The organism is Saccharopolyspora ipomoeae (assembly GCF_029952525.1).
GTDB classification, from domain to species: domain Bacteria; phylum Actinomycetota; class Actinomycetes; order Mycobacteriales; family Pseudonocardiaceae; genus Saccharopolyspora; species Saccharopolyspora ipomoeae.
In genome coordinates this window covers 1-57671 of record NZ_JASAOF010000017.1, presented here as the reverse complement: position 1 = coordinate 57671, position 57671 = coordinate 1, and the positions used below count along the sequence as shown (strand labels likewise).

Annotated in this window: 11 protein-coding genes and 1 pseudogene (1 of these 12 running past the window's edge); 7 read left to right on the top strand and 5 right to left on the bottom strand. The window is 72.6% G+C overall.

What is annotated here, in order from left to right; all coding sequences use genetic code 11:
* The 5 genes and pseudogenes from QFW96_RS22235 to QFW96_RS22215 form a co-directional block, all read left to right on the top strand.
* Window positions 1-9549, top strand: the 3' portion of a protein-coding gene (locus QFW96_RS22235) for a type I polyketide synthase (protein ID WP_281457689.1). It extends 17763 nt beyond the left edge of the window; 9549 of the gene's 27312 nt are visible here — the last part of the coding sequence; its start codon lies off the left edge, out of view; it ends in the stop codon at window positions 9547-9549.
* Window positions 9550-9560: 11 nt separating this feature from the next.
* A complete protein-coding gene (locus tag QFW96_RS22230) occupies window positions 9561-29378 on the top strand; it encodes a type I polyketide synthase (protein WP_281457643.1) in 19818 nt (6605 codons plus the stop codon).
* Between the two features lie 31 nt (window positions 29379-29409).
* Window positions 29410-34659 (top strand): annotated as a pseudogene (locus QFW96_RS22225) (SDR family NAD(P)-dependent oxidoreductase); the annotation flags it as partial.
* Window positions 34656-35843, top strand: coding sequence for a cytochrome P450 (locus tag QFW96_RS22220; RefSeq protein ID WP_281457641.1), 1188 nt, complete (start codon window positions 34656-34658; stop codon window positions 35841-35843). The pseudogene QFW96_RS22225 and the gene QFW96_RS22220, both read left to right, overlap by 4 nt.
* Before the next feature lie 13 nt (window positions 35844-35856).
* Window positions 35857-37059, top strand: a complete 1203-nt coding sequence (locus tag QFW96_RS22215) for a cytochrome P450 (RefSeq protein ID WP_281457640.1) — start codon at window positions 35857-35859, stop codon at window positions 37057-37059.
* 287 nt (window positions 37060-37346) lie between these two features.
* Here QFW96_RS22215 and QFW96_RS22210 read toward each other — a convergent pair whose 3' ends face one another.
* The 5 genes from QFW96_RS22210 to mhpA all read right to left on the bottom strand — a co-directional run bounded on the left by QFW96_RS22210 (window position 37347) and on the right by mhpA (window position 43875).
* Window positions 37347-38201, bottom strand: a complete 855-nt coding sequence (locus QFW96_RS22210) for a methyltransferase domain-containing protein (protein WP_281457639.1) — start codon at window positions 38199-38201, stop codon at window positions 37347-37349.
* A complete protein-coding gene (locus QFW96_RS22205) occupies window positions 38201-39994 on the bottom strand; it encodes an FAD-dependent monooxygenase (protein ID WP_281457638.1) in 1794 nt (597 codons plus the stop codon). The genes QFW96_RS22210 and QFW96_RS22205 overlap by 1 nt, the downstream gene beginning before the upstream one ends.
* 111 nt (window positions 39995-40105) lie before the next feature.
* Window positions 40106-41143 (bottom strand): methyltransferase, encoded by a 1038-nt coding sequence (locus QFW96_RS22200; protein ID WP_281457637.1) that lies wholly within the window; start codon window positions 41141-41143, stop codon window positions 40106-40108.
* Between the two features lie 94 nt (window positions 41144-41237).
* Window positions 41238-42194 (bottom strand): class I SAM-dependent methyltransferase, encoded by a 957-nt coding sequence (locus QFW96_RS22195; protein ID WP_281457636.1) that lies wholly within the window; start codon window positions 42192-42194, stop codon window positions 41238-41240.
* 19 nt (window positions 42195-42213) lie between these two features.
* Window positions 42214-43875, bottom strand: coding sequence for a bifunctional 3-(3-hydroxy-phenyl)propionate/3-hydroxycinnamic acid hydroxylase MhpA (gene mhpA / locus QFW96_RS22190; protein ID WP_281457635.1), 1662 nt, complete (start codon window positions 43873-43875; stop codon window positions 42214-42216).
* Between the two features lie 255 nt (window positions 43876-44130).
* Between mhpA and QFW96_RS22185 the strand changes: the two genes are divergently transcribed.
* Window positions 44131-50565: a type I polyketide synthase gene (locus QFW96_RS22185; protein WP_281457634.1), complete on the top strand. Its 6435-nt coding sequence runs from the start codon at window positions 44131-44133 to the stop codon at window positions 50563-50565.
* A gap of 37 nt (window positions 50566-50602) precedes the next feature.
* A partial coding sequence (locus tag QFW96_RS22180; protein ID WP_281457633.1) for a type I polyketide synthase occupies window positions 50603-57671 on the top strand: 7069 nt, incomplete at its 3' end.

Below are 57671 nucleotides of genomic sequence, written 5' to 3'. Positions count from 1 at the left end.
ACCTCGGTGTTCCACGCGGCCGGTGCCGTCGACGACGGCCTGGTCGACTCGTTCACCCCGGAGAGCTTCACCCGCGTGCTGCGCGCCAAGGCGATCGCGGCCCGCAACCTGCACGAGCTGACCTCCGACCTCGACGCGTTCGTGCTGTTCTCCTCCACCGCGGGCGTCATCGGTGCCGCCGGTCAGGGCAACTACGCCGCCGCCAACGCGTACCTGGACGCTTTCGCCGAGATGCGCCGGGCGCGGGGACTCCCGGCCACCTCGGTCGCGTGGGGCCCGTGGGCCGGGTCGGGCATGGCCGTCGACGAAGGCGTCGAGGACCGGTTGCGGCGCGGCGGGTTCAGCCCGATGGCGCCCGAGCTGGCGATCTCCGCGCTGCGTCAGGCCGTCGAGCGCGGCGACACCGCGATCGCGGTCGCCGACATCGACTGGGCGCGGTTCCTGCCGGGCCTGACCCAGCTGCGCCCCGCGCCGCTGGTCGGCGAGCTGGCGGAGGCGCGGGCCGAGGTCGCTCCGGAGCAGCGCAGCGAGCCGCTGCGGGAGCTGGCGAGGCTGCCGGAGGCCGAGCGCCGCCGCGCGGTGCTCGACCTGCTGCTCGCCAACATCGCCGGGGTTCTCGGGCACTCCCGGGCCTCCGAGATCGACGCCGACCGCGCGTTCCGCGACCTCGGCTTCGACTCGTTGACGACTCTGGAGCTGCGCAACCAGCTGTCGGCGGCCATCGGTCTGACGTTGCCGGCCTCCCTGCTGTTCGACTACCCGACACCGGTCGACCTGGCCGAGTTCCTGCTGGCGCAGGCCGTGGGCCCAGCGGCGGTCGGGTCAGCGGAGGTCGCGCCGGTGGAGGTCGCGCGGGCCGACACCGACGAGCCGATCGCGATCGTCGGCATAGGCTGCCGCTTCCCGGGCGGCATCGGCTCGCCGGAGGAGCTGTGGCGGCTGGTCGCCGACGGTGCCGACACCGTCGGCCCGTTCCCCACCGACCGCGGCTGGGACCTCGACGCGCTCGGCGCAGGGGCGTCGGCCGCGCGGGAAGCGAGCTTCCTGCGCGACGTAGCCGATTTCGACGCCGCGTTCTTCGGCATCTCGCCGCGCGAGGCGCTGGCGATGGACCCGCAGCAGCGTCTCGTGCTCGAAACCGCTTGGGAGGCACTGGAACGCGCGGGCCTGGACCCGGCCGCGCTGCGCGGCAGCGAGACCGGTGTGTTCGTCGGCACCAACGGCCAGGACTACGAGCACGTGCTGCGGCGCTCGCTCAACGCCGACGTGCTCGGCTACCTGGCCACCGGCAACACCGCCAGCGTCATGTCCGGCCGCCTCGCCTACGCGCTAGGCCTGGAGGGCCCGGCGGTCACCGTCGACACCGCGTGCTCCTCGTCGATCGTGGCCATGCACTGGGCGAGCACCGCGCTGCGCAACGGCGAGTGCTCGCTGGCGCTGGCCGGTGGCGTGTCGGTGATGTCCAGCCCCGACTCGTTCGTCGAGTTCACCGCCCAGGACGGGCTCGCGGCCGACGGCCGCTGCAAGGCCTTCGCCGAGGCCGCCGACGGCACCGCCTGGTCCGAGGGCGTGGGCGTGCTGGTGCTGGAGCGGCTGTCCGACGCGCGCCGCAACGGCCACGAGGTGTGGGGCGTGCTGCGAGGTTCGGCGGTGAACTCCGACGGCGCCTCCAACGGCCTCACCGCGCCGAACGGCCCGTCGCAGCAACGCGTGATCCGCAGCGCGCTCGCGGACGCCGGACTGTCCACTGCGGACATCGACGCGATCGAGGCGCACGGCACCGGAACCACTCTCGGCGACCCGATCGAGGCCCAAGCGCTGCTGTCGACCTTCGCCGACCGGGACCGGCCGCTGTGGCTGGGGTCGGTGAAGTCCAACATCGGGCACGCGCAGGCGGCCGCCGGCGTCGCCGGTGTCATCAAGGTGGTGATGGCGATGCGCGAGGGCCTCCTGCCGAAGACGGCGCACGTCGACGAGCCCACCACGCACATCGACTGGGTTTCCGGTTCGCTGCGACTGCTCACCGAACCGGTCGCGTGGCCGGACGTGGGACGGCCGCGACGCGCGGGTGTCTCGGCCTTCGGCCTGTCCGGCACCAACGCCCACGTCGTCCTGGAAGCCGCTGACGAGCAGCCGGTTGCTGACGAGCAGCCGGTTCCCGTCGAGCAGCGGCGCCCGGTCGCGGTCCCGTTGCTGGTCAGCGGCAAGACCGCGGCAGCGCTCGACGCGCAGGTCGAGCGGGTCCGCGCCGCCGAGGGTGACCTGCTGGACGTCGCGTTCTCGCTGGCCACGACCCGCTCGGCCTTCGCCCACCGCGCCGCCCTGATGCCCACGGCCACGGGCCTCGTCGAGGTCACCCGGGACGCGGTCTCCCGCACCAACGGCTCCACGGCGTTCCTGTTCTCAGGCCAGGGCTCCCAGCGCCTGGGCATGGGCCGGGACCTCCACGAGCACTATCCGGTCTTCGCGGAAGCCTTCGACGAGGTCCTCTCCCACCTGGACCCCCACCTCCGGGACGTGATGTGGGGCGAGGACGAGGAATCCCTGAGCCAGACGGGCAACGCCCAACCGGCTCTGTTCGCTCTCGAAGTCGCCCTGTATCGCCTGATCGAGTTCTTCGGCGTCACCCCGGCGAAACTCGTCGGCCACTCGATCGGTGAGGTGGCCGCAGCGCATGTGTCGGGCGTGTTGTCTCTGGAGGACGCCTGCACCTTGATCTCGGTCCGCGCCCGCTTGATGCAGGCATTGCCGTCGGGTGGGGTGATGGTGTCGGTTCGGGCGAGTGAGTCCGAGGTGTTGCCGTTCCTGACGGATTACTCCGGTATTCCGGAGGCGGAAAACTCCCGTATTCGGGGATCGGATTACTCCGGTATTCGGGGACCGGATTACTCCCGTATTCCGTCACCTGGGGACGGGAGTGGTTCGGGTGGTGTGGTGTCGCTGGCGGCGGTGAACGGGCCGAACTCGGTCGTTCTGGCCGGGGACGAGGACGCGGTCCTTGAAATCGCCGAGAACTGGGAGTTCAAGCGGCTCGGGGTTTCTCATGCTTTTCACTCGGCTTTGATGGAGCCGATGTTGGGGGAGTTTCGGGAAGCGATCAGCGGGTTGGTGTTCCGCGAACCTCGGGTTCCGGTGGTTGTTTCCGGGGATGTGACCGACCCCGAGTTCTGGGTGCGGCACGTGCGGGAGACGGTGCGGTTCGCCGACAACGTGGAGCGGTGCGGGGCTTCGCGGTTCGTCGAGATCGGGCCCGATGGGCCGTTGTCCGCGTTGGTCGAGGGCAGCGTGCCCGTGCTGCGGCGAGGTCGCGATGAGCAGGAGAGCGTCGCCGCCGCGCTCGGGCGGATGTTCGTGGCCGGGATCGGCGTGGACTGGTCGGCGTTCTTCGCCGGAACCGGGGCGCGGCGGGTTCACCTGCCCACCTACGCCTTCCAGCACCAGCGCTACTGGCCGGAGACCGTGCCGGGCAGCGTCGTCGAGCGCACCGAACCGGACTGGCGCTACGCGATCGACTGGACCCCGGTCTCCGGCAGCCGCGACGCGCGCGGCCAGTGGCTCGTGCTCGTGCCCGGCGACGACCCGTGGGCGGCCAATGCGGCCGACGCGCTGGGCGTCGACGCGGTCCGCGCCGAGAACGTCAGCGCGGCGGACACCGGAGTCGAGTACGCGGGAGTCGTGTCGCTGCGCGACCAGCGGCCGATCGAGCTGCTCGACGCGCTGGCCGAGGCCGGGATCACCGCGCCGCTGTGGTGCGTGACGCGCGGTGCCGTCGCCGTCGGCGACGAACCGCTGCGCCACCCCGAGCAGGCCGACGTCTGGGGCGAAGGCCAGGTCGCAGCCCTGGAGCACCCCGAGAGCTGGGGTGGCCTGATCGACCTGCCCGAGGTCGTCGCCGACTGGTTCACCGCCTTCCCCGCCGACGAGTCCGAGATCGCGATCCGCACCGACGGCACCCGCGCCCGCCGCCTGGTGCGCGCGGGCACCGACGGCGAACCCTGGACGCCCCGGGGCACCGTCCTCGTCGTCGGCGGCACCGGCCCGATGGGTGCGCTCGTCGCCCGCTGGCTCGCCGACAACGGCGCCGAGCACCTCGTGCTCACCGGCGAGACCGAGCTGTCTGACCTGCAGGCCACGGTCGTGTCCTGCGACGCGTCCGACCGCGACGCGCTCGCCGCGCTCCTCGGCACCGTCGGCGACGACCTCACCGCCGTCGTCCACGCCGACGCACCCGAGCACGCGCTCACCGGTCTCGGCCACCTCGATGAGCTGCTGGCCGACCGCGACCTGGACGCGTTCCTGGTGCTCGGCTCCATCGCCGGCACCTGGGGCGTGCGCGGTGGCGCGCAGCAGGCCGCCCACGACGCGCGGCTGGCCGCGTTCGCGCGGCAGCGCCACGACCGAGGCCGCCCGACGCGCTTCGTCGCGTGGGGACCGTGGGCGGAGACGACGGACCCGAGCATGACCTCCCACCTGCGCCTCAGCGGCCTGCCCGCGGTGCCCGCGCAGCGCGCGCTGGCCGCGCTCGGCCGCGTCGTCGCAGGCCAGGAGCCTGCCGTTGCCGTCGCGGACGTGCACTGGGAGACGTTCGCGCCGGCATTGGCCGAGCGGGCGGTGCTGTTCTCCGGCATCCCCGAGGCCCGCGTCGACGAGCCCGCGGGCGAACCTGAGCTGCGGCGCGCACTGCTCGCCATGCCCGAGGGACGGCGCCGAAGCACCGCGCTGGCCCTCGTGCGCGAGCGCGCCGCAGCGGTGCTCGGCCACGGCGACGCGGAGGCCGTCGAGGACGACGCGCCGTTCCGCGACCTCGGTTTCGACTCGCTCACCGCCGTCGACCTGCGCAACCAGCTCGACCGCGCCACGGGGCTCTCCCTGTCGGCGACGCTGGTCTTCGACCACCCGACGCCCGTCGAGCTCGCCGAGCACCTGCTCGCCGAACTGCTCGGCGCGAGCGACGGACCGGTCCAGCAGGTCACCAGGCAGGCGACCGACGAACCGATCGCGATCGTCGGCATGAGCTGCCGCTACCCGGGCGGAGTGCGCTCTCCCGAGGACCTGTGGCAGCTGCTGGTCGACGAGGTCGACGCCGTCGGCGAGATGCCCACCGACCGCGGATGGGACCTCGGCGCGCTCTTCGACGAGGGCCGCAGCGCCACCCGCTGCGGCGGGTTCCTGCACGACGTCGCCGATTTCGACCCGGACTTCTTCGCGATCTCGCCGCGCGAGGCCCTGGTGATGGACCCGCAGCAGCGGCTCGTGCTGGAAGCGGCGTGGGAATCGCTGGAACGCGCGGGCATCGACCCGGGCCGGTTGCGCGGCACAGACACCGGCGTGTTCGTCGGCGGCGGCAGCGGCGAGTACCGGGCCCCGGCCGAGATCACCGGCATGGAGTGGCAGACCGCCCAGTCGGCGAGCCTGCTGTCCGGCCGGGTCGCCTACACCTTCGGGCTGCAGGGCCCGACGGTGTCGGTGGACACCGCCTGCTCGTCGTCGCTGGTGTCGCTGCACCTGGCGGCGCAGGCGCTGCGCTCCGGCGAGTGCTCGATGGCGCTGGCCGGTGGTGTCACCGTGATGGCCACGCCGGTCGGGTTCGTCGAGTTCAGTGCCCAGGGCGCGCTGTCGGGCGACGGCCGCTGCAAGGCCTTCTCCGACGACGCCGACGGCACCGGCTGGGCCGAGGGCGTCGGAGTCCTGGTGCTGGAACGGCTTTCGGACGCCGAGCGCAACGGGCACCAGGTCCTCGCGGTGGTGCGCGGCTCGGCCATCAACTCCGATGGCGCCTCCAACGGCCTCACCGCACCCAGCGGTCCCGCGCAGCAGCGGGTGATCCGCCAGGCGCTCGCCTCGGCCGGACTCGCACCGTCCGATGTGGACGCCGTGGAGGCGCACGGGACCGGCACCGAGCTCGGCGACCCGATCGAGGCCCAGGGCCTGCTGGCCACCTACGGGCGGGGCCGCGAGCGGCCGCTGTGGCTGGGCGCGGTGAAGTCCAACATCGGCCACACCCAGGCCGCCTCGGGCGTCGCCGGGATCATGAAGATGGTCATGGCGATGCGGCACGGCGAACTGCCGAAGACGCTGCACGCCGACACCCCGTCGTCGCACGTCGACTGGGAGTCCGGCGAGCTGCGGCTGCTCACCGAGCGAACCGCCTGGCCGGAGTCGCCGCACCCGCGCCGCGCCGGTGTCTCGTCGTTCGGCGCCAGCGGCACCAACGCGCACGTGATCATCGAGCAGTACGAGGACGACACCGAGGTCGCCGAACCGACCGTGCCCGTGTCGGAGGTGCTGGTCCCGGTGTCGGGGCGTACCCCAGCCGCGCTCCGAGACCAGGCTCGACGGCTCCTCGACCGCGTCGGCTCCGGGCACGCGCTCACCGACGTGGCGTTCTCGGCCGCGACGACGCGCGCGGCGTTCGAGCAGCGCGCCGCCGTCCTGGCCGCCGACCACGAGGAGCTGGTCGACGGGCTCACGGCCCTGGCCGAGGACCGCACCAGCCGCCGGGTGTGGCGTGGCGAAGCCGCCCGCAACCGCAAGCTCGCGTTCCTGTTCTCCGGCCAGGGCGCCCAGCGCCTCGGAATGGGACGCGGCCTCCACGAGCGGTTCCCGGTGTTCGCCCGCGCGCTGGACGAGGTGCTGGAGCACCTCGACCCGAAGCTGCGCGACGTGATGTGGGGCGACGACGCGGACCTGCTCGACCAGACCGGCTACGCCCAGCCCGCGCTGTTCGCGGTCGAGGTCGCCCTGTTCCGGCTCGTCGAATCGCTCGGCATCGAGCCCGACCACCTCGTCGGTCACTCCATCGGCGAGATCGCCGCGGCGCACGTCGCCGGGGTCCTGTCGCTGACCGACGCGGCCGCGCTGGTCAGCGCCCGCGCCTCGCTGATGCAGGCGCTGCCGGAGGGCGGCGCGATGGCCTCGGTGCAGGCCGGCGAGGAGGACGTGGCCGAGCTGCTGACCGAGGGCGTGTCGATCGCCGCGGTCAACGGGGCCTCCTCGGTCGTGCTGGCCGGCGCGGAGGACGAGGTCCTGGAGCTCGCCGGGAACTGGGAGTTCAAGCGGCTCAAGGTTTCCCACGCGTTCCACTCGCCGCTGATGGAACCGATGCTCGACGACTTCCGGGACGTCGTGCGGGGCTTGACCTTCCGCGAACCGCAGATCCCGATGGCCACCAGCGGTGACGTGACGTCGCCCGAGCACTGGGTGCGGCACGTGCGCGACACCGTGCGCTTCGCCGACAACGTCGACGCCTCCGGTGCGACGAGCTTCGTCGAGATCGGGCCCGACTCGCCGCTGTCGACGCTGGTCGGCAACAGCGTTCCGGTGCTGCGGCGGGACCGCGACGAGCAGGCCTGGTTCACCCAGGCGCTCGGTCGGCTGTTCGTGACCGGCGCGAGCCCCGACTGGTCGGCGTTCTTCGACGGCACCGGGGCGCACCGGATCGACCTGCCCACCTACGCCTTCCAGCACCAGCGCTACTGGCCCGACACCCTCCCGGCTCCGGCGACCGCCGCAAGGCCCGACACCGACGACCAGGCGTTCTGGGACGCCGTGGAGCGCCAGGACTTCCCGTCGCTGGAGAACGTCCTGCAGGTCGACGGCACCGCGCTGTCGGAGGTGCTGCCCGCGCTGCTCGACTGGCGCAAGCAGCACCAGGACCTCGCCGAGGTCGACAGCTGGCGGCACCGGATCGCCTGGCGCCCGCTCGGCGGTTCGCACACCGGCGAGCTCACCGGCACTTGGCTGGCGGTCGTCCCGCGCGAGCACGACCAGCACGTCACCGCCGCCGTCGAAGCGCTCGGCGCGAGCACCGTCGTGGTCGAGGTCGACGCACCCGACCGCGACGCCCTCGCCGGCGCACTCCGCGAGCACGGCAGCGGAATCGACGGGGTCGCCTCGTTCCTGGCGCACACCGCGCCGGGCATCGGATCGGCACCGGACGGCGTGCTGCTCACCGCCGCGCTCGTCCAGGCGCTCGGCGACGCCGGGATCACCGCACCGCTGTGGTGCGCGACCCGCCGCGGCGTGTCCACCGACCGCACCGACCACGTCGAGGACGTGACGCAGGCCGGGGTGTGGGGCCTCGGCCGGGTCGCGGCCCTGGAGCACCCGGAGCGCTGGGGCGGTCTCATCGACCTGCCCGACGAGTTCGACGACCGGGCCGCGACCCTGTTCCGCGCGGTGCTCGCCGGACTCGACGGCGAGGACCAGGTGGCCCTGCGCGCCGGAGGGGTGTTCGCCCGCAGGCTCGTGCAGGCGCCCGCGCCCGCACCGGCCGCCACTTGGGACCCCACCGGCACGGTGCTCATCACCGGCGGCACCGGCGCGCTCGGCGGCCACGTCGCCCGCTCGCTGGCCCGCGGGGGCGCCGAGCACCTGGTGCTGGCCAGCAGGCGCGGCCCCGACGCGCCCGGAGCCGACGCTCTGCGGCACGAGCTGGAGGAGATCGGCGTCGGCGTCACCGTCGCGGCCTGCGACGTCGCCGACCGGGCGGAGCTGCAGGCGCTGCTGGCCGCAGTGCCGGGCACGCTCACCGGCGTCGTGCACACCGCGGGCGTCATCGACGACGGCGTGCTGGACCGGATGACACTGGAGCGCTTCGCCGACGTCTTCCGCGCCAAGGTCGACTCGGCGCTGCTGCTCGACGAGCTGACCTCCGGCCTCGACGCGTTCGTGCTGTTCTCCTCGGCGTCCTCGGCCGTCGGCAGCCCCGGCCAGGCCAACTACGCGGCGGCGAACTCCGCGCTCGACGCCCTGGCCGAACGCCGCAGGTCCCGAGGCGCTCCGGCGACCTCGATCGCCTGGGGAGCCTGGGGCGGCGGGGGAATGGCGGGCTCCGCCGAGGCCGAGCAGAGCGCGCAGCGCGCCGGGATCAAGCCGATGGCGCCGGAACTGGCCTGCACCGCGCTGCGCCAGCTGGCCGCCGAACCGGAACCGACCGCGGTCGTCGCCGCCGTCGACACCGGCCGCTCCGGCCGACCGGCCCGCCCGAACCCGCTGCTGCGCGAGCTCATCGGCGACGACGTCACCGACAGCGCGACGCCGTCCGAACCCGCGCTGCGCGAGCAGCTCACCGGGCTCGCACCCGACCAGCGCCTCGACGCGGTGCTGGAGCTGGTGCGCACGCTCGCGGCCGCCGTCCTGGGCCAGCCCGACGTCGAGGTGGTGCGCGCCGACCGGCCGTTCCGCGACCTCGGGTTCGACTCGCTGGCGGTGGTGGAGCTGCGCAACCAGCTCGGCGCGGCCACCGGCCTGAGCCTGGCCTCGACGCTGGTGTTCGACCACCCGACCCCGGCCGACCTCGCCGAGCACGTCCTCGGCGAGCTGCTGCCCGAGGCCGGGGCCCAGGACGACGCCGGGGCCCACGACGAGGAAGCCGAGATCCGGCGGCTGCTCGGCAGGGTCCCGCTCTCGCAACTGCGGGAGATCGGCGTGCTGGAACCGCTGCTGCAGCTGATCGGTCGCGACGACGCTGAGCCCTCCCACGACGACGGCATCGACGCGATGTCCGTCGATGACCTGGTGCAAGCCGCACTCGACGGCCAGGACTGAAGGAGCTGACCATGAACGACTCCAGCGACAAGGTCGTCGAGGCGCTGCGCGCGGCGGTCAAGGAGACCGACCGCCTGCGGCGGCAGAACCGGCAGCTGGTGGCCGCCGCCACCGAGCCGATCGCCATCGTCGGCATGGCCTGCCGCTACCCGGGCGGCGTGGACTCGCCGGAGGACCTGTGGGAGCTGGTCGCCGCCGGTCGTGACGCGACCTCCGAGCTGCCCACCGACCGGGGCTGGGACGTGGGCGCGCTCGGTGACGCCGGGGTCGACGAGCGCGGCACCCGGGTCAGCGTGCGCGGCGGGTTCCTGCCCGGCATCGCCGACTTCGACCCCGGTTTCTTCGGGATCTCACCGCGCGAGGCGCTGACGATGGATCCGCAGCAGCGGCTGCTGCTGGAGACCTCGTGGCAGGCCGTCGAGAGCGCGGGCATCGACCCGTCGTCGCTGCGCGGCAGCCGCACCGGCGTGTTCGTCGGCACGAACGGGCAGGACTACCAGCACCTGCTGATCCGCTCCGTGTCGGACGCGACCGGCGACATCGGGACCGGCATCGCCGCCAGCGCCGAGTCCGGCCGCATCTCCTACGAGCTGGGCCTGGAGGGACCGACCGCGACGGTCGACACCGCGTGCTCGTCGTCGCTGGTGTCGCTGCACTTCGCGGTGCACGCGCTGCGCGCGGGCGAGTGCGGGCTGGCGTTGGCCGGTGGCGTGAACGTCATGTGCACGCCGGGATCGCTGGTGGAGTTCAGCCGCCAGGGCGGGCTGGCTCCCGACGGGCGCTGCAAGGCGTTCTCCGACGACGCCGACGGCACCGGTTGGTCCGAAGGCGTCGGGATGCTGCTGCTGGAGCGACTTTCCGACGCCGAGCGCCACGGGCACGAGGTCCTCGCGGTGGTGCGGGGTTCGGCGGTGAACTCCGACGGCGCCTCCAACGGGTTCACGGCGCCGAACGGCCGGGCGCAGCAGCGCATCATCCGCCAGACCCTCGACCAGGCCGGGATCGAACCGTCCGATGTGGACGTCGTGGAGGCGCACGGCACCGGGACCCCGCTGGGTGACCCGATCGAGGCTCGCAGCCTGCTCGCCACCTACGGCCAGGAACGCGAGAACCCGCTGCTGGTGGGCACGATCAAGTCCAACCTCGGGCACACCCAGGCCGCCGCCGGGGTCGCCGGGGTGATCAAGATGGTGATGGCGATGCGGCACGGCACGGTGCCGCGGACGTTGCACGTGTCCGAGCCGTCCTCGCACGTCGACTGGTCGGCGGGCGCCGCCGAGCTGGTGACCACGCCGGTCCCGTGGCCGTCGAGCGACCGCCCGGCCCGCGCCGGCGTGTCGTCGTTCGGCGTGAGCGGCACCAACGCCCACGTCATCCTCGAAGCTCCGGCCCCCGCCGAGCTCCCCGCCGCCGTCGAGCCGACGGGACCGGTCCCGTGGCCGGTCAGCGCGAAGTCCGAGGCATCGCTGGACGAGCAGCTCGCGCGGTTGCGGGCCCTCGACGGCAACCCCCTGGACATCGGTCACTCACTGGCCACCGGCCGCGCCACGTTCGAGCACCGCGCGGTCCTGCTCGACGGCGAGGAGATCGCCCGCGGCGAGGCCACCCGCCGCACCCCGGCGTTCCTGTTCACCGGCCAGGGCTCCCAGCGCCTGGGCATGGGCCGGGATCTCTACGCGCGTTTCCCGGTGTTCGCGGAGGCTCTCGACGAGGTCCTGAACCACCTCGACCCTCAGCTTCGCGACATCATGTGGGGCGAGGATCAGGAATCCCTGAACCAGACGGGCAACGCCCAACCGGCTCTGTTCGCCCTCGAAGTCGCCCTGTATCGCCTGATCGAGTTCTTCGGCGTCACCCCGGCGAAACTCGTCGGCCACTCGATCGGTGAGGTGGCCGCAGCGCATGTGTCGGGCGTGTTGTCCCTGGAGGACGCCTGCACCTTGATCTCGGTCCGCGCCTGCTTGATGCAGGCGTTGCCGTCGGGTGGGGTGATGGTGTCGGTTCGGGCGAGTGAGTCCGAGGTGTTGCCGTTCCTGACGGATTACTCCGGTATTCCGGAGGCGGAAAACTCCGGTATTCGGGGATCGGATTACTCCGGTATTCCGTCACTTGGGGGCGGGGGTGGTTCGGGTGGTGTGGTGTCGCTGGCGGCGGTGAACGGGCCGAACTCGGTGGTGCTGGCAGGGGATGAGGACGCTGTTCTTGAGGTTGCGGGGAAGTGGGAGTTCAAGCGGCTCGGGGTTTCTCATGCTTTTCACTCGGCTTTGATGGAGCCGATGTTGGGGGAGTTCCGGGAGGTCGTGGCGGGGTTGACGTTCCGCGAGCCTCGGGTGCCGGTGGTTGCGTCCGGGGAGGTGACCGATCCTGAGTTCTGGGTGAGGCACGTGCGGGAGACCGTGCGGTTCGCCGACAACGTCGCCGCTGCGGGCGACGTGACGTTCTTGGAACTGGGGCCGGACGGCGTGCTGTCCGCGCTGGTCGGCGACGGTGTTCCCGCGCTGCGCTCGGACCGCGACGAGGAGACCGCGTTCCTCACCGCGCTGGCGCGGTTGCACGTCACCGGGATCGACGTCGACTGGTCGCCGGTGCACGCCGGTGGGCGCCGAGTCGCGCTGCCGACCTACGCGTTCGAGCGCCAGCGATTCTGGCCGTCGGTGTCGGTCAGCGCGGGCGACCCGACCGGGCTCGGGCTGTCGGCCGCCGACCACCCGCTGCTCGGTGCGGCGATGACCGTCGCGGGATCCGACGAGCTGATCCTGACCGGCACGGTGTCGCCGGCCGCGCACCCGTGGCTGGCCGAGCACCTCGTCGACGAGCGGGCGCTGCTGCCGACCTCGGTCGTTTTGGAGCTGGCGTCCTGCGCGGCCGACCGCGTCGGCTGCGAGCGGATCGAGGAGCTCACCCGGGTCGCCCCGCTGGTGCTGCCGGACGACGCGCCGCTGCAGGTGCAGCTGCGCGTGGGCGAACCGGACGAGTCCGGTCGCCGCGAGCTGCGCGTGCACGCCCGCCCCGACGACGAGTCCGAGTGGCTGCTGCACGCCACCGGAACCCTCGGCGCCACCGCGGGCGCGGCGGACTTCGACCTGTCGGCGTGGCCGCCGCGCGGAGCCACGGTCGTCGACATCGACGGCTTCTACGACGAGCCGGGCGAGGTGCTGCGCGGCCCGGCGTTCCGCGGCCTGCGCGCCGCCTGGCGCGGCCACGACGCGGTCTTCGCCGAGGTCGCGCTGCCGGAGGAGCTCTCCGGTGCCGAGGCGTTCGGCCTGCACCCGGCCCTGCTCGACGCCGCCCTGCACGCCGCGACGGTCCTCGGCGCCCAGGGCGTGCCCGCGGACTGGGCGGACGTGACGTTGCACGCCATCGGCGCCTCGGTGCTGCACGTGCGCCTGACCAGCGATTCCGGCGGTGTGAGCGTCGAAGCCGCCGACGTCACCGGCGCCCCGGTGCTCTCGGCGCGGGCCGTGCTCGCCCCGGTCCCGGAAACGGCGCCGGACTCCCATCCGCGCTCGCTGTACGAGCTGGACTGGGTTCCGCAGGACGTCGAGCCCGCCGGTTTCGACGACTGGTCCCTGCTCGCCGACCACGATCTCGACCTCGGGTTCCCCGGCCCGAGGACCGCGGTGGCCGCCCTGCCGGTCGATGCCGTGCCCGAATCCGGTTCGGTGGTGGCGGTGCCGCTGGTGGGCGGAGTCGAACCGCAGCGCGCGCACGACCTCACCGCCCGCGTCCTGAGCCTGCTGCAGGAACGCGTCGCCGAACCGGGCTCGGCCGAGCCCGCGATGGTGTTCCTCACCCGCGGCGCCGTGTCCGGCGACGACCCGGCCGCGGCCGCCGCGTGGGGACTCGTGCGCGCGGCGCAGACCGAGCACCCCGGCCGGTTCCTGCTGGTCGACCTCGACGACGCCGACGAGTCCGCGGCCCTGCTGCCGGGTCTGCCCGCGCTGCTGGAAGCGGGCGAGACGCAGGTGATCGTCCGCGACGGGCAGGCCCGCGTCGGACGCCTCGCGCGGGCCTCGCTGAACGAGAACCCCCACGGCGCTTGGAATCCCGACGGGACGGTGCTCATCACCGGCGGCACCGGCGGGCTCGGTGCCGAGCTGGCGCGGCACCTCGTCGCCGAGCGGGGCGTGCGCGAGCTGCTGCTGGTGAGCCGACGCGGCCCCGACGCCCCGGGAGCCGCTGAGCTCCGAGAGGAGCTGGCCGGGCTCGGAGCCGAGGTGACCGTGGCGGCCTGCGACGTCACCGACCGCACCGCGCTCGCCTCGCTGCTGGACTCGGTGCGGCTGACCGCCGTGATCCACACCGCCGGTGTCCTCGACGACGGTGTGATCGGCTCGCTCGACACCGAGCGGCTCAGCACCGTGCTGCGCCCGAAGGTCGACGCCGCCTGGAACCTGCACGAGCTCACCCAGGACCACGACCTGGCCGCGTTCGTCGTCTACTCCTCGGTGGCCGGCGTGATGGGCTCGGCCGGGCAGGGCAACTACGCCGCCGCCAACAGCTACCTGGACGCGCTCGCCGCGCACCGGCGCGGCCTCGGGCTGCCCGCGCTGTCGCTGGCGTGGGGCGCTTGGGAAGCCGACGCGGGCATGACCTCCACGCTGGCCGACCTGCGCGGGATGCCGACCCTGTCGGTGGAGCGCGGTCTGGCGCTGTTCGACGCCGCCGTCGCCTCCGACGCGCAGCTGCTGGTGCCGCTGGCGACCGGGGCCCGGCCAGCCGGGGGAGAGGTCCCGGCGATCCTGCGCGGGCTCGTGCGGCCGGGTCGGCGGACCGCCGCCAGCGGGCGCGGCGCCGCCGAGGCGCACGCGTTGGCCGGGCTGCGCGGCGCGGACCGGTTGCGCCACGTCACCGACGTCGTGCGCACCGAAGCCGCAGCCGTGCTCGGGCACTCCTCGGGCGCGGACGTGCGCGCCGACAAGGAGTTCCGCGCCCTGGGTTTCGACTCGCTGACCGCGATCGAGCTCCGCAACCGGCTCGCCGCCGCGACCGGCCTGACGCTGCCCGCGACCCTCACCTTCGACCACCCGACGCCGGGCGAGCTCGCCGAGCACCTGCTCGCCGAACTCCTCGGTGAGCAGCCCGATCTCGACCCGACCCCGCAGCACGCCGACACCGGCGACGACCCGATCGTCATCGTCGGGATGAGTTGCCGCTTCCCGGGCGGGGTGCGCTCGCCCGAGGACTTCTGGCAGCTGCTCGCCGACGGCACCGACGCCATCTCCGGGTTCCCGACCGACCGCGGCTGGGAGCAGGACCCGCTGGCCTCCGGTGCCACCTCCGAAGGCGGATTCCTCGACGGCGCAGCCGATTTCGACCCCGGGTTCTTCGGGATCTCGCCGCGCGAGGCGGTGGCGATGGACCCGCAGCAGCGCCAGCTGCTGGAGGTCGCGTGGGAGGCCGTCGAGCGCACCGGCATCGACGCCGCCGGGCTGCGCGGCAGCGACACCGGCGTGTTCATCGGCACCAACGGCCAGGACTACACCAACCTCGTGCTCCGCTCCCGCGAGGAGATCATGGGGCACTCCAGCACCGGCCTGGCCGCCGCCGTCATCTCCGGGCGCCTGTCCTACGCCTTCGGGCTCGAAGGACCGGCGCTGACCGTCGACACCGCCTGCTCGTCATCGCTGGTGGCGCTGGACCTGGCGGCCCGGTCGCTGCGCGCGGGCGAGTCGTCGCTGGCGCTGGTCGGCGGTGTCACGGTGATGTCCACGCCGATGAACTTCGCCGGTTTCAACGCCCAGGGCGGGCTGGCGGCCGACGCCCGCTGCCGGGCGTTCTCGGACGACACCGGCGGTACCGGCTGGTCCGAGGGCGTGGGCGTGCTGGTCGTGGAGCGGCGCTCCGACGCCGAGCGCCGGGGTCACCGGATCCTCGCCACGGTGCGCGGTACGGCGGTCAACCAGGACGGCGCTTCGAACGGGCTCACCGCGCCCAACGGACCCGCGCAGCAGCGCGTCATCCGCCAGGCCCTGGCCAACGCCGGGCTCGAACCGTCCGATGTGGACGCGGTGGAGGCGCACGGCACCGGGACGACCTTGGGTGACCCGATCGAGGCGCAGGCGCTCATCGCCACCTACGGGCGCGAGCGGGAGCACCCGCTGCTGCTCGGCGCGGTGAAGTCGAACCTCGGGCACACGCAGGCCGCGGCCGGTGTCGCCGGGGTGATCAAGATGGTACTGGCGATGCAGCACGGGATGGTCCCGAAGACGCTGCACGTCTCCGAACCGTCCTCGCACGTCGACTGGTCCGCCGGGGCCGTCGAGCTCGCCACCGAGGCCCGGCCGTGGGTGGAGCTGGACCGCCCGCGCCGAAGCGGCGTGTCCTCCTTCGGCCTGTCCGGCACCAACGCGCACGTCATCCTGGAGTCGGTCGCCGAGGCTCCCGAGCTCGTGGAGGACACCGAGCAGCAGTCCGACGGCCCGGTTCCCCTATTGGTCAGCGCCAAGTCCGAGCCCGCGCTCGACGCCCAGGTGGAGCGAATCCGCGCGCACGAGGGCAACACGCTCCACATCGGACACTCGCTGCTCGCGCACCGCAGCACCTTCGAGCACCGCGCGGTCCTGCTCGACGACCTGGAAATCGCCAGGGGAGTGGCCACCGAGCAAACCCCAGCGGTCCTGTTCTCAGGCCAGGGTTCCCAACGCCTGGGCATGGGCAAGGGCCTCCACGAGCGCTTCCCGGTGTTCGCGGAGGCTCTGGACGAGGTCCTGAACCACTTGGACCCGTCGGTCCGAGAAGTCATGTGGGGCGACGACGAGGAGTCCCTCAACCAAACGGGCAACGCCCAGCCGGCGTTGTTCGCGATCGAGGTAGCCCTCTTTCGCCTGATCGAGTCCTTCGGTGTCCGTCCCCGCTACCTCGCGGGCCACTCGATCGGGGAGGTGGCTGCGGCCCATGTGGCTGGCGTGTTGTCCCTGGAGGACGCCTGCACGCTGATCTCGGCCCGAGCCAGGTTGATGCAGGCCTTGCCTTCGGGCGGGGTGATGGTCGCGGTCCGTGCGAGCGAGTCCGAGGTGCTGCCGTTCCTGTCGGGTGATCTTTCTGGGGTCAAAAACTCCCATATTCAGGGGGACGAAAACTCCGGTATTCGTCCCGATGAAAATGGCAGTTTTTGTCGGGGGGTCGTGTCGTTGGCGGCGGTGAACGGTCCTGAGTCGGTCGTGTTGGCTGGGGACGAGGACGCCGTGATGGAGGTCGCGCAGCGGTGGGAGTTCACGCGGCTTTCGGTTTCTCATGCTTTCCACTCGGCGTTGATGGAGCCGATGGTCGAGGAGTTCCGGGCGGTCGTTGAGGGGTTGAGGTTCGACGAGCCTCGGATTCCCGTGCAGGCCGATGGGGACGTCACCTCGGCCGAGTACTGGGTGCGGCACGTGCGGGAGACCGTGCGGTTCTCCGACAACGTCGCTGCGTTGCGGGAGGCCGGGGCGACCTCGTTCCTGGAGGTCGGCCCCGGTGGTGTGCTGGCCGCGATGGTCGACGGTGCGATTCCCGCGCTGCGCAAGGATCGCGACGAGCGGACCGGGCTCCTGACCGCGCTGGCGCGGTTGCACGTCAGCGGTGTCGAGGTCGACTGGGCGCCGGTGTACGCGGGCGGCCGTTCGGTGGACCTGCCCACCTACGCCTTCCAGCACGAACGCTTCTGGCCCGAGCTCGCCGATCCCGTCGCCGCCGGTACCGACCCGGCCGACGAGGCGTTCTGGTCGGCCGTGCAGCGCGAGGACCTGGCCTCGATCGCGGAGACCCTGGCCCTCGACGACGAAACCGTCGCGGCCGTCGTGCCCGCCCTGTCGGCCTGGCGGAGCCGCCGCCAAGCGCGCACCGCCGTGGACTCCTGGCGGCACCGCGAGACCTGGCGGCCGCTCACCGGCCTCACGACCGGCGAACCCGGAACACACCTGGTCGTGGTGCCCCGGCACCTCGCCGACGACCCGCGCGCGACGGCCGTGCTCGCCGCGCTCGACACCGCCGTCACCTGCGAGGTCGACGCCACCGACCGCGCCCACCTCGCCGAGCGGATCACCGTCGCGCACACCGAGGTCACGGGCGTCGTGTCGTTGCTGGCGCTCGACGACCCCGGCGACCCGACCCCCGTCCTCGGCACCGCCGCACTGGTGCAGGCACTCGGCGACGCCGGGGTCACCGCGCCGCTGTGGACGCTGACCAGCGGCGCCGTGTCGGTCGGCCGCTCGGACGCGGTCACCAGCCCGTGGCAGGCCGGCGTCTGGGGACTCGGCCGCGTCGCGGCGCTCGAACATCCGCACCGCTGGGGCGGTCTCGTCGACCTGCCCGAGCAGCCCCTCGACGAGCGCACCGCCGCGCGCCTGGCCTCGGTCCTCGACGGCGAGTCCGGGGAGGACCAGGTCGCCGTCCGGGCGGCGGGCGTCTTCGGCCGCCGGATCGCGCAGGCGCCCGGGGGCGCGCTCGCCGAGTGGGAACCGTCGGGCACCGTCGTCATCACCGGCGGCACCGGCGCGCTCGGCGGCCACGTCGCCCGCGACGTCGCCCGGCGCGGCGCGCAGCACGTCGTGCTGCTGAGCCGACGCGGCCCCGACGCGCCGGGCGCCGCCGAGCTGAGCGAGGAGCTGCGCGACACCGGTGCCGAGGTGTCGGTCGTGGCCTGCGACGTCGCCGACAGGGACGCGCTGAGCGCGGTCCTGTCCGGGTTGTCCCAGGTCACCGCGGTGGTGCACGCTGCGGGCGTGCTCGACGGCGGCTCCCTCGACGAGCTCACCCCCGATCGGTTCGACGAGGTCGTCCGCGCCAAGGCGGAGTCCGCGCTGCTGCTCGACGAGCTCACCCGTGACCTCGACCTGACCGCCTTCGTGCTGTTCTCCTCGGTGACCGGCGCCGTCGGCAGCCCCGCGCAGAGCACCTACGCCGCGGCCAACGCGGTGCTCGACGGCATCGCGCACCGCAGGAACGCCGCCGGGCTCCCGGCGACCTCGATCGCCTGGGGCGCTTGGACCGGCGAGGGGATGGCGTCCAACACCGGCGCCGCCGAGGAGATCAGCCGACTCGGTTCCTCCACGCTGGACCCGGAGCTCGCGCTGTCGGCGCTGCGCCGCGCGGTCGGCGAGACGACCCCCGCCACGATCGTCGCCGACCTCAACCAGCCGCGCGTGCTCGGCGCGCTGCTGAACCTGCGCCGCAGCCCCGTGCTGGCAGACCTGCCCGAGGCGCGGGACGTGCTGGCCCGGCTGGGGTCGGCCACCGACAGCGAGGAACGCGGCGCTGAACTGCGCCGGGAACTGCGCGCCACGCACCCGGGCGACCGCGTCGAGGTCCTGCTCGACCTGGTGCTCACCCACGCCGCCACCGCGCTCGGGCACGCCGACGAGGGCGCGATCAGCGCCGACAAGGCCTTCCGCGACCTGGGATTCGACTCGCTGACCGCCGTCGAGCTCCGCAACCGGCTCCGGGAGGTCACCGGGCTGAACCTGCCCACCGGGCTCGTCTTCGACCACCCCACCCCGCGCGGTCTCGCCGACCACCTCGTCGCCGAACTCCTCGACGACGAAGCCGCCGCGCCGGTCCAGGTGAGCGAGGCCGCGCCGCTGAGCGCGGACGACGACATCGCCATCGTCGGCATGGCCTGCCACTACTCCGGCGGCGTCGACTCGCCCGAGGACCTGTGGCGGATGCTGGTGGAGGGCCGGGACGCGATCGGCGACTTCCCGACCGACCGCGGCTGGGACCTGGCGGGCATGACCAGCTCCACCGGCAAGGGCGGATTCCTCACCGGCGTCGCCGATTTCGACCCGGAGTTCTTCAGCATCCCGCCGCGCGAGGCGCTGGCGATGGACCCGCAGCAGCGGCTCCTGCTGGAGACCTCCTGGGAGGCGTTCGAGCGCGCCGGAGTGGACCCGTCGTCGCTGCGCGGCAGCCGGACCGGCGTGTTCGTCGGCACCAACGGGCAGGACTACCAGCAGATCGTGATGGCGGCCAACGAGGACCTGCAGGGCCACGCCAGCACCGGCCTGGCCGCCAGCGTCCTGTCCGGCCGCCTGTCCTACGTGCTGGGCCTGGAAGGACCGGCGGTCACCGTCGACACCGCCTGCTCGTCGGCGCTGGTGTCGCTGCACATGGCTGCGCGGGCGCTGTCCGGCGGCGAGTGCTCGCTGGCGCTGGCCGGGGGCGTGAGCGTGCTGGCGACGCCCACCAGCTTCGGCGGTTTCTCGCTGCAGGGCGGCATCGCCGAGGACGGGCGCTGCAAGGCGTTCTCCGACGACGCCGACGGCACCGGCTGGTCCGAAGGTGTCGGGATGCTGGTGCTGGAGCGGCTTTCCGACGCCGAGCGCCACGGGCACCAGGTGCTGGCCGTGGTGCGCGGCTCGGCGGTCAACCAGGACGGGGCCTCGAACGGGCTCACCGCGCCCAACGGTCCTTCGCAGCAGCGCGTCATCCGCGAAGCCCTGGCGAGCGCCCGGCTGGAACCGTCCGATGTGGACGTCGTCGAGGCGCACGGGACCGGAACCACGCTGGGCGACCCGATCGAGGCCGAAGCGCTGGTCGCCGCCTACGACCACGACCGGCGGCATCCGCTGCTGATCGGGTCGGTGAAGTCGAACCTCGGTCACTCGCAGGCCGCCGCCGGCGCTTCGGGCGTGATCAAGGTCGTGATGGCGATGCGCAACGGGCTCGTTCCCAAGACGCTGCACGTCACCGAGCCGTCCTCGCGCATCGACTGGTCCGGCGGGATCGAGCTGCTCACCGAGCCCGCGGCCTGGCCGGTCGAGGACCGGCCGCGCCGCGCGGGCGTGTCGTCGTTCGGCATGAGCGGCACCAACGCCCACATCATCCTCGAATCCGTCGAGTCCCCCGAACCGCCGGTGCGCGGGGAGGCGGGCCCGACGCCGTGGCTGGTCAGCGCTCGGACCGAGGAGGCGCTCGACGAGCAGGTCGAGCGGATCCGCCAGGTCGACGGCGACCCGCTCGACGTCGGCTACACGCTGGCGACCGGCCGCGCGACCTTCGCGCACCGCGCGGTGCTGCTCGACGGCGCCGAGATCGCGCGCGGCGTCGCCGCCGACGGACCGCTGGCGATGCTGTTCTCCGGCCAGGGCTCCCAGCGCTCGGGCATGGGCCGCGAGCTCTACGACCGCTTCCCGGTGTTCGCCGACGCCCTCGACGCGGCCCTGCTGCACCTCGACCCGCAGCTCCGCGAGGTCATGTGGGGCGACGACGTCGAGGCCCTCGACCAGACGGGCTGGACCCAACCAGCCCTGTTCGCCATCGAGGTCGCCCTCTACCGCCTCCTCGAATCCTTCGGGGTCCGCCCCCGCTACCTCGCAGGCCACTCGATCGGGGAGGTCGCCGCGGCCCACGTGGCGGGCGTCCTGACCTTGGAAGACGCGTGCACCCTGATCACGGCCCGCGCCCGCCTGATGCAGGCGTTGCCGACCGGTGGCGCGATGGTCGCGGTCCGCGCCGGCGAGTCCGAGGTCGCGCCGTACCTGACGGACGGCTCGTCCGGGCTCGCGGTGGCGGATTACTCCCGTATTCCGGAAGCGGATTACTCCCGTATTCCGTCATCTGGGGACGGGAGTGGTTCGGGTGGTGTGGTGTCGCTGGCGGCTGTGAACGGGCCGAACTCGGTGGTTCTGGCCGGGGACGAGGACGCTGTTCTTGAGGTCGCGTCGAACTGGGAGTTCAAGCGGCTCAAGGTTTCTCATGCTTTCCACTCGGCGCTCATGGAGCCGGTGCTGGAGGAGTTCCGGGAGGCGATCCGCGGGATCGGGTTCCAGGAGCCCCGGATTCCGGTGTTCGCGTCCGGGGACGTGACGAGCCCCGAGTTCTGGGTTCGGCACGTGCGGGAGGCCGTGCGGTTCTCCGACAACGTCGAGGCGTTGCGGGAGGCCGGGGCGAGCCGGTTCCTGGAGGTCGGGCCGGACGGGGTCCTGGCGGCGATGGTCGCCGGGGCGCACCCGGTGCTGCGCGGGGACCGGGGCGAGGAGGTCGCCGCGATCACCGCGCTGGCCCGGCTGCACGCCGACGGCGTGCGGGTCGACTGGGACGCCTGGTTCGCCGGGAGCGGGGCTCGGTCGGTGGACCTGCCGACCTACCCGTTCCAGCACAAGCGGTTGTGGCCCAAGACCTCCGGGACCGGGCGCAGCGACGCGCGGGCGTTCGGGCTCACCCGCGGCGGGCACCCGCTGCTCACCGCCGCCGTCACGGTGGCCGGGACCGAGCAGCTGGTGCTGTCCGGCCGGTTGTCGGTGTCGACGAACCCGTGGCTGGCCGATCACGTCGTCGGCGGCGCGGTGCTGTTCCCCGGCACCGGGTTCCTCGACTTCGCGCTGCGCGCGGGTGACATGGTCGACTGCGACCGGGTGGACGGGCTGAGCATCGTCGTGCCGCTGGTGCTCGGCGAGCGCGACGCCGTCGACGTGCAGGTGCGGGTGCAGGACCCCGACGACAGCGGTCGCCGCGCGGTGAGCGTCCACGCCCGGCCCGCCAACACCGAGGAGTGGACGCAGCACGCGAGCGGCACGCTCGTCTCCGGCGCCCACACCGCCGAGCTCGACACCACCGAGTGGCCCCCGGCCGGGGCCGAGGAGATCGACCTCGACGGCTTCTACACCACCCTGCACGAGGGCGGCCTGTCCTACGGCCCGGTGTTCCAGGGCCTGGAGGCGGCCTGGCGGTGCGGCGAGGACGTCTTCGTCGAGGTCGCGCTGCCCGAGACCATCGACGACGCGGGCTCGTTCGGCGTGCACCCGGCCCTGCTGGACTCCGCGCTGCACGCGATCGCGTTCCTCGACGACGCGGGCCAGGGGCTCCCGTTCGCGTGGGACGGCGTTTCGCTGCACGCCATCGGTGCCTCGCGGTTGCGGGTGCGGCTGTCCCGCTCGGGCCGGTCGGGCGTGTCGGTGGCCGCGGTCGACGTCGAGGGCAAGCCGGTGATGTCGGTGTCCTCGCTGGTCGTCCGCACTCCCTCGACCGACCAGCCGGCCGCCGTGAAGCCCGTCGAGGACCCGCTGTACCGGGTCGAGTGGGTGCCGGTCGAGGTCGACGACTCGGTGGAGGGCCCGTCGGTCGACCTGGTCGAGATCACCGGCGGCATGAACCCCGAGTCCGCGCACGACGAGACCAAGCGCGTGCTCGACATGCTCCAGCAGGCCCGCAAGCCCATCGTGTTCGTCACCCGGGGTGCGGTGTCCATCGACGGCGAACCGATCACCGACCTCGGCTCGGCTTCGGTGTGGGGCCTGGTGCGCTCGGCGCAGGCCGAGCAGCCGGGCCGGTTCCAGCTGATCGACCTCGACCCCGACGCGGACGTCACCCCCGGCATGTTCGGCACCCGCGAGCCGCAGCTCGCGGTCCGCGGCGGCGACGCCTTCGCGGCGCGGCTGGCCCGGATGGCCACCGACGGCGGCCTGGTACCCCCGACCGGCGGCCCCTGGCGGCTCGACATCGCCCACCGCGGCAGCCTCGACGACCTCGAACTCACCCCCTACCCGGAGGTGCTGGAACCGCTGGTGGGGCGCCAGGTCCGGGTCGGGATCCGCAGCGCGGGCATGAACTTCCGGGACGTCCTCAACGCCCTGGGCATGTACCCGGGCGAGGCCGGGCTGCTGGGCAACGAGGCCGCCGGTGTCGTGGTCGAGACCGGCCCGGACGTGGCGGACCTGCGGGTCGGTGACCCGGTGTTCGGCATGCTGCCCGGCGGTTTCGGCCCGCTGGGCGTGGTCGACGAGCGGCACCTCGCGCGGGTGCCCGACGACTGGACCTTCGAGGTCGCGGCGTCCGTGCCGCTGGTGTTCCTCACCGCCTACCACGCGCTGGTCGACCTGGCTTCCGTGCAGCCGGGCGAGAAGGTGCTGGTCCACGCCGGTGCGGGTGGTGTGGGCATGGCCGCGATCCAGCTCGCCCAGCACCTCGGCGCGGAGGTGTTCGCGACCGCCGGCGAGGGCAAGCAGGACGTGCTGCGCGGTTTCGGCATCCCCGACGACCACATCGCCTCCTCCCGCACCGTGGAGTTCGAGCAGCGGTTCGGCCAGGGCGTCGACGTGGTGCTCAACGCCCTGTCCGGCGAGTTCATCGACGCGTCGCTGCGGCTGCTCGGAGACGGCGGCCGGTTCCTGGAGATGGGCAAGACGGACCTGCGCGACCAGGACGACCTGCCCGGCATCCGCTACCTGCCGTTCGACCTGGGTTGGGTGGAGCCCGACCGCATCCAGCAGATGCTCCACGAGCTGCTGGAGCTGTTCGACCAGGGCGTGCTGGAACCGCTGCCGATCAAGTCCTGGGACGTGCGGCGGGCCCGCGAGGCGTTCCGGTTCATGAGCCGCGCCAAGCACATCGGCAAGATCGTGCTCACGGTTCCGGAGGGCTGGGATCCCGACGGCACGGTCCTCATCACCGGCGGCACCGGTGGTCTGGGCGCCGAGCTCGCCCGGCACCTCGTGGTCACCCGCGGCGTGCGGCACCTGCTGCTGCTCAGCCGCCGGGGGCCGGACGCGCCGGGCGCGGCGGAGCTGCGCGACGAGCTCTCCGAGCACGGCGCGACCGTGGCCATCGAGGCCTGCGACCTGGCCGACCGCGACTCGCTCGCCCGCGTTCTGTCCGAAGTGGACCGCCCGCTGACCGCCGTGGTGCACGCCTCCGGCGTGCTCGACGACGGCGCGATCGGGTCGCTCACCCACGAGCGGCTGGAGAAGGTCCTCAAGCCCAAGGCCGACGCCGCCTGGCACCTGCACGAGCTCACCCGCGACCAGGACCTGGCCGCGTTCGTCCTGTACTCGTCGGTGTCGGGTCTGCTCGGCACACCGGGCCAGGGCAACTACGCGGCCGGCAACAGCTTCCTCGACGCGCTTGCCGCGCACCGGCGCGACCTCGGGCTGCCCGCGATGTCGCTGGCGTGGAGCGCGTGGGCCTCGTCGCTCGGCATGACCAGCACGATGGACGCCCGGCAGCTGCAGCGCCTGGAGCAGTCGGCGCTGCCACCGCTGCCCGTCGAGATCGGCCTGTGGCTGTTCGACCTGGCCACCGGCGTCGACTCGCCGCTGGTGGTGCCCGCGCAGATCAAGACCGGGGCGCTGACCGGCATGCTACCGCCGATGCTGCAGGGCCTGGTGCGCGGCAGCCGCCGCGTCGCCGCGTCCGGCACCGACGGCGCCGCGGCCGCTTCGCAGCTGCAGAGCGTGCCGCCGGCGCAGCGCGCCCGGGCTCTCGTGGACCTGGTGCGCGGGGAGGCCGCCGCGGTCCTGGGGCACTCGTCGTCCGACTCCATCGACGAGGAGCGCGAGTTCCGGCAGCTCGGCTTCGACTCGCTGACCTCGGTCGAACTGGGGAACCGGCTGGGCACGGCGACGGGCCTGACGCTGCCGGCCACGCTGGTCTTCGACTACCCGACGCCGGTGGAGATGGCGGAGTTCCTGCTCGGCGAGCTCTTCGACGCCGAGGCCCCCGACGTCGAGGCCACCGACGAACCGCTCACCAGCGTCGACGTCCGCGACGACCCGATCGCCATCGTCGGGCTCAGCTGCCGCTTCCCGGGCGGTGCCGACACGCCGGAGGCGCTGTGGGAGCTGCTGGCCGAGGGGCGCGACGCGATCGGCCCGTTCCCGACCGACCGGGGCTGGGACCTCGCCTCGCTCGCCGGTGACGGGCCGGGCAGCAGCGCCACCGACTGCGGCGGGTTCATCTCCGGCATCGCCGACTTCGACCCGGCGTTCTTCGGCATCTCGCCGCGCGAGGCCGTGTCGATGGACCCGCACCAGCGGCTGACGCTGGAGCTGTCGTGGGAGGCGCTGGAACGCGCCGGCATCGACCCGGTGTCGCTGCGCGGCAGCCGCACCGGCGTGTTCGTCGGCGCCAGCGGCCAGGACTACGCGCACCTCGTGCTCGGTTCGGAGCTGAGCATGGCCGGGTACTCGGGCACCGGGACCTCGCCGAGCATCATCTCCGGTCGCCTGTCCTACGTGCTCGGGCTCGAAGGCCCGGCGATGACCATCGACACCGCGTGCTCGTCGGCGCTGGTGGCGCTGCACGTGGCGATGCAGGCGCTGCGCAACGGCGAGTGCTCGCTGGCGCTGGCCGGGGGCGTGCAGCTGATGTCGACGCCGGGCGCGTTCATGGAGTTCACCCAGCAGGGCGGGCTCGCGTTCGACGGCCGCTGCAAGCCGTTCTCCGACACCGCCGACGGCACCGCCTGGTCGGAGGGCATCGGCGTGCTGGTGGTCGAGCGCCTGTCCGACGCGCAGCGCAACGGCCACGAGGTGCTGGCGGTGCTGCGGGGCAGCGCGGTCAACCAGGACGGCGCGTCCAACGGCCTGACCGCGCCGAACGGCCCGTCGCAGCAGCGGGTGATCCGGCAGGCGCTCGCCGGCGCCGGGCTGGAACCGTCCGATGTGGACGCCGTCGAAGCCCACGGCACCGGAACGACTTTGGGCGACCCGATCGAGGCCCAAGCGCTGCTGGCGACCTACGGCCAGGACCGGGAGCGGCCGCTGCTGCTGGGGTCGGTGAAGTCCAACCTCGGCCACACGCAGGCCGCGGCCGGTGCCGCCGGGGTGATCAAGATGGTGATGGCGCTGCGCCACGGCGTGCTGCCGCGGACGCTGCACGTCACCGAGCCGTCCTCGCACGTCGACTGGTCGGCGGGCGACATCGAGCTGCTCACCGGTGTGACCGAGTGGCCCGCGTCGGAGCGGCCCGCGCGCGCCGGGGTGTCGTCGTTCGGCATCAGCGGCACCAACGCGCACGTGATCCTCGAACGCGCCCCCGAGGTCGAGGCGGTCACCGAGGAGCGGCGGACGATCGCCGCGCCCTGGGTGGTGTCGGCCAAGACCCCCGAAGCCCTCGACGACCAGCTCGAACGCCTCCGGAGCGTCGAGCACGACCCGGTCGACGTGGGCGCGTCGCTGCTGCGGCGCTCGACGTTCGAGCACCGGGCGGTGCTGCTGGACGGACGCGAGCTCGCCAGGGGAGAGGCCCGGCGCCGCTCGGTGGCGGTGCTGTTCTCCGGTCAGGGCTCGCAGCGGCTCGGCATGGGCCGCGAGCTCCACGAGCGGTTCCCGGTCTTCGCCGACGCCCTCGACGCCGTGCTGGCCGAGCTCGACGACGGGCTCCGCGAGGTCATCTGGGGTGCCGACGCCGAAGCCCTCAACAGCACCGGACGCACCCAGCCCGCGCTGTTCGCCGTCGAGGTCGCGCTCTACCGGCTCGTCGAATCCTGGGGCGTGGCACCGGAATTCGTCGGCGGTCACTCCATCGGCGAGATCGCCGCGGCGCACGTCGCCGGGGTGCTGTCGCTGACCGACGCCTGCCGGCTGGTCTCGGCGCGAGCCCGCCTGATGCAGGCGCTGCCCGCCGGAGGCGCGATGGTCGCCGTGCAGGCCACCGAGGACGAGGTGGCGCCGCACCTGAGCGACGAGGTCGCGATCGGCGCGATCAACGCCGCCGACTCGGTGGTGCTCTCCGGTGCCGAGGCCGCCGTGGCGGCGGTCGCCGAGCGCTTCGCCGAGCAGGGCCGCCGGACCCGGCGGCTTCCGGTCTCGCACGCGTTCCACTCGCCGCTGGTCGAGCCGATGCTGGAGGAGTTCCGCACCGCGGTCGCCGACCTGACCTTCCGCGAACCGGAGATCCCGGTCGTGTCCAACCTCAGCGGCCGCCTCGCCTCACCCGAGGAGCTGGCCTCATCCGAGTACTGGGTGCGGCACGTCCGCGAGCCCGTGCGCTTCGCCGACGGCGTCGCAGCGCTGCGCGAGGCCGGGGCCGACGCGTTCCTGGAGGTCGGGCCGGACGGCGTGCTCTCGGCCCTGGCCGACGGGTGCGTGCCGCTGCTGCGCCGGGACCGCGACGAGGAGGTGTCCGCGGTGACCGCGCTGGCCAGGCTGTTCGTCTCGGGCGTGCGGGTCGACTGGGAGCGGCTGTTCACCGGTGCCGGTGCGCGGCGCGTGCCCCTGCCGACCTACCCGTTCCAGCACGAGCGCTTCTGGCCGACACCGCTGCAGAACACCGCTGCGCCGCAACGGGATCGGCTGCTGCGGCTGGACTGGGTGCCCGCCGAGGCCACGGCCGCGGGCGAGGACACCCGGTGGGTGGTGCTCGGCGACGACGTGCTCGGCGCCGCCGTGGCGCTGGACAAGGCCGGTCACCAGGTGACCGCCGCGCCCGCGCTCGCGGCGATCGCCGACGACGTGCCCGACGTCGTGCTGGTCCCGCTGACCTGCGAGGACACCGGCGCCCGCGCCGCCCGCGAGACGGCGGCCCGAGTGCTGGACCTGGTGCAGGAGTGGTCGGCCGACGACCGGTTCACCCGCAGCCGCCTGGTGCTCGCCACCCGGGGCGCGGTCGGCGGCGACGACCTCGCCGCCGCGACCGCGTGGGGCCTGGTGCGCTCGGCCCAGTCGGAGAACCCCGGCACGTTCCTGCTGGTCGACCTCGACGAGCCGGACGCGCTGCCGATGGTGCCGGGACTGCTCGACTCCGGTGAGACCCAGGTGCTGCTGCGCGGCGGAACACCGCTGGTCGGCAGGCTCGACCGGATCGCGGACCAGGCCGAACCCCGCGACTGGGACCCCGAGGGCACGGTGCTCATCACCGGCGGCACCGGTGGCCTGGGCGCCGAGCTCGCGCGGCACCTGGTCGCCGAGCGTGGTGTGCGGCACCTGCTGCTCGCGTCCCGCAGCGGCCCGGAAGCCGTGGGGGCGGCCGAACTCCGGGACGAGCTCGTCGAGAGCGGTGCCGAGGTCGCGGTCGCGGCCTGCGACTTCGCCGACCGCGCCGCCGTGGACCGGCTGGTGTCCGAAGTGGAGCGACCGCTGACGGCCGTGGTGCACGCCGCCGGTGTGCTCGACGACGGCATCGTCTCGTCGCTGACGCCGGAACGGCTGGACGCGGTGCTGCGGCCCAAGGTCGACGGCGCCTGGAACCTGCACGAGGCCACCCGCGATCTCGACCTGTCGGCGTTCGTCCTCTACTCCTCGATCGCCGGGGTCATCGGCTCGGCCGGTCAGGGCAACTACGCGGCGGCCAACGCCTTCCTCGACGCCCTCGCCGAACACCGCCGGGCGCGGGGACTGGTCGCGACGTCCCTGGCCTGGGGGCCGTGGACCGAATCCGTCGGCATGGCAAGCGGTTTGGCCGACGGCGCCGCCGAGCGGATCGGGCGTTCCGACGTGCCGCCGCTGTCGGTCGCCCAGGGCCTCGCGCTGTTCGACGAGGCCACCGGCCGGGACGACGCGCTGCTGGTCGCCGCCCGGATCGTCGGCGGCCGCAGCGACGGGCCCGTGGCCGCCGTGCTGCGCGGTCTGATCAGCGGACCCGAACCCGCGGCGCAGCGTCCCGAGATCGACCTGGCGAGCAGCCTCGCCGGGCTCGACCCGGACGAGCGGATGCGGCACCTGGTGGGTCTCGTGCGCGGCCACGCCGCCGGGGTCCTCGGCCACACCTCGCCGGAGGCCGTGGACCCGGACAAGGAGTTCCGCCAGGTCGGCTTCGACTCGCTGACCGCGGTGGAGCTGCGCAACAGCCTGTCGGCCGCGTGCGGCGTGAAGCTGCCCTCGACGCTGGTGTTCGACCACCCGACGCCCGCCGAGCTCGCCGCGTTCCTCGCCGGGGAGCTCTTCGGCGCCGAAGCCGACCCGGTGGAGGTCCTGCTCGGCGAGCTCGACCGGCTGGAATCGCTGCTGGCCGCCAGCGACCCGGAGCAGCGGGCCCGCTCCGGCGCCCCGGCGCGGCTGCGCAACCTGCTGTCCCAGTACGGCGGGTCCGGCGTGGGAGCCGAGGAGGTCGCGGTGGCCGAGCGGATCCAGGCGGCCAGCACCGACGAGGTCCTGGCGTTCATCGACAACGAGCTCGGCCGCGACGCCGAGCGCTGATCCTGGTTCCGAGAAGGAAGGCACACCGGCCATGCCCGACGAAGAGAAGCTCGTTGAGTACCTGAAGTGGGTCACCGCCGACCTGCACAAGGCCCGTCAACGGCTGGAGGAGGTCGAGGCCGGCAAGCACGAACCGGTCGCGATCGTCGGTCTCGCCTGCCGCTTCCCCGGCGGGGTGCGCACGCCGGAGGACTTGTGGGACGTGCTGGAGTCCGGCCGCGACGCGATCTCGGGCTTCCCGACCGATCGCGGCTGGGACCTGGGCACCCTCGCGGGCGGCGACGACGGCCGCAGCGCCACCCTGCAGGGCGGCTTCCTCCACGACGCGGCCGAGTTCGACCCGGGCTTCTTCGGGATCTCGCCGCGCGAGGCGCTGGCGATGGACCCGCAGCAGCGCCTCCTGCTCGAAACCACCTGGGAGGCCGTCGAACGCGCCGGCATCGACCCGGTGTCGCTGCGCGGCAGCCGGACCGGGGTGTTCGTCGGCACCAACGGTCAGGACTACGGGCACGTGCTCATCGGCTCGCAGGAGGACGTCGGCGGGCACGCCGGGATGGGCACCGCCGCCAGCGTGATCTCCGGCCGCGTCGCCTACACCTTCGGCTTCGAGGGGCCGGCGGTGACGGTGGACACCGCGTGCTCCTCGGCGCTGGTGTCGCTGCATCTGGCGGCGCAGGCGCTGCGCGGCGGCGAGTGCTCGCTGGCGGTGGCGGGCGGGGTCACGGTCATGGCCACCTCGTCGAACTTCGCCGGGTTCACCCGGCAGGGCGGGCTCGCCCCGGACGGGCGGTGCAAGGCGTTCTCCGACGACGCCGACGGAACCGGCTGGTCGGAGGGCATCGGCGTGCTGGTGGTGGAGAAGCTCTCCGACGCCGAGCGCCACGGGCACCCGGTGCTGGCGGTGCTGGAGGGCAGCGCGGTCAACCAGGACGGCGCCTCCAACGGGCTGACCGCGCCCAACGGTCCCGCGCAGCGCGAGGTGATCCGCGCGGCCCTGGCCTCCGCCGGACTCGGACCGTCCGATGTGGACGCCGTGGAGGCGCACGGCACCGGAACGACCCTGGGCGACCCGATCGAGGCGCAGGCGCTGCTGGCGACCTACGGGCAGGAGCGGGAGCAGCCGCTGCGGCTCGGCGCGATCAAGTCCAACATCGGCCACACCCAGGCCGCGGCCGGTGCCGCCGGGGTCATCAAGATGGTGCTGGCGCTGCAGCACGAGCTGCTGCCCCGGACGCTCCACGTCAGCGAGCCGTCGGCGCACGTCGACTGGTCGGCGGGCAGCGCACGCCTGCTCACCGAGCCGGAGTCGTGGCCGCGCGGCGAGAAGCCGCGCCGCGCCGGGGTGTCCTCGTTCGGCGTCAGCGGCACCAACGCCCACGTCATCCTCCGCGAAGCACCCGAACCGGCCGCGGAACCGGAGCCCGCGGCCACCGGCCCGGTCCCGCTGGTCGTCTCGGCGAAGTCCCCGGCGGCGCTCGACGCCCAGCTCGAGCGGATCCGCGCGCTCGACGGTCACCCCCACGACATCGGCCACTCGCTGCTCGCCACCCGCACCACCTTCGACCACCGCGCAGTCCTCCTCACCACCGAAGACGGTCTCCTAGAAGCGGCCCGAGGCGTCGCGAGCCCCGGCCCCCTGGCGATGCTGTTCTCGGGCCAGGGCTCCCAACGCCTCGGCATGGGCCGAGATCTCCACGCCCGCCACCCGGTCTTCGCCAAGTCCCTGGACGAGGTCCTGTCCCACTTGGACCCGTCGGTCCGAGAGGTGATGTGGGGCGAGGACCAGGAAGCCCTCAACCAGACAGCCGTCGCCCAACCGGCCCTGTTCGCCTTCGAGATCGCCCTCTACCGCCTCATCGAGTCCTTCGGCATCACCCCGGACCACTTGGCAGGCCACTCGATCGGGGAAGTCGCCGCAGCCCACGTAGCCGGTGTGCTGTCCCTCGAGGACGCCTGCACGTTGATCACGGCCCGAGCCTCGTTGATGCAGGCCCTGCCTTCGGGCGGTGTGATGGTCGCGGTCCGCGCGAGCGAGTCCGATGTCCTGCCGTACCTGTCGGGTGAACCTTCTGACACGGAAAACTCCCGTATTCGGGGGGACGAATACCGGAGTATTCGTCCCCCCGAAAACTCCGGTATTCGTCCCCCTGAAAATGGCAATTCTCGATCGGGTGTCGTCTCTTTGGCGGCTGTGAACGGCCCGGAGTCGGTCGTGCTGGCTGGGGATGAGGACGCCGTGATGGCGGTTGCCGGGAACTGGGAGTTCAAGCGACTCAGCGTGTCTCATGCTTTCCACTCGGCGCGCATGGAGCCGATGCTCGGGGAGTTCCGGGACGTCGTTGAGGGGTTGTCGTTCCGTGAGGCTCGGGTTCCGGTTGTGGCTGCTGGGGACGTCACCTCGCCTGAGTTTTGGGTGCGGCATGTTCGGGAGGCCGTGCGGTTCCACGACTCCGTGACGTCGTTGCGGGAGGAAGGGGTCAGGCGGTTCCTGGAGGTCGGGCCGGACGGGGCGCTGTCGGCGATGGTCGACGGATGTGTCCCGTCATTGCGGAAGGACCGAGGTGAGGACGTCGCGTTCCTGGCCGCGCTGGCCCGGTTGCACGTCAGCGGGGCCGGGGTCGACTGGGCTCCGCTGTTCGCCGGGACCGGGGCGCGGAAGGTGGAGCTGCCGACCTACCCGTTCGACCGCGAGCGGTACTGGCCCGAGTCCGCGGTCGACCCCCGCACCGCGTTCGGGAAGCTCGACGAGCCGCGGGGTGCGCTGCACCGCGTCGACTGGGTGAGCACCGACGTCGGCACGGCGTCCTCCGGTGCGCGCTGGGCGATCATCGGCAGCGACGAGCTCGACCTCGCCCACCTGCTCTACAGCGCGGGCCAGACCGTCACCGGTTACGGCGAAACCCTCGCCGACGCCGCCGGTGACAGCGGCATCGCCCCCGACGTCTTCCTGGTGACCCTCTCCAGCGGCCGGGACGCCGCCGACGCGCACGCCCTCGCCGAGCGGGTGCTGGGGCTGGTGCAGGAATGCCTCGCCGACCCGCGCTACGACCGCGCGCGCGTCGTGTTCGTCAGCCACGGCGCCACCACCGGCGAAGACCTCGCCTCCGCTGCGGCCTGGGGCCTCGTGCGCTCGGCCCAGTCGGAGAACCCGGGACGGTTCCTGCTCGTCGACTCCGACGGCGAACCGCTGTCGGCCGCGACGCTGCCCGAGCTGGTCTCCACCGACGAACCGCAGGTGCTGGTGCGCGGCGGAAGAACCCACGTCGCCCGCCTCGTCGAACTCCCGCGCACCGAAACCCCGCACGCCGACTGGGATCCCGAGCGCACGGTGCTCATCACCGGCGGAACCGGCGGCCTCGGCGCCGAACTCGCCCGCCACCTGGTCACCCGGCGCGGCGTCCGGCACCTGCTGCTGGTCAGCCGCCGCGGCGCCGACGCCCCGGGAGCCGCCGAGCTGCAGGCCGAACTCGCCGAGCACGGCGCCGCCGCGACCGCCGCGGCGGTCGACGTCGCCGACCCCGACGCCGTGACGGCCCTGCTCAAGTCGATCCCGGCCGAGCGCCCGCTGGGCGCGGTCGTGCACACCGCCGGCGTGCTCGACGACGGGCTGGTCGACGCGCTCACCCCGCAGCGGCTCGCCGACGTGATGCGCCCCAAGGTCGACGGCGCGTGGAACCTGCACGCGGCCACGCGCGATCTCGACCTGTCGGCGTTCGTCCTGTACTCGTCGCTGGCCAACGTGCTCGGCGGCGCCGGGCAGGGCAACTACGGCGCCGCCAACGCCTACCTCGACGCCCTCGCCGCCCACCGCAGGGCCGCCGGACTCCCGGGCGTGTCGCTGGCGTGGGGCCCGTGGATGCAGACGGGCGGCATGACCGGCGAGCTCAGCGACGCCGCGCTGGACCGCATCACCCGCTCCGGCATACCGCCGCTGGCGCCCGAGCGGGGACACGCCCTGTTCGACGCCGCCCTCACCGGCGACGACGCCCTGCTGGTCGCGGCCCACGTCGAGACCGGCTCGCGCGGCAACGTCGCCCCGCTGCTGCGGGGCCTGCGCCCCGACGAACCCGCCGCCCGGCCCTCCGGCACGGCCGCGGTCACCTTCCGGGACCGGCTGCGCGAAGCGGACCCGGAGGCGCGGGAACCCATGCTGCGGGTCCTCATCGTCGACACGTCGGCCGCGCTGCTCGGCCACCCCGATCCCAGCGCCGTCGATCCCGAACGCGACTTCCTGGAGCTGGGTTTCGACTCGCTCATCGCCGTGGAGCTGCGCAACCAGCTCTCCGAGCAGCTCGGCGCGCGGCCCTCCAGCTCGATCGTCTTCGACAGCAAGACCCCCGCCCAACTCGCCAAGACCCTGCTCGTCGAACTCGGCTCCCTCGACGGGCCCAGGGCCGCGCCCACCCCGGGCCTGGGCCGGGCCGTGGACCCGGGCGACACGCTCCACGGGCTGTTCATGCAGTCGGTCAGCTCCGGCCAGACGCTGCAGGGACTCCAGGTCCTCAAGCACGTCGCCCTGCTGCGACCGCAGTTCGAGAACCCCGCCGAGCTGGAGGAACTGCCCACCCCGGTCCCGCTGGCCGACGGCCCGAAGCAGCCGAAGCTGATCTGCATCAGCGCCCCGGGCGCCACCGCGGGCATCCACATGTACGCGCGGCTGGCGGCGCAGCTGCGCGGCAAGCGCGAGGTCGCCGCGCTGCCGCTGGTCGGCTTCGAACCCGGCGAACCGCTGCCCGCGACCGGCGAAGCCGCCGCCCGCTGGGTCGCCGAGGCGGTGCTGCACGCCAGCGACGGCGAACCGTTCGCGCTAGTCGGCCACTCCTCCGGCGGCACCCTCGCCTACTTCGCGGCCGCCGTGCTGGAGGAGACCTGGGGCATCACGCCCGAGGCGGTGATCATGCTCGACACGCTCAGCCTCCGCTACGACAGCCACGAGGGCATGGACTTCGACGCGGTCACCACCAACTACTTCAACACCATGGAATCCCCTGCGGTGAGCCTCAACAGCGCCCGCTTGTCGGCGATGGCGCACTGGTTCGTCCGCATCGTCGACATCGGACTGGAGACCTCGGCGCCGAAGCTGATGATCCGCTGCGCCAAGGAGGTCGACGGCACCGACCTGGAGATCACCGGCAAGGACGTCGCCGTTCCGCACGACGACCTCCGGCTGGTCCAGACCGACCACATGTCGATGGTGAAGGAGGACTCCGACCTGACCGCGCAGGTGATCGAGGACTGGCTCGGCACCCGAACCCCGACCGCACCTGGAGAGGTGTCATGACCGCAACAGACGAAGAGCTCCCCCTGGTGGGAGTCGAACGCCCGTCCATCCTCAGCTTCAGCCAGGTCCGCCTCGACCTGCAGAAGAAGGCACCGGTGTGCCGCATCCGCACGCCCGCCGGTGACGAGGCGTGGCTGGTGACCCGGCACGCCGAGGTCAAGGAGCTGCTGCAGGACAACCGGCTCGCCCGGTACCACCCGGACCCGGCCAACGCGCCGCGGTTCCTGCGCAACCCGATGCTGGACATGCTCGTCACCAACACCGACGTGGAGACCGAGCGCAAGGTCCACGAGGAGAAGCGAGCCCTCTACACCAAGAGCTTCGCGGCCCGCCGCGTCCTCGACCGCAAGTCGCGGGTGGAGGCCATCGCGCACGCCAAGATCGACGAGATCATCGCCGCCGGTCAGCCCGTCGACCTGCACGAGATGTTCTCCACGGTGTACTCGCAGAACGCGCTGTGCGACCTGATCGGCATCCCCGAGGACGCCCGCGAGGAGCTGCTGACCCAGATGGACCGGGTCGGCGCCGTCGACCGGGAGCACGCCGAAGGCGGCATGGAGTCGGTGTTCGCGTTCGCCGCCGAGGTCGGCAGGCGTCGCCGGGACGACCCCGGCGACGACGTGATCACCCGGTTCGTCGAGAGCGGCCTGACCGACGACGAGATCGGCATGCACGTCGTGGTCCTGCTGTTCACCGGCTTGGCCGGGCTGGTCAGCCACCTCGACTTCGGGGTGCTGCTGTTCCTGCTCAACCCGGAGCAGCGCGAGCTGGCGCTCGACGACCCGGAGATCATGGCGCGCGCCGTCGACGAGGTGATGCGGGCGACCATCGGCAGCCCCGTCCTGCCGCGCTACACCAGCGAGGACATGGAGGTCGGGGGAGTGACGATCCCCTCCGGTGACCTCGTGATGCTGGACTTCTCGCTGGCGAACTTCGACGACCGCGTCTACGAGAACCCCGAGCGGTTCGACGTCACCCGCACGCCCAACCCGCACTTCACCTTCGGCCACGGCATGCGCCACTGCACCGGGGCGCCGCTGGTGCGGATCATCATGGCGGTCGGGTTCACGGCCCTGTTCTCGCGGCTGCCGGAGCTGAGCCTCGCGGTGCCGCAGACGGAGCTGGAATCGCGCGCGGGCGGCAAGCTCGCCGGCGGCCTCGAACGATTCCCGATCCGCTGGTGAGGGAGGTCCGAAGATGATGGGCGAAGAGCTCCGCGCGTGCCCGTTCCCGATGCCGCGCGACGACGCGCACCGGCTGGACCCGCCTCCCGAGTACCGGCGGCTCCGCGAGGAGGAGCCGGTGTGCCGGGTGCGGACGTCGGCGGGCGACGACGCGTGGGTGATCAGCCGCTACGACGACGTGCGGGCCGCGCTCAGCGATCCGCGGCTGAGCTCCCAGGTGGCGCACCCGGGATATCCGCGGTTGTTCTTCCCGGAACCGGCGCCGCCCGGGGCGTTCGTCCAGTCCGATCCGCCGGACCACACCCGCTACCGGCGGATGGTGGTCGGCCAGTTCACCCGCAAGCGGGCCGAGGCGATGCGGCCCTACCTGCAGGAACTGGTGGACGCCCGGATCGACGCGATGCTCGCGGCGGGACCGCCGGTGGACCTCGTGGCCGAGTACGCCAAGGAGGTCCCGCTGTCGGTGATCTGCAAGCTGCTCGGCGTGCCCTACCGGGACCGGGTGGCGTTCGGCAGGTGGGTGCAGAAGCTCAACGAGCCGACCGCGAACCCGTCGGTGAACAAGGGCGCGGCGAGCTCCCTGTTCCAGTACCTGCGCAGGCTCGTCACGGCCAAGGCGAAGAAGCCCACCGACGACCTGCTGGGCTGGCTCGCCGGCAACCACCTCGCCAACGGCGAGATCACCCGGGAGGAGATCACCGCGATGGCGATGATGCTGCTCTCGGCCGGCTACGACACCTCGGCCAGCGCCATCTCGCTGAGCGTCATGACGCTGCTGGAGAACCCGGACCAGCTGGCCAAGCTCCGCGACGACCCGAGCCTGATCAACAGTGCCGTGGAGGAGCTGCTGCGGCACCAGAACATCATGCAGTGGGGCATGGGCCGGGTCGCCCTGGAGGACGTGGAGATCGCGGGCCGCACCATCCCGGCGGGCGACGGCGTGATCCTCCTGCTGCCGTCGGCGGACCGCGACGAGGCGGCCCACCCCGACGCGGATCGCCTGGACATCACCCGGGAGACGGGAATCTCCCTGTCCTTCGGCCACGGTCTCCACAGCTGCGTCGGCAAGTTCCTGACCCGGGTCGAGATGCAGGTCGCCATCGGCACCCTCGTGCGCCGCATCCCCACCCTCGCCCTCGCCACCCCGCTGGAGGACCTCCACTACCGGGACGCAGCGATCACCTACAGCGTCCGAGAACTCCCCGTCACCTGGTGACACGCGGAATGCGGCCGCGATCGGGGACCTGATCGCGGCCGCATTCCGCGACACCCCGGGACGGCGGCCGCAGCTCTGGGCCGACCCCCGTCGGGGAGGCGGGTTCGGGTCGCAACGTCGTGCGGTAGGGACAGTTTTAGCCAGAATCGCCCGGGATTTCGGGGGTGAGATCCCGGGCGATTCTGGCTAGAACCGTCCCCTGGTGACGTTCGAGCCGAACGGGGCCGAGGCGCTGCGGCGAGTGGGAAACCGCGTGGCCAGGGTGCGGGCCACGCGGTCTGGGCGGCTCAGGGGCGCTGGGCCGCGAGCAGGAGGTAGCCGAGCTCCTTGACGTCGATGAGGCCGGGGGCGGGGATGCCCGCCGCCAGGGCCTGGTCGAGGGTGGCTTCGGGCTTGTTGGCGGCCCAGTCGGTCCAGGGCTTGGACATCGCGATGAAGGTCTTGCGGGTCGTGTGGTCGCTGATGTCCCGGATCTCGTCGAACAGCATTCCCGCGTCGCGCAGCATCTGCGGGTAGTCCTCGACCGGGACCGTGGTGATCAGGGAGCTCTCCAGCAGCAGGTCCACGAACGGGCGGTGGACCTCGGGGATCGGGGCGCGCTCGAAGAAGTCCGTGAGGACCAGGCGGCCACCAGGGCGCAGCACGCGGGCGATCTCGCCGAGCACCTGCCTGCGGTCCGGCATGTGCATCATCGACTCCAGCGCGAACACCGCGTCGAACGAGGCATCCGGGAACGGCAGCCGCAACGCGTCCGCCAGCTGGAAGTCCAGCCGCAGACCTTCCGACCGCGCAACGGCTTTCGCCTGCTCGATCTGCGCCTCGCTGACCGTGATGCCGGTGACCCGCGCGCCCGTGCGGCGAGCCGTCCGCAGCGCGGGACCGCCGATGCCGCACCCGACGTCGAGCACGTGGTGGGTGTCGTCGACGCGCAGCCGGTCGATCACCATGTCGGTGAGCCGCAGCGCCGCGACCCCCAGGGGCGCGTCGTCGTCCTCGGACTCCCAGTAGCCGAAGTGCAGGTGCTCGCCGAAGCCGAAGTTCGGCACCTCCGCCTCCTCGGGCCACAGGTCGCGGGACTCGGCGGCGAACCGGTCGTAGAGCTTGCCGACGGCCTCGGCGTTCGAGGCGCTCGTCTCGGACATCAACGGCTCCTAGGGTTTTCGTCGTGGTCGGTGCCGCCGAGGAGCCGGGTGAACACCTCGGTCAGCTCCGCGACCGGGTCCGCGGCGGCGTCCGGGCTGCGCCAGGCGACGAACCGGTCCGGGCGGATCAGCACCGCGCCGCGCTCGGTGACGCCGCGGTGCCCGACCCACGCCGAGCGCGGGTCCAGGTGGTCGCCGTCGAGGTGCCCGATGCTCACCGCGTCCAGCGGCAGCTCGGTGCGCTTGACGAGCTCGACCGCGGCCTCGGTCCACCGGTCGTCCTCGCCCGCGATCAGCAGGAACCGGCCCGGCCGGACCAGGTCCATGATCGGGTAGCGGTGGCCGTCCCGGTCCTCCAGCAGCGCGTGCGGCAGCGGCCGGCCGGGACGCGTGCCGGGCTGGTAGTGCCGGATCGGATCGGGATTGGCGGGTTCCGGCGTGCCGTCGGGCAGCACCGCGCCGGACTCGTAGGTGTAGCCGGTCTCCAGGTTGAGGGCGTTGAACTCCATCGACTGGCCGGCGATGGCCCGGTGCACCGAGGCGCGGAACTCCGCGTCCTCCGGCAACCCGCTCCACAGCCTGCGCAGCGCCGTCCAGTTCTCCGACGGGACGCTGTCCGGGCCCATGCCGACGACCTCGATCGCCGAGAGGTGGTTGACGATGTTGTTCACCGCCTGCCCGACGGTGCGCCCGGTGACCTTGCGGCGCTCGACCTCGTAGCTGTCCAGCAGCGCCTCCCCGGCGTCGCCGTTGAGCACCGCCGCGAGCTTCCAGGCGAGGTTGTGCGCGTCCTGCACCGCCGAGTTCAGCCCGTACCCGCCGGTGGGCGGGAAGCGGTGCGCGGCGTCGCCGAGCAGGAAGATCCGGCCGTCGCGGAACCGCTCCGCGACCGAGCCGCCCATCGTCCAGCGCGACACGGCGTGCACCTGCATCTCTGACTCGGCGAGCCCGAGGATGGTGCGGACCTCGGCCAGCACCGACTCGTCGCCGGGTGCGTCGGCACCACCGGTGACCGGGCTGGTGTGCACGACCCACTCCTCGGAGTCCGGGCCCCAGCGGGTGGGGCCCGCGGGCAGCAGGGTCGCGCCGACACCGGTTTCCGGCAGCCAGAACCAGCGCAGCAGGACCTCGGGATCCGACACGCGGGTAGACAGGTCGGCGGTCAGGTGCACCGACACCATGCGCGCGATGTCGTCCATGCCCTCGAAACCGATGCCCAGCGCGGGACCGATCATCCGGCCGCCGTCGCAGGCCAGCAGGTAGTCGCCGCGCACCCGGTAGGTCTCACCGGTCGCGCCGTCGCGCACCGTCGCGGTCACGCCGGTGCCGTCCTGCTGGAAGTCGGTCAGCTCGTGGCCGAACCGGACGCGGCCCGGGCCGAGCTCGTCGGCGCGCTGCTTGAGCAGCGGTTCGAGGTGGCGCTGCGGCAGGTTCGCCGGACGGCAGTGGCTGGCGGCCGCCCACGCCGGGTTGGCTCCGCCGGCACCCCACAGCTCGACCTTGCCCAGGCAACGACCCCGCTCGGGATCGTCGGTGCCCTCGACGTACCAGCCGGCGTGGGTCATGTTCTGCGGCGGCGTGCCGCGCTCGTAGACGGCGTCGGCGACGCCCGCGTCGCGCAGGATCTCCATCGTCCGCTGGTGCAGGATGTGCGCCTTGGGCAGCGTCGAGGTCGTCGGCGCCGCGCTGACCAGCAGCGATTCCACTCCCTGCAGCGACAGCAGGATCGACGCGGTCAGCCCCGCGCCGCCCCCACCGACGATGAGCACCGGCACATCGCTGGGATCGCTCATGTTCTCCTCCTGCGCGGGTGGGGGAAGTTTTCATGAAAACTTCCCCCACCCCGGGAAGTCGGGAACCCGATTTCAGTGGAGATCCGGGACCCGGTTTCCATTGAAATCAGGTCACTCGGGTTTGCGGCCGATGACGGCGCCGTCGGCGCCCGCCGCGTTGATGCGGATCACCTCCAGGTCGACGAATCCCGCGTCGGCGAGCCAGTCCTGGTACTCGGCCTCCGAGTAGTTCTGCCCGCCCGGGTGGCTGACCAGCATGTTCAGCCCCATCACCGCGGCGTTGGCGGGTCCGGTGCGGTCGGGGTCGAGCAGCAGCTCGCAGATGAGCACGGAGCCTCCGGGTTCGAGCGCGGCGAAGCACTTGTCCAGCAGTTCCCGGTTGCTCTTCTCGTCGCCGCAGTGCATGACCTGGCTGAGCAGCATGGCGTCGTAGCCGCCGGGAAGCGTCTCGTCGGTGGTGAAGTCACCGGGCACGGCGTCGATGACGTCGTCGAGCCCGGCCTCGGCGATCTTGCGCTCGACCACGGTGCACACGTGCGGCAGTTCGTAGACGCCCGCGCTCAGCCCCGGAACCCGGCTGCACAGCTCGATCGGGATGCCGCCGGAACCGCCGCCGACGTCGAGGAGGCGCTGGTGGCGGCTGAAGTCGTAGGCCGCACCGAGCTCCTTGCCGGTGTAGCCGGCCAGCGCGTGCATCGCCTCCCAGAAGAAGTTCATCATGAAGTCGTTGGGGGCGAAGACCGTGTCCTGCTGCTGCTCGGGGTCGACGAACATCGACCGGTTCGTGCGCAGCGAGTTCACCAGCTGCTCCCAGCCGGGGTAGAGGCCGCGGTCGTAGAACTGCACGAAACCGCCGAAGAAGTAGGGCTTTCCCCTGACCAGGAACTCCTCGGCCATCGCCGAGTTCCGGTAGCGGCCGTCGCGCTTGTCGAGCAGGTCGAGCGACACCAGCGCAGGCAGCAGGATGTCCGCCGGGCGCTGCTGCAGCCCGATCTCCGCGGCGAACTCCTCGGCGGTGACCTCGCGTCCCCCGGAGAGCCGGGTGAACACGTCCAGCTCCACCGCGGCCGCGAAGGTCTTGAAGCGCATGAATCCGGTGGTCAGATCGAGCAGCGGCTGCTGGCTGACCTCGTTCGCGTTGTCCGTCAAGACTTCTCCTGGGCGTGGAAGGGCCGGACGATGACACGATAGGCAGGCGGGCGTTAGTGAAACGCCCACTGCTTCACCAAGATCGCGTCTGGGATCACGGCTTCTTGCGGGCGATGTGGTGCCGGTAGCTGTGGTAGGACTGCTGGGCGCGCCTGGGCCGGATGCGGGTCGCCTCCAGCACCTGGTCGACCACGTCGCGATGTCCGACGAAATCGGCTCCGGCGAGGTGAGAACCGCCGCGCCCCATCATGATCCGGGTCTTGAACGACAGCTTCTTCGCCGAGAAGTTCCGGCGGTAGAAGCTTCCCGGCTCCAGGCGCTTGCGGATCGCCGAGCGCACCCGCTCGGTCACGTCGACGTCCTCGACCCACTCCAGCGGCCCGTCCTCCTGCTTGATCCGGCCGAGCAGCTCGTGGGACTGGTCGATGAACAGGTCGATGTGCGAGAGGTACCCGCCGGGCTTGAGCACGCGGGCGGCCTCGTTCAGGAATCCGCCGAGATCGGGGTAGTTGTGGGAGCTCTCGACGTTGAGCACCACGTCGAACTCGCCGTCGGCGAACGGCAGGTCCTCCGCGTCGCCCTGCACGAAGCGCAGCCGATCGCCCCGGGACAGCCGTGCGTTGGCGCGGTCGGTGGCGGCCTGCGACAGGTCGAGCCCGACGACCTCCGAGGCGTCGATGATCCGCGACACGAAGTTCAGCCCCTCGCCGAGACCGCAGCCGACTTCGAGGACCTTCTTGCCCGCGTAGTCGCCCAGCGGGACCGGAACCTGGCGCAGCGCCTGGAAGTACAGCTGCTCGGAGAACCCGTCGGTGCCGTGCTCGTCGAAACCCGGTATGAGAGAGCGGATCTCGCTCAGCAGGTCCTCGTCGTGCAGGCCCCAGTTCCAGAAGTCGCCCTGGGTCGACCACGAGGCGACCCCGTTGTAGATCTCCGACACCGCGCCCTTGACCCGCTCGGGCGGCGGACCGGAGGAGTGCTTGGTGTTGAGCTTGCGGAAGCCCGAGCTGAAGTCGTCCGCGGTCGCGGAGTCCTGCGCGCTCGTCGACATGGTGGTCCGCCCTTTCTGGTCAGTGCCGTGGATCGCGCCGGGCCGCGACCGGCCTGCGCTGGAGGGACGGCGACCCGGTGATCTGGGCGCGCAGCTCGCGCACGAGCCGGGTGAGGTCGGCGCGGTCGCGCGCCCCGCCGAAGACGTAGAAGTCCGGCCGCACCAGCACCGCGACCTGCCGGGACTCGGTGAGGTACGGGAGGTAGGTGTTGCCGACGTCGACGACCTCGTGCGGGCCCGCGTGCTTGGGGCCGGACCCGAACGGAAGCACCCGCACCAGGTGCGCGCCGAGGTCGTCGAGGAACGAGCGGGACTCGTCGTCGAGCGCCTCGCGCGGGTCCACCGAGGACAGCAGCACGAAACCGCGACCGACCACGTCGTCGAACAACCCGCGCTGCTCGCCGCGCGCCACCGCGCCCTGCGGCATGAGCTCCCCGGCCGGCTTGGCGATGGTGCGGCCGAGGGCCCGCCGCAGGAACCCGTCCTCCAGCGCGAACGACGGCGGCGCGGCCTCGGGCTGGTCCTGCTCGGAGCGCGCGGCGATGAGGTACTCGTCGCGGGCCGCGGCCTTGGCCGGGTCGAGCTCGGAGACCAGCTTGCCCATCTCGATGGAGGCGTCGGTGGTGCGCCGGACCTGCTTGGCGCGCTCGGCGGGGTAGGTGTCCAGCAGCCGCTCGGCGGCCCGGCCGCCCAGCACCAGGTCCAGCCGCCACGCCAGGCTCGCCGCGTCCCGCACGCCCGAGCACATGCCCTGACCTGCGAACGGTGGCATCAGGTGCGCCGAGTCCCCGGCCAGCAGCAGCCGCCCGCTGCGCCACTGCTCGGTCATGCAGGCGTCGAAGGTGTAGACGATGTTGCGGGTCAGCTTCGCGTTCTCCGGGGACACGCCGTGCGGTTCGAGCAGCCGCCACAGCGCCTCCTCGGTGCTGAACTCCTCGACGGTCTCGCCGGGCAGCAGCATGAACTCCCACCGGCGGTGACCGCGCCCGCTGGCGACGATGGTCGTCGGCCGCGCCGGGTCGCAGATCTGCACGTCGGTCGGGTGGAACTCGCGCGGCTCGTGGAACACCACGTCGCACAGCAACCAGTCCTGGGAGAACCCGTGGTCGGTGACCTGCGCGCCGATGTGCTCGCGGACGACGCTGTTCGCCCCGTCGCAGCCGACCAGCCACGAGCCGGTGATGCGGCCGTCCTCCAGCGCCGGGCCGGACGCGCGCACCTCGACGCGGTCGCCGTGATCGGTCAGGTCCTCGACCTCGTGGCCGCAGAGCAGCCGCAGGTTCGGCAGCGTCTCGGCGTGCGCGCGCAGCGCGGCCTCGTACGAAGGCTGGTGCATGACAGCGGCTTTCGGCCAGCCCTGGTGGCCGGGCCGGTACGGCGCGTCGAAGCTGAGCAGCACCTCGCCGGCCGCGTTGCGGAACTCGTAGACGCCCATCGGCTCGCCGAGATCGTGCAGCTGGTCGCCGATCCCGGCGGCGGCGAAGTTCCGGGAGGTCTCGCCGTCGATGGTGACGACGCGCGGGAACGGGTACTGCTCGGCGTAGCGCTCCAGGACCGCCACCTGCCACCCGCGGTGCGCGAGCAGCAGGGCGAGGGTCAGCCCCACCGGGCCGCAGCCGACGATCACCACGTCCGCGTCGGCACCGCGGTCGGACCTTGGGGGCTCAGCTGGGATCGACATCTCACTTCCGCTCGAAGTCGGTGGCGTTGCGGCGTCAACCGTAGGCGCAGAACACTCGGGGAACTCCCAGTCCTGAACTCCCGCGATCCCGGCGCGGGTGCTTGCTAGGGAAATTCTCACTACCCCTCGGTCTAGCGTCGCGGCTGGTTGCAAGCGACGTCGTCCGGTGCCGGGGCGTCCCGGTTCGCCCTGCCGGTTCGACGGCCCGAGCGGCGGCCGACCCGATCAGCCACTGGACGAGGGAGCGTCGCCGTCGTGTTACGTACCGAACTCATCCGGCCGCTGTCCGAGCTGCTGCGCGAGCACGCCGAGCGGTGGCCGGACAAGATCGCGTTCAGCGACCACCGGCGGGACCTCACCTACGCCGACTACGAGCGGCGCACGGCACGGCTGGCGGGTCACCTGGCGGACCGGCTGGACCGCGGCGACCGGGCGATGATCTACCTCGGCAACTCGGTGGAGACGCTGGAGTCCTACCTCGCGGTGGCCCGCGCCAGTGGTGTGGCGCTGCCGTTCAACCCGCACTCCGCCGACGCCGAGCTGTCCTACGTCCTCGACGACAGCGGCGCCCGCGTCGTGATCACCGACCGCGGACGGCTCGACCAGGTCGTGGCCGCGCAGCGGGAGCGCCCGCACCTGCGGATCGTGGTCACCGGAGACGACCCGCTCCCCGAGGGCACCCCGGCCGAGGTCACCCGCTACGCGGACCTGATGGCCGCCGCACCGGCGCAGCCCGCCCGCGACGACCAGGACCTCGACGACGTCGCCTGGATGCTCTACACCTCCGGCACCACCGGCAAGCCCAAGGGCGTGCTGTCGACGCAGCGCAGCTGCCTGTGGTCGGTGGCGGCCTGCTACGCGCCGATCGTCGGCCTGTCCGGGCAGGACCGGGTGCTGTGGCCGCTGCCGCTGCACCACAGCCTCGCGCACGTGCTGTGCGTGATCGGCGTGACCGCGGTCGGCGCCACCTGCCGCGTCCTCGACGGCTTCTCCGGCGAGGAGGTGCTGCGCGCGTTCCAGGACGAGACCTACACGTTCCTCACCGGCGTGCCCGCGATGTACCACCACCTGCTGGAGGCCGCCCAGAACCACGACGTCGACACGAGCGGGCTGGAGCGCTGCTTGACCGCCGGGTCGGTGTGCCCGGCGTCGCTGCGCACGGCCTTCGAGGAGACCTTCGGCGTCCCGCTGCTCGACGGCTACGGCAGCACCGAGACCTGCGGTCTGATGGCGGTGAACTGGCAGCACGGTTCCCGCGTCGACGGCTCCTGCGGCCTGCCGGTGCCCGGTCTGGCGTTGCGGCTCGTGGACCCGGACACCGGGCTCGACGTCGCGGGCGGTGAGGGCGAGGTGTGGGTGCGCGGCCCGAACCTGATGGTGGGCTACCACGACCAGCCGGAGGCGACGGCCGCCGCGCTGCCGGGCGGCTGGTACCGCACGGGCGACCTGGCCAGGCAGGACGAGGCCGGCTACCTGACCATCACCGGCCGGGTGAAGGAGCTGATCAACCGGGGCGGGGAGAACATCCACCCCGGCGAGGTCGAGGAAGTCCTGCGCGGCGCCCCCGGGGTCGCCGACGTCGCCGTGGCGGGTGAACCGCACGAGGTGCTCGGCGAGGTGCCGGTGGCCTTCGTGGTTCCGCGCGAGACCGGGGTCGACACCGAGGCGTTGTTCGCGGTGTGCCGGGAGCGGCTGTCCGGTTTCAAGATCCCCGAGCGGCTCTACGAGACCCGGCGCATCCCCCGGACGGCTTCCGGCAAGGTCACCCGGCACCTGTTGCACGACTTGCCCGCGCGCCTGCTCGCCGACCGGGAGTCGTTCTCCAGCGAGCTGCTCGACGACGCCTCGCGCGTGACGGAGGCGGACGAGGCGGCGACCTCCGAGCTGCGGCAGCGGCTCACCGGCCTGTCATCGCAGGAGCAGGAGCTTTTCCTGCTGGAGCTGGTGTGCGCCGAGGTCTCGCAGGCCCTCGGGCTCGATTCGCTGGGCACCGCGGCGGCCCGGAGCGCGTTCCGCGAGCTCGGGTTGACCTCGATGAGCGCGGTGGCGTTGCGCAACCGGCTGACCGCCGCCACCGGCCTGGACCTGCCCGCTCCGGTGGCGTTCGACCACCCGACTCCGCACGCGCTGGCCCGCCACCTGCTTGCCGAACTGCTCGGCACGCGAACCCGGCCCCCGATCGCCGGGCCTCGCCCGGAGCCCGGCGAGCCGATCGCGATCGTCGGCATGGGGTGCCGCTTCCCCGGCGGGGTGAGCTCGCCGGAAGACCTCTGGCAGCTGGTCGCCGACGGCGGTGACGTGCTGTCGCCGTTCCCGGCCGATCGCGGCTGGAACCTCGCCAAGCTCGGCGGCGAACCTGGACGTCCCGGCACCAGCGCCACCCGGCACGGCGGATTCCTGCACGACGCAGCCGATTTCGACGCCGGGTTCTTCGGCATCTCCCCGCGCGAGGCCCTGGCGATGGACCCGCAGCAGCGGCTGCTGCTGGAGGTCTCCTGGGAGGCGCTGGAGCGCTCGGGCATCGACCCGACGACGCTGCGGGGCCGCGACGCGGGCGTGTTCACCGGCGTCATGTACCACGACTACGGCACGGGTCTCGTCGACGCGCCCGAGGGAACCGAGGGCTACTGGACGACCGGGACCGCGGGCAGCGTCGCGTCCGGCCGCGTCGCCTACGCGCTCGGGTTCGAGGGACCGGCGGTCACGGTGGACACGGCGTGCTCGTCGTCGCTGGTGTCGATGCACCTCGCGGCGCAGTCGTTGCGGCAGGGGGAGTGCTCGCTGGCGCTGGCCGGGGGCGCCACGGTCATGTCGACTCCGTCGACGTTCGTCGAGTTCACCATGCAGGGCGGCCTTGCCCCGGACGGCCGCTGCAAGTCCTTCTCCGACGACGCCGACGGCGTCGGCTGGTCCGAGGGCGCCGGCGTGCTCGTGCTGGAGCGCCTGTCCGACGCCCGCCGGAACGGGCACCGGGTGCTGGCGGTGCTGCGAGGCTCGGCGGTGAACTCCGACGGCGCCTCCAACGGCCTGACCGCCCCGAACGGGCCCTCGCAGCAGCGCGTCATCCGCCGAGCCCTGGCCAGTGCTGGTCTGTCCACTTCGGACGTCGATGTGGTCGAAGGGCACGGCACCGGGACGACTCTGGGTGATCCGATCGAGGCGCAGGCGTTGCTGGCGACCTACGGTCAGGGTCGGGAGCGTCCGCTGCTGCTGGGGTCGGTGAAGTCGAACCTCGGTCACACGCAGGCCGCGGCGGGCGTCGCTGGGGTGATCAAGATGGTGATGGCGATGCGTCACGGCATCGCCCCGCGCACGCTGCACGCAGAAACCCCGTCCGGCCACGTCACCTGGGGTTCGGGCGCGGTCGAGCTGCTCAACGCCCCGGTCGGCTGGCCCGACACCGGGCGCCCGCGACGCGCAGGCGTCTCCTCCTTCGGCATCGGCGGCACCAACGCCCACGTGATCGTCGAACAAGCCCCGCCCCAGGACAGCCCGTCCGAACCCACCGAGATCGAACCGGCCATCACCCCGTGGCCAATCTCAGCCAAGACCGAAACCGCCCTCGACGACCAGATCACCCACCTCAACGCCCTCGACCACACAGCCCTCGACATAGGCCACTCCCTGGCCACCTCCCGCTCCACCTTCAACCACCGAGCAGTCAGCCTGCCCTCCGGCGAAATCCGAGACACCGCCACAGACCGCACCCTCGCAGTCCTCTTCGCAGGCCAAGGCTCCCAACGCCTGGGCATGGGCCGAGACCTCTACGCCCGCTTCCCGGTGTTCGCGCGGGCGCTGGACGAGGTCCTGTCCCACTTGGACCCGTCGGTCCGAGAGGTGATGTGGGGCGACGATCAGGAAGCCCTCAACCAAACGGGCGTCGCCCAACCGGCCTTGTTCGCCCTGGAGGTAGCCCAGTACCGCTTGGCGCAGTCCTTCGGCCTCAACCCGGACTACGTTGCAGGCCACTCGATCGGTGAGGTGGCCGCGGCCCACGTGGCGGGCGTGTTGTCCCTCCAGGACGCGTGCACTCTGATCACGGCCCGAGCCTCGTTGATGCAGGCCTTGCCCACGGGTGGGGTGATGGTCGCGGTCCGCGCGAGCGAGTCCGAGGTCTTGCCGTTCCTGTCGGGTGGTGTTGCTGCGGTCAAAAACTCCCAGATTCGGGGGGACGATTACCGGAGTATTCGACCCACCGAAAACTCCGGTATTCGACCCCACGAAAATGGCAATTCTCGAACGGGTGTCATCTCATTGGCGGCGGTGAACGGGCCGGAGTCGGTTGTTCTGGCCGGGGACGCGGACGCCGTGGGTGAGGTGGCGGCGCGGTGGAAGTCTAGGAATCTGCTGGTCAGTCATGCGTTTCACTCGTCCTTGATGGACCCGATGCTCGATGACTTCCGCGAGGCGATCAGCGGGTTGTCGCTGCGGACGCCGACGACACCGATCGCCGTCGACGGCGACGTGACGTCGCCGGAGTTCTGGGTTCAGCACGTCCGCAACACCGTGCGCTTCGGCGACACCGTGCGGACCCTGGGCGAGCGGGGCGTGAACGCCTTCCTGGAACTGGGCCCCGACGGGGTGCTCTCGGCGATGGCCGCCGACTCCGCGCCCGAGGACGCGGTGCTCGTCCCGGCGCAGCGTCAGGACCGCGACGGCGAGACCGGCCTGGTCGAGGCGCTGGCGCGGCTGCACGTGTCCGGCGTGGACGTCGGCTGGGCACCGTGCTTCACGGGCACCGGAGCACACCTCGTCGACCTGCCGACCTACCCGTTCCAGCGCGAGCGCTACTGGCCGGAACAGCTCGCCGCCAACCTCGCCGACGACTGGTGCTACCAGGAGACCTGGACCCCGCTGACGCACCGGCCGGCGACACCCGACGGACCGTGGCTGATCGCGGCACCCGCCGAGCTCGCCACCGACCCGTGGGCGCTCGCGATCGCCGACGCACTCGGCGCCGACGCGGTGCGCCTGCCGATCGAACCCGGCACCCGGCGCGACGACCTCGCCAAGCAGCTGACCGACGTTCCCGCCCCGGCGGGCGTGATCGCGCTCGGTGATGAGGTCGAGTGCGCCGTCCTGCTCCAGGCGCTCGGCGACGCGAGCGTCGACGCCCGCGTGTGGGCCGTGACCCGAGGGGCGGTCTCGGTCGCGGACGACGACCCGGTGCGCGACTCCACCTACGCGGGTGTGTGGGGTCTGGGGCGGGTCGCCGCCCTGGAGCTGCCCGGCAGGTGGGGCGGCCTGATCGACCTACCGGACCACCTCGACGCCCGCGGCGCCGAGCTCCTCACCGGTGTCCTCGCCGGAGCGGAGGACCAGGTCGCCATCCGCTCCCGAGGAGCGTTCGCCCGCAGGCTCGCCCCCGCACCGCGCTCGCACCGGGCCGCCCCGGCACCGCTGTCCGGCACGGTGCTGATCACCGGCGGAACCGGCTCGCTCGGCGCGCACCTGGCCCGCGACCTGGCCGAACGCGGCGCCGAAGGGATCGTGCTGATCAGCCGTCGCGGCCCGGACGCCCCGGCCGCCACCGAGCTCGCCGAGCAGCTGGGCGAGCGGGGAGTGCGGGTGCGGATCGAGGCCTGCGACGCCGCCGACCGCGACGCGCTCGGCACCGTGCTCGACGGCATCGACGACCTCACCGGTGTGGTGCACGCGGCCGGTGTCGTCGACGACGGCGTGCTCGACCAGCTCACGCCCGAGCGCTTCGGCGAGGTCTTCGAGTCCAAGGTGGACTCCGCGCTGCTGCTCGACGAGCTCACCCGCGACCGCGACCTGGACTTCTTCGTGCTGTTCTCCTCGGTCGCGGGCACGATCGGCAACGCCGGGCAGGCCAACTACGCCGCCGCCAACGCCGTCCTCGACGCCGTCGCCCGCCAGCGCCGCGTCGAAGGCCTGCCCGCCACCTCGATCGCCTGGGGAGCCTGGGCCGGGGCGGGCGCCGCCGCGGACGAGGCGATCGCCGAGCGGCTGAGGCGGCGCGGTGTTCTGCCGATGGAACCGGAACTCGCCCTCGCCGCGCTGTGGCAGGCCGTCGCCGACGACCGCACCGCTCTCACCGTGGCCGACCTGGACTGGGAGAACTTCGCCCCGCACTTCACCGCAGTCCGTCCCAGCCCGCTGCTGTCGGGAATCGAGGCCGCGCGGCGCGCCCTCGCCACCTCCGGCACCTCCGGGTTCGTCGACGAGCTCGCCCACCTGGCGCAGGCCGATCGCGGCCCGGCCGTCCTGGACCTCGTTCGGGCCGAGGCGGCCGCTGTGCTCGGACACCCGAGCTCGGCCGCGATCGGCGTCGACAACGCCTTCCGCGACGTGGGTTTCGACTCGCTGACCAGCCTGGAGATGCGCGACCGGCTGCGGAAGGCGACGGGCGTGCCGCTGCCCTCGGCGCTGCTGTTCGACTACCCGACGCCGCGCGCCGTGGCCGACCACCTGCTGGCGAACCTCACCGTCGAGGACACCGCGGAGGTCGGGTCCGCGCTCAGCGAGTTCGAGCGGTTCTCCACGGCGCTGCGGGCCTCGGACGACGACGTCGACGAGATCAAGCAGCGGCTCGAGGACACCCTCGCCTGGCTGCGCGAGCGCGGCCGGCCCTCGGCCGGCGGGCGTCCCTCCGAGGACGACATCAAGTCGATGCCCGTCGACGAACTGCTCAACACCATCGACAACGGGCTGCTCGACCTCTCCTGACGAGATCCAGCTCGACACGAGACATGAAGGTGGACCGGTGGCGGAAGATCAGCAGGAACGAGTCGTCGAATACCTGAGGCGCACCACCGTCGACCTCCGCCGAGCCCGCGAGCGCGTCGCCGAACTGGAGCTCAGGAACGGCGAACCGATCGCGATCGTCGGCATGGCCTGCCGCTTCCCGGGCGGGGTGCGTTCGCCGGAGGACCTGTGGCGGCTGGTCGACGGCGGCGTCGACGCCATCGGCCCGTTCCCCGACGACCGGGGGTGGGACCGGAGCGCGCTGGCCGAGTCGAGCCTCGCCGCCGAAGGCGGGTTCCTCGAAGGCGCAACGGAATTCGACGCGGACTTCTTCGGCATCTCGCCGCGCGAAGCGGCCGGGATGGACCCGCAGCAGCGGCTCGTCCTCGAAACCGCCTGGGAGGCGCTGGAACGCGCGCACCTCGACCCCGCGCGGCTGCGGGGGAGCAGGACCGGGGCGTTCCTCGGCACCAACGGTCAGGACTACGCCTCGCTCCTCGGCACCGGTCCGGACGTTCCGGAAGGGCACGCGGCCACCGGCCACATCGCCAGCGTGCTCTCCGGTCGCGTGGCCTACACCTTCGGGTTCGAAGGGCCTGCGGTCACCGTCGACACGGCGTGCTCGTCGTCGCTGGTCTCGATGCACCTGGCGGCGCAATCGCTGCGGCAGGGCGAGTGCGCGCTCGCGCTGGCCGGCGGTGTCACGGTCATGTCGACGCCGCACGCGTTCTTCGAGTTCACCCGGCAGCGCGGCCTGGCCGCCGACGGCCGCTGCAAGGCGTTCTCCGACGCCGCCGACGGCACGGGTTGGTCCGAAGGCGTCGGCATGCTGGTGCTGGAACGCCTCTCCGACGCCCAGCGCAACGGGCACCGCGTGCTGGCGGTGCTGCGGGGGAGCGCGGTGAACCAGGACGGCGCGTCCAACGGCCTGACCGCGCCGAACGGCCCGTCGCAGCAGCGCGTGATCCGAGAAGCCCTGCGCTCCGCGAACCTCGACGCGTCCGAAGTGGACGCCGTGGAGGCGCACGGGACCGGCACCGCGCTCGGCGACCCGATCGAGGCCGACGCGCTGATGGCCACCTACGGCGGCGACCGGGCGACTCCGCTTCTGCTGGGGTCGGTGAAGTCGAACCTCGGGCACACGCAGGCCGCGGCCGGTGTCGCCGGGGTGATCAAGATGGTGATGGCGATGCGGCGCGGCGTCCTGCCGAAGACGCTGCACGTCGACACGCCGTCCTCGCACGTGGACTGGTCGGCCGGTGCGGTCCGGCTGCTCACGGCCGGCACGGCCTGGCCGGAGACGGGCCGCCCGCGTCGCGCCGGCGTGTCGTCGTTCGGGGTGAGCGGCACGAACGCGCACGTCGTCCTGGAGCACCCGGCGGCGCTCGACGTGCCCGCGGTGGAGCCGTGGGTGTCGCCGACGGTGGTGCCGTGGGTGGTGTCGGCGAAGTCCGAGGCGGCGCTGGACGAGCAGATCTCCCGACTCCGCGACTGGGACGGCGTCCGCGTCGACATCGGCTACTCCCTGGCCACCACGCGCACCCCGCTGAGCCACCGCGCGGTCCTCCTCGCCGCCCGAGAGTCGATCACCGAGGCAACCCGGGGCGTCGCCACCGACCGCACTCTCGCGGTCCTCTTCGCGGGCCAGGGCTCCCAGCGCCTCGGCATGGGCAGGGACCTCTACGACCGCTTCCCGGCCTTCGCGGAAGCTCTCGACGAGGTCCTTCAGCACCTGGACCCGTCGGTTCGCGAGGTGATGTGGGGTGAGGACCAGGATGCCTTGAACCAGACGGGCAACGCCCAACCGGCCCTGTTCGCCCTGGAGGTGGCTCTGTATCGCCTGATCGAGTCCTTCGGCATCACCCCGGACCACCTCGCAGGCCACTCGATCGGTGAGGTGGCCGCAGCCCACGTGGCGGGCGTGTTGTCCCTGGAGGACGCCTGCACCTTGATCACGGCCCGAGCCCGCCTGATGCAGGCGTTGCCCTCGGGCGGGGTGATGGTGTCGGTTCGGGCGAGTGAGTCCGAGGTGCTGCCGTTCCTGACGGATTACTCCCGTATTCGGGAAGCGGATTACTCCGGTATTCGGGGATCGGATTACTCCGGTATTCCGTCACTTGGGGGCGGGGGTGGTTCGGGTGGTGTGGTTTCGCTGGCGGCTGTGAACGGGCCGAGTTCGGTGGTTTTGGCTGGGGACGAGGACGTTGTTCTTGAGGTTGCCGGGCGTTGGAAGTTCCAGCGGTTGAGCGTTTCTCATGCTTTTCACTCGGCTTTGATGGAGCCGATGTTGGGGGAGTTCCGGGAAGCGATCAGCGGGTTGGTGTTCCGCGAGCCTCGGATTCCGATCGCGGCGTCCGGGGATGTGACTTCACCCGAGTTCTGGGTTCGGCATGTGCGCGAGGCCGTGCGGTTCGCCGACCACGTGACCTCGTTGAGCGAACGGGGTGTGGACGCGTTCCTGGAGATCGGTCCGGACGGGGTGCTCAGCGCGATGGCCTCCGAGTCCGCGCCCGGGGCGGTGATCGTGCCCGCGCTGCGGAAGGGCCGCGGCGAAGAGGATGCGCTGCCGTCGGCGTTGGCCGCGTTGCACGTGGCCGGGGTCGGGGTGGACTGGACGCCGTTCTTCGACGGGGCGCGGGCGCAGCGGGTCGACCTGCCCACCTACGCCTTCCAGCGCCGCCGCTACTGGCCCCGGCTCACCGCCGGGCGCGGGATGCGCGCCGCCGGGCTCGCCCCGGTCGAGCACCCCTTGCTGGGGGCGGCGGTCGAACTCGCCGAGGCGGACGGGTTCCTGATCACCAGCAGGCTCTCGCTCGACACCCACCCGTGGCTCGCCGATCACGCCGTCGGCGGGCGAATCCTGTTCCCCGGCACGGCTTTCCTCGAACTCGCGATGCGGGCCGCCGACGAGGTGGGCTGCGAGGAGGTCGAGGAGCTCACCCTCGCCGCCCCGCTGGTGCTCCCCGAGCGCGGCGCGGTGCAGCTCCAGGTGTCGGTGGGCGCGCCGGACGAGTCGGGCCGACGCCCGATCGCGGTGCTGTCCCGGACCGAACGCGACACCGACCTGCCGTGGACCCAGCACGCCGCCGGATCGCTCACCACCGGCGACCGCAAGCCCGATGACCTGGGAGAATGGCCTCCCGTCGACGCCGTGCCCGAGGACGTCGACAGCGGCTACGAGCGCTTCGCCTCGGCCGGGTTCGCCTACGGTCCCGTCTTCCGCGGGCTGCGCGCGGTGTGGCGTCGCGGCGACGAGGTCTTCGCCGAGGTCGCGCTCCCGGACGGGACCGACAGCACCGGCTTCGGCCTGCACCCAGCGCTGCTGGACGCCTGCCTGCACGCCTCCGGCGTCGCTGACCCCGAGGTCATCGAGCGCGGCGGGCTGCCGTTCTCCTGGCAGGGCGTGGCACTGCACGCCACCGAGGCATCGGCCGTGCGGGTGCGGATCTCCCCGCGCGCCGACGGCGAGTTCGCGCTCACCCTCGCGGACGCGACCGGTCTTCCGGTGGCCTCGATCGACTCGCTGCGCACCCGGCCGATGCCGGTCGAGGCGCGGGGTGCGGACAACGCGCTGTTCACCGTCGAGTGGACCCCGGTCACCGGCGGCGAACCCCCGGCCGCGATCGCCCTCGCGGGCCCGGACCCGCACGGTCTCCGGGACATCGGCGTTCCGGTGGAGCCCGACGCCGACCTAGTGGTCGTCCCGGTCGCGGGCGGCGACGAGGTGATCACCTCCGCCCACGACGTCACCGCGCTCGCGCTCGCCCAGGTCCAGGACTGCCTGGCCCGCGAGGGCACCCGCCTGCTGTTCGTGACTCGCGGTGCGACCTCCGGCGCCGACCCGGCGGCCGCAGCGGTGTGGGGCCTGGTCCGCACCGCCCAGACCGAGCACCCCGGCCGGTTCGCGCTGCTCGACCTCGGTCCGGAACCCGTCGACACCAGCGCTCTCGCCGGTGCCTTGACCTGCGACGAACCGCAGATGCTGCTGCGAGGCGGAGACCTGCTCGCCGCCCGCCTGACCCGGACCGCCCCGCAGGACGAGCCGGCACGCTGGGACGGTCCCGTGCTCATCACCGGTGGCACCGGCGGACTGGGCGCGCTGGTGGCCCGGCACCTCGTCGCCGAGCACGGGGTGCGCGAGCTCCTGCTGGTCAGCCGCAGCGGCACCGCCGACGACCTGGTCAGCGACCTGACCGAGCAGGGCGCCTGGGTCGAGGCGCGGGCCTGCGACGTCGCCGACCGCGCCGCGGTCGAGACCCTGCTGGCCGAGCACGAGGTGCGGGCGGTGGTGCACGCCGCCGGTGTCCTCGACGACGGCGTGATCGAGACGCTGACCCCCGAACGCGTGCACGCCGTGCTGCGCCCCAAGGTCGACGCGGCCTGGAACCTGCACGAGCTGACGCGAGACCTGTCGGCGTTCGTCGTGTTCTCCTCCGCCGCCGGGATCCTCGGCACCCCCGGCCAGGCCAACTACGCGGCGGGCAACGCCTTCCTGGACGCCCTGGTCGAACACCGCCGCGCACAGGGACTTCCGGGCGCGTCGCTCGCGTGGGGGCCGTGGCAGCACGGCATGGCCTCCGACGTCGACGCCCAGCGGCTCGGCCGTTCCGGCATGCCGCCGCTGCCTCCTGAGCAGGGGATTCGCCTGTTCGACGCCGCGCTGACCGCAGGGCGGCCCGTGGTCGTGCCCGCGCTGCTGGACCTGACGCGGTCCGGTGACGTGCCGCCGCTGCTGCGCGGGCTCGTGCACGGCCGGGCACGTCGTGCGCGCGCGAGGTCGGAAGCCACCGAGACGCTGGTTGCGCGGCTGACCGCGCTGCCGGAGTCGGAACGCTCCGGGGCGTTGCTGGGCTTGGTGCGCCGCGAAGTCGCCGCCGTGCTGGGGCATGCCGGCGGCGACGTGGTCGACCCGAGCCGGGCGTTCCAGGAACTCGGCTTCGACTCGCTGACGGCCGTGGAGCTGCGCAACCAGCTGGGTGCGGCGACCGGGCTGCGCCTGCCGACAACCCTGATCTTCGACCACCCTACGGCCCGAGCCCTGGCCGACCACCTGCACGACGAGCTGTTCGGATCGGAAAACGCTGTTTCCCAACCGGTTCCGGCTCCGGCGAGCGCGGACGACGACCCGGTGGTCATCGTCGGGATGGCCTGCCGCTACCCGGGTGGCGTCTCATCTCCGGAGGACCTGTGGCGGTTGGTGTCCGACGGCGTCGACGCGATCTCGGAGTTCCCGGTCAACCGGGGCTGGGACGTGGACGCGCTGTTCGACCCAGACCCCGATCACGCGGGCACCTCCTACACTCGGAACGGCGGATTCCTGCACGACGCGGGCGATTTCGACCCCGCGTTCTTCGGGATGTCGCCGCGCGAAGCGCTGGCCACGGACGCCCAGCAGCGGCTGCTGCTGGAAGTCGCTTGGGAATCCCTGGAACGCAGCGGCATCGACCCGATGTCGTTGCGCGGCAGTCGGACCGGTGTGTTCGCCGGGGTGATGTACAACGACTACAGCACCCTGCTCACCGACGCCGCGTTCGAGGGCTACCAGAACCTCGGCGCCTCGCCGAGCGTCGTCTCCGGCCGCCTGTCCTACGCCTTCGGCTTCGAAGGCCCCGCGATGACCGTGGACACCGCCTGCTCGTCGTCGCTGGTGTCGATGCACCTGGCCGCGCAAGCGCTGCGCCAGCGGGAGTGCTCGCTGGCGCTGGCCGGGGGCGTCACCGTCATGTCGACGCCGCGCACGTTCCTGGAGTTCTCCCGCCAGCGCGGCCTGGCCCCGGACGGCCGCTGCAAGTCCTTCTCCGACGAAGCCGACGGCGTCGGCTGGTCCGAGGGCGTCGGAGTGCTGGTGCTGGAACGCCTTTCGGACGCCCGTCGCCACGGTCACGAGGTGCTGGGGGTGCTGCGCGGCAGCGCGATCAACTCCGACGGCGCCTCCAACGGGCTCACCGCGCCCAACGGTCCCTCGCAGCAGCGCGTCATCCGCCAGGCCCTCGCCGGTGCGGGACTGTCCACAACGGACGTCGACGTCGTCGAGGCGCACGGGACCGGGACGACGCTGGGCGATCCGATCGAGGCCCAGGCGTTGCTGGCGACCTACGGTCGCGACCGCGAGCGGCCGCTGCTGCTGGGGACTGTGAAGTCCAACATCGGCCACAGCCAGGCGGCCTCGGGCGTGGCGGGCGTGATCAAGATGGTGCAGGCCATGCGCCACGGCGTGGTTCCCCCGACGCTGCACGCCGACACCCCGTCCACCCACGTGGACTGGGAGGACGGCGCGGTCGAGCTGGTCACCGAGCCCCGCGAGTGGGTCACGGACGGTCATCCTCGACGCGCCGGGATCTCCTCCTTCGGCGTCAGCGGCACCAACGCACACGTGATCATCGAACAGCCTCCCGCCGACGCCGCGCCCGCTGAGCGACCGATCTCGGAGGCGGTGCCGTGGCCGGTCTCGGCCAAGACCGAGGCGGCTCTGGAAGAGCAGATCGCGCGGGTGCGCTCGATCGGCGAACCCGCAGCCGACGTCGGGTACTCGCTGGTCACGGCCCGATCGACGTTCGACCACCGCGCCGTGCTGCTCGCCTCGGACGCGGGCGACGCCCCAGCGGAGGTCGCCCGCGGCACCGCCGGAGACCGGTCCGTCGCGGTGCTGTTCTCCGGCCAGGGTTCCCAGCGCCTGGGCATGGGCAGGGATCTCTACGTCCGCTTCCCGGTGTTCGCAGAGTCTCTGGACGAGGTCCTGGACCACCTGGACCCGTCGGTTCGCGAAGTGATGTGGGGCGAGGACCAGGAAGCTTTGAACCAGACGGGCATCGCCCAACCGGCTCTGTTCGCCATCGAGGTGGCGTTGTATCGCCTGATCGAGTCCTTCGGCATCACCCCGGACCACTTGGCGGGTCATTCGATCGGTGAGGTGGCCGCAGCGCATGTGGCGGGCGTGTTGTCTTTGGAGGACGCCTGCACCTTGATCTCGGCCCGTGCTCGTCTGATGCAGGCATTGCCGTCGGGTGGGGTGATGGTCGCGGTGCGCGCGAGCGAGTCCGAGGTGTTGCCGTTCCTGACGGATTACTCCGGTATTCCGGAGGCGGAAA

Excerpts from the sequence above, each read along its gene's own strand:
- QFW96_RS22220 (WP_281457641.1), top strand. The coding sequence starts at position 34,656 with ATGACCGCAACAGACGAAGAGCTCCCCCTGGTGGGAGTCGAACGCCCG.
- QFW96_RS22215 (WP_281457640.1), top strand. The coding sequence starts at position 35,857 with ATGATGGGCGAAGAGCTCCGCGCGTGCCCGTTCCCGATGCCGCGCGAC.
- QFW96_RS22210 (WP_281457639.1), bottom strand. The coding sequence starts at position 38,201 with ATGTCCGAGACGAGCGCCTCGAACGCCGAGGCCGTCGGCAAGCTCTAC.
- QFW96_RS22205 (WP_281457638.1), bottom strand. The coding sequence starts at position 39,994 with ATGAGCGATCCCAGCGATGTGCCGGTGCTCATCGTCGGTGGGGGCGGC.
- QFW96_RS22230 (WP_281457643.1), top strand. The coding sequence starts at position 9,561 with ATGAACGACTCCAGCGACAAGGTCGTCGAGGCGCTGCGCGCGGCGGTC.
- mhpA (WP_281457635.1), bottom strand. The coding sequence starts at position 43,875 with ATGTCGATCCCAGCTGAGCCCCCAAGGTCCGACCGCGGTGCCGACGCG.
- QFW96_RS22195 (WP_281457636.1), bottom strand. The coding sequence starts at position 42,194 with ATGTCGACGAGCGCGCAGGACTCCGCGACCGCGGACGACTTCAGCTCG.